Annotated in this window: 43 protein-coding genes and 1 tRNA gene (2 of these 44 cut by a window edge); 10 read left to right on the top strand and 34 right to left on the bottom strand. The window is 32.4% G+C overall.

The genetic code is table 11. The features are described from left to right. From FUA26_RS03710 to FUA26_RS03685, 6 genes are all read right to left on the bottom strand, one after another. Window positions 1-40, bottom strand: partial view of an ABC transporter ATP-binding protein gene (locus tag FUA26_RS03710; RefSeq protein ID WP_147131728.1) — the start only. The gene continues 881 nt to the left of window position 1, outside the view; the window shows 40 of its 921 coding nt (coding positions 1-40); its start codon is at window positions 38-40; its stop codon lies beyond the left edge, outside the window. A gap of 175 nt (window positions 41-215) precedes the next feature. Next, the gene (locus FUA26_RS03705; protein WP_147131725.1) at window positions 216-2372 is read right to left on the bottom strand and encodes a prolyl oligopeptidase family serine peptidase; all 2157 of its coding nucleotides are present in this window, start codon (window positions 2370-2372) and stop codon (window positions 216-218) included. 84 nt (window positions 2373-2456) lie between these two features. Further along, entirely contained in the window at window positions 2457-3446 is a 990-nt protein-coding gene (locus FUA26_RS03700; RefSeq protein ID WP_147131723.1) for an aspartate-semialdehyde dehydrogenase, read from the bottom strand. A gap of 140 nt (window positions 3447-3586) precedes the next feature. Next, window positions 3587-3988 (bottom strand): large-conductance mechanosensitive channel protein MscL, encoded by a 402-nt coding sequence (mscL, locus tag FUA26_RS03695; protein WP_147131720.1) that lies wholly within the window; start codon window positions 3986-3988, stop codon window positions 3587-3589. Window positions 3989-4050: 62 nt separating this feature from the next. After that, entirely contained in the window at window positions 4051-5157 is a 1107-nt protein-coding gene (alr, locus tag FUA26_RS03690) for an alanine racemase (RefSeq protein ID WP_147131717.1), read from the bottom strand. Beyond that, entirely contained in the window at window positions 5150-5797 is a 648-nt protein-coding gene (locus tag FUA26_RS03685) for a thymidine kinase (protein WP_147131714.1), read from the bottom strand. The genes alr and FUA26_RS03685 overlap by 8 nt, the downstream gene beginning before the upstream one ends. A gap of 145 nt (window positions 5798-5942) precedes the next feature. On the opposite strand from FUA26_RS03685, the gene FUA26_RS03680 reads away from it, so the two are divergent. The 5 genes from FUA26_RS03680 to FUA26_RS03660 all read left to right on the top strand — a co-directional run bounded on the left by FUA26_RS03680 (window position 5943) and on the right by FUA26_RS03660 (window position 8983). Continuing rightward, on the top strand, window positions 5943-6686 hold the full coding sequence (locus tag FUA26_RS03680) for a hypothetical protein (RefSeq protein ID WP_147131711.1): 744 nt from the start codon (window positions 5943-5945) through the stop codon (window positions 6684-6686). A 14-nt stretch (window positions 6687-6700) separates the two neighbouring features. Then, entirely contained in the window at window positions 6701-7279 is a 579-nt protein-coding gene (locus FUA26_RS03675) for a pentapeptide repeat-containing protein (RefSeq protein ID WP_147131708.1), read from the top strand. Between the two features lie 3 nt (window positions 7280-7282). Further along, window positions 7283-7954 carry a 16S rRNA (cytidine(1402)-2'-O)-methyltransferase gene (gene rsmI, locus FUA26_RS03670; RefSeq protein WP_147131705.1) on the top strand — a complete coding sequence of 224 codons (672 nt, stop codon included), beginning with the start codon at window positions 7283-7285 and terminating at the stop codon, window positions 7952-7954. A 20-nt stretch (window positions 7955-7974) separates the two neighbouring features. Beyond that, window positions 7975-8319, top strand: coding sequence for a HopJ type III effector protein (locus tag FUA26_RS03665; RefSeq protein ID WP_147131703.1), 345 nt, complete (start codon window positions 7975-7977; stop codon window positions 8317-8319). 94 nt (window positions 8320-8413) lie between these two features. Continuing rightward, window positions 8414-8983, top strand: coding sequence for a uracil-DNA glycosylase family protein (locus FUA26_RS03660; protein ID WP_147131700.1), 570 nt, complete (start codon window positions 8414-8416; stop codon window positions 8981-8983). A gap of 383 nt (window positions 8984-9366) precedes the next feature. On the opposite strand, the gene FUA26_RS03655 is transcribed toward FUA26_RS03660, so the two are convergent. Then, window positions 9367-9957 (bottom strand): carboxymuconolactone decarboxylase family protein, encoded by a 591-nt coding sequence (locus FUA26_RS03655; RefSeq protein WP_147131697.1) that lies wholly within the window; start codon window positions 9955-9957, stop codon window positions 9367-9369. 56 nt (window positions 9958-10013) lie between these two features. On the opposite strand from FUA26_RS03655, the gene FUA26_RS03650 reads away from it, so the two are divergent. From FUA26_RS03650 to FUA26_RS03640, 3 genes are all read left to right on the top strand, one after another. Then, complete coding sequence (locus tag FUA26_RS03650; protein ID WP_147131694.1) at window positions 10014-10442, top strand: OsmC family protein; 429 nt, start codon at window positions 10014-10016, stop codon at window positions 10440-10442. Window positions 10443-10514: 72 nt separating this feature from the next. Beyond that, complete coding sequence (recJ, locus tag FUA26_RS03645; RefSeq protein WP_147131691.1) at window positions 10515-12206, top strand: single-stranded-DNA-specific exonuclease RecJ; 1692 nt, start codon at window positions 10515-10517, stop codon at window positions 12204-12206. Window positions 12207-12209: 3 nt separating this feature from the next. After that, window positions 12210-13481, top strand: a complete 1272-nt coding sequence (locus FUA26_RS03640; protein ID WP_147131688.1) for an MFS transporter — start codon at window positions 12210-12212, stop codon at window positions 13479-13481. 49 nt (window positions 13482-13530) lie between these two features. Here the strand turns inward: FUA26_RS03640 and FUA26_RS03635 are convergent, their stop codons facing one another. The 9 genes from FUA26_RS03635 to FUA26_RS03600 all read right to left on the bottom strand — a co-directional run bounded on the left by FUA26_RS03635 (window position 13531) and on the right by FUA26_RS03600 (window position 24351). Further along, window positions 13531-14283, bottom strand: a complete 753-nt coding sequence (locus tag FUA26_RS03635; RefSeq protein ID WP_147131685.1) for a UDP-2,3-diacylglucosamine diphosphatase — start codon at window positions 14281-14283, stop codon at window positions 13531-13533. A 42-nt stretch (window positions 14284-14325) separates the two neighbouring features. Continuing rightward, window positions 14326-15108, bottom strand: a complete 783-nt coding sequence (locus FUA26_RS03630) for a hypothetical protein (RefSeq protein WP_147131682.1) — start codon at window positions 15106-15108, stop codon at window positions 14326-14328. A gap of 107 nt (window positions 15109-15215) precedes the next feature. Next, window positions 15216-15671, bottom strand: a complete 456-nt coding sequence (locus FUA26_RS03625) for a 6-pyruvoyl trahydropterin synthase family protein (RefSeq protein ID WP_147131679.1) — start codon at window positions 15669-15671, stop codon at window positions 15216-15218. Window positions 15672-15782: 111 nt separating this feature from the next. Beyond that, window positions 15783-15953, bottom strand: a complete 171-nt coding sequence (locus FUA26_RS15635; RefSeq protein WP_186826850.1) for a hypothetical protein — start codon at window positions 15951-15953, stop codon at window positions 15783-15785. 32 nt (window positions 15954-15985) lie between these two features. Continuing rightward, a complete protein-coding gene (locus tag FUA26_RS03620; protein WP_147131677.1) occupies window positions 15986-17320 on the bottom strand; it encodes an MATE family efflux transporter in 1335 nt (444 codons plus the stop codon). Window positions 17321-17413: 93 nt separating this feature from the next. After that, window positions 17414-18958, bottom strand: a complete 1545-nt coding sequence (locus FUA26_RS03615; protein ID WP_147131674.1) for a RagB/SusD family nutrient uptake outer membrane protein — start codon at window positions 18956-18958, stop codon at window positions 17414-17416. 19 nt (window positions 18959-18977) lie between these two features. Next, window positions 18978-22370, bottom strand: a complete 3393-nt coding sequence (locus tag FUA26_RS03610; protein ID WP_186826849.1) for a TonB-dependent receptor — start codon at window positions 22368-22370, stop codon at window positions 18978-18980. A 192-nt stretch (window positions 22371-22562) separates the two neighbouring features. Next, on the bottom strand, window positions 22563-23651 hold the full coding sequence (locus tag FUA26_RS03605) for a FecR family protein (protein WP_147131668.1): 1089 nt from the start codon (window positions 23649-23651) through the stop codon (window positions 22563-22565). Window positions 23652-23748: 97 nt separating this feature from the next. Next, entirely contained in the window at window positions 23749-24351 is a 603-nt protein-coding gene (locus tag FUA26_RS03600) for an RNA polymerase sigma factor (protein ID WP_147131666.1), read from the bottom strand. Window positions 24352-24736: 385 nt separating this feature from the next. On the opposite strand from FUA26_RS03600, the gene FUA26_RS03595 reads away from it, so the two are divergent. Continuing rightward, window positions 24737-24810 (top strand) — tRNA-Ala (locus tag FUA26_RS03595). On the opposite strand, the gene FUA26_RS03590 is transcribed toward FUA26_RS03595, so the two are convergent. The 17 genes from FUA26_RS03590 to FUA26_RS03510 all read right to left on the bottom strand — a co-directional run bounded on the left by FUA26_RS03590 (window position 24776) and on the right by FUA26_RS03510 (window position 54335). Further along, window positions 24776-25576 (bottom strand): 4'-phosphopantetheinyl transferase family protein, encoded by an 801-nt coding sequence (locus tag FUA26_RS03590; RefSeq protein ID WP_147131662.1) that lies wholly within the window; start codon window positions 25574-25576, stop codon window positions 24776-24778. The two genes, FUA26_RS03595 and FUA26_RS03590, sit on opposite strands and share 35 nt — an antisense overlap. Beyond that, window positions 25569-29552 carry a non-ribosomal peptide synthetase gene (locus tag FUA26_RS03585; protein ID WP_147131659.1) on the bottom strand — a complete coding sequence of 1328 codons (3984 nt, stop codon included), beginning with the start codon at window positions 29550-29552 and terminating at the stop codon, window positions 25569-25571. The genes FUA26_RS03590 and FUA26_RS03585 overlap by 8 nt, the downstream gene beginning before the upstream one ends. A gap of 37 nt (window positions 29553-29589) precedes the next feature. After that, a complete protein-coding gene (locus tag FUA26_RS03580; protein ID WP_246109063.1) occupies window positions 29590-36162 on the bottom strand; it encodes a polyketide synthase in 6573 nt (2190 codons plus the stop codon). A gap of 273 nt (window positions 36163-36435) precedes the next feature. Continuing rightward, window positions 36436-37284: a methyltransferase domain-containing protein gene (locus FUA26_RS03575; RefSeq protein WP_147131656.1), complete on the bottom strand. Its 849-nt coding sequence runs from the start codon at window positions 37282-37284 to the stop codon at window positions 36436-36438. A 163-nt stretch (window positions 37285-37447) separates the two neighbouring features. Continuing rightward, window positions 37448-38131 (bottom strand): haloacid dehalogenase type II, encoded by a 684-nt coding sequence (locus tag FUA26_RS03570; protein WP_147131653.1) that lies wholly within the window; start codon window positions 38129-38131, stop codon window positions 37448-37450. A gap of 185 nt (window positions 38132-38316) precedes the next feature. Continuing rightward, on the bottom strand, window positions 38317-38886 hold the full coding sequence (locus tag FUA26_RS03565) for a carboxymuconolactone decarboxylase family protein (RefSeq protein ID WP_147131650.1): 570 nt from the start codon (window positions 38884-38886) through the stop codon (window positions 38317-38319). Between the two features lie 60 nt (window positions 38887-38946). Further along, on the bottom strand, window positions 38947-39510 hold the full coding sequence (locus FUA26_RS03560) for a TetR/AcrR family transcriptional regulator (RefSeq protein ID WP_147131648.1): 564 nt from the start codon (window positions 39508-39510) through the stop codon (window positions 38947-38949). A gap of 95 nt (window positions 39511-39605) precedes the next feature. Further along, window positions 39606-40910 (bottom strand): TRAP transporter large permease, encoded by a 1305-nt coding sequence (locus FUA26_RS03555; RefSeq protein ID WP_186826848.1) that lies wholly within the window; start codon window positions 40908-40910, stop codon window positions 39606-39608. 3 nt (window positions 40911-40913) lie between these two features. Beyond that, window positions 40914-41405: a TRAP transporter small permease gene (locus FUA26_RS03550; RefSeq protein ID WP_147131645.1), complete on the bottom strand. Its 492-nt coding sequence runs from the start codon at window positions 41403-41405 to the stop codon at window positions 40914-40916. Window positions 41406-41409: 4 nt separating this feature from the next. Beyond that, entirely contained in the window at window positions 41410-42384 is a 975-nt protein-coding gene (locus tag FUA26_RS03545) for a TRAP transporter substrate-binding protein (RefSeq protein ID WP_246109062.1), read from the bottom strand. A gap of 69 nt (window positions 42385-42453) precedes the next feature. Next, window positions 42454-43863 carry a glucuronate isomerase gene (gene uxaC / locus FUA26_RS03540; protein ID WP_147131642.1) on the bottom strand — a complete coding sequence of 470 codons (1410 nt, stop codon included), beginning with the start codon at window positions 43861-43863 and terminating at the stop codon, window positions 42454-42456. Continuing rightward, on the bottom strand, window positions 43860-45026 hold the full coding sequence (gene uxuA, locus FUA26_RS03535) for a mannonate dehydratase (protein WP_147131639.1): 1167 nt from the start codon (window positions 45024-45026) through the stop codon (window positions 43860-43862). Before uxuA ends, uxaC begins: the two co-directional genes overlap by 4 nt. Before the next feature lie 11 nt (window positions 45027-45037). Then, complete coding sequence (locus tag FUA26_RS03530) at window positions 45038-45850, bottom strand: SDR family oxidoreductase (protein ID WP_147131636.1); 813 nt, start codon at window positions 45848-45850, stop codon at window positions 45038-45040. Window positions 45851-45934: 84 nt separating this feature from the next. Next, complete coding sequence (locus FUA26_RS03525) at window positions 45935-46780, bottom strand: alpha/beta hydrolase family protein (RefSeq protein ID WP_147131633.1); 846 nt, start codon at window positions 46778-46780, stop codon at window positions 45935-45937. After that, entirely contained in the window at window positions 46780-49542 is a 2763-nt protein-coding gene (locus tag FUA26_RS03520) for a PD-(D/E)XK nuclease family protein (RefSeq protein ID WP_147131631.1), read from the bottom strand. Before FUA26_RS03520 ends, FUA26_RS03525 begins: the two co-directional genes overlap by 1 nt. 68 nt (window positions 49543-49610) lie before the next feature. Beyond that, window positions 49611-50999 (bottom strand): OmpA family protein, encoded by a 1389-nt coding sequence (locus tag FUA26_RS03515; RefSeq protein ID WP_147131628.1) that lies wholly within the window; start codon window positions 50997-50999, stop codon window positions 49611-49613. Between the two features lie 192 nt (window positions 51000-51191). Next, window positions 51192-54335 carry a UvrD-helicase domain-containing protein gene (locus FUA26_RS03510; protein ID WP_147131625.1) on the bottom strand — a complete coding sequence of 1048 codons (3144 nt, stop codon included), beginning with the start codon at window positions 54333-54335 and terminating at the stop codon, window positions 51192-51194. A gap of 127 nt (window positions 54336-54462) precedes the next feature. Here FUA26_RS03510 and FUA26_RS03505 point away from each other — a divergent pair, with 127 nt between their 5' ends. Continuing rightward, window positions 54463-55071: a superoxide dismutase gene (locus tag FUA26_RS03505; RefSeq protein WP_147131622.1), complete on the top strand. Its 609-nt coding sequence runs from the start codon at window positions 54463-54465 to the stop codon at window positions 55069-55071. Between the two features lie 788 nt (window positions 55072-55859). Here the strand turns inward: FUA26_RS03505 and FUA26_RS03500 are convergent. Further along, window positions 55860-57671, bottom strand: partial view of an amidophosphoribosyltransferase gene (locus tag FUA26_RS03500; protein WP_147131619.1) — the 3' portion only. It continues 87 nt past the right edge of the window; the window shows 1812 of its 1899 coding nt (coding positions 88-1899); its start codon lies beyond the right edge, outside the window; its stop codon occupies window positions 55860-55862.

The following is a 57671-nucleotide window of genomic DNA, read 5'->3' as shown; positions in this document are numbered from 1 at the left end:
TATTACCATACCCAAACCATATGTTTTTTACTTGTAGCATAATTAAGCAGTAAAAATAGTATAAAAAAATGTGTTGTTATTTATAACAATGAACTACTAAAAAATATTTTTTGGGTTCATAGATTTTAAGCAATACTGAGAATGAAAAAAAGACCAGTAAAGTTTTTAAAGTTTACTGGTCTAAAATATTTTTCAAAAAAAAGATGCCTTTAACATTAGCCCTTTACATGCTCTTTTGTTTTACTTGGTAATACTTTAAAGCCCATGTTATAAAGCGTAAAGCCAAAAATATCAGCATATTGTTCAATGGTTTTACTAACAGGCGTTCCTGCACCATGGCCAGCATCGGTTTCAATTCTAATTAAAGTAGGATTATTTCCTGTTTGTTTTGCTTGTAGCTCAGCAGCAAATTTAAAACTGTGCGCTGGTACTACTCGATCGTCATGATCGCCTGTTGTAACTAAAGTTGCAGGATATTCTGTACCCGCTTTTACATTATGTATTGGCGAGTAGCCTTTTAAATATTCAAACATAGCTTTACTGTCTTGGGCAGTTCCATAATCGTAAGCCCAACCAGCACCAGCAGTGAAGGTATGATAACGTAACATATCTAAAACGCCAACGGCAGGTAAAGCTACTTTAGCTAAATCTGGCCTTTGTGTCATGGTTGCTCCAACTAATAATCCGCCATTAGATCCGCCACTAATAGCTAAGTAATCAGATGATGTGTACTTATTTTCAATTAAATATTCGCCTGCAGCAATAAAATCATCAAACACATTTTGTTTTTGCATTTGTGTGCCGGCATCGTGCCATTTTTTACCATATTCACCACCGCCACGTAAATTAGGTACAGCATAAATACCACCTTGCTCCATCCAAACGGCCATTGTAATTTTAAAAGATGGGTTTAAACTAACGTTAAAGCCTCCGTAACCATATAGTATAGTTGGGTTTTTACCGTTTAATTTTAAACCTTTTTTGTGTGTAATTATCATTGGTACTTTTGTGCTATCTTTTGATGTGTAGAATATTTGATTACTCACATAATCATTGCTATTAAAAGCTATGGCAGGTTTCCAATAAAGAGTTACTTCGCCAGTTTCTAAATTAAGTTTGTAAATACTTGATGGTGTATTGTAGTTGGTAAAAGCAAAATAGTCAATATTTTCATCTTTTTTACTACCAAAACCACCAACACTACCAATACCCGGAAGTGTAATTTCTCTAATTAGTTTTCCATTATAATCATACTGTTTTACTTGTGAAACCGCATCAACCATATATTCTGCAATAAAATAGTTTCCAGAAGTTGAAACTGATAAAACATTGTTTGTTTCAGGAATAATATCTTCCCAGTTTTCAGGAGTTGGGTTAGCAACGTCAACTTTTACTAAGCGTTTGTTAGGTGCGTTTAAGTTTGTAATTAAGTATAAGGTTGAACCTTTTGTATCAATTACCGATGTATTGCTATTGGTATCATTCAAAGCGGTAATAAGGTTGCTGTTAGGCTTAGTTAAATCTTTAATAAAAAGTTTGTTACCAGTTGTAGAAATACGTGGTGTAATTATAAGGTATTTATCATCATCAGTTACTTCAGCGTAAATGTAACGGTGTTTTTCATTGGCGATGCCACCGTAAACAAGTGTATCTTCTTTTTGCGAAGTACCTAGTTTGTGATAATACACTTTATGCTGATCTGTTTTAGCAGATAGTTCACTGCCTTTAGGTTTATCATAACTAGAGTAGTAGAAACCTTCATTTTTATACCAAGAAATTTGCGAAAACTTTACGTCAACCAAAGTATCTTCAACTACCTGTTTGGTTTCGGTATTCATAATAATTATTTTTCGCCAATCGCTACCACCTTCTGAAATAGAATAGGCTAAAATACTGCCATCTTTTGAAAAACTTAAACCACCAAGAGAAACAGTGCCGTCTTTAGAAAACGTATTGGGGTCTAAAAACACCTCTTCATCACCGTTTTTATTGGTTCTATATAGCACATTTTGGTTTTGTAATCCATTATTTTTTGAAAAATAGGTGTAGTTTCCTTCTTTAAAAGGTGCACCAACTTTTTCGTAGTTCCAAAGCTGTTCTAAACGTTCTTTTAAATCTTTTCTAAACGGTATATTATCTAAATAATCAAATGTTGTTGTGTTTTGTGCTTTAACCCAAGCAGCGGTTTCTGCACTCATATCATCTTCTAACCAGCGGTAAGGGTCTTTCACTTCTTCACCAAAATAAGTGTTTGTAGTGTCAACAGTTTTGGTTTCTGGATAATTCACAGCTATTATGTTTTTTGTTGAATTTTCTTTTTTGCAGGCTACAAAAAAGGATAAGCTAAGTGTAGCAATTAGTAATTTTTTCATTGATTGCATTTTTAGTTTTACCAAAAATAAAAAAAGCTTCTGCAAAAAGCAGAAGCCTTTAACAATCTTTTAATGAAAATTGAATTATACTAAATTATTTTCAATTAAATACTCGGCTATTTGAACAGTGTTGGTTGCAGCGCCTTTTCGAAGGTTATCAGCAACTATCCACATATTTAATGTATTTGGTTGTGTTTCATCTCTTCTAATTCTTCCAACAAAAACTTCGTCTTTATCATGCGCGTAAATTGGCATTGGATAAGCGTTGTTAGCTAAATCATCTTGTACTACAACACCTGGTGTTTGGCTTAATAATTGACGTACTTCGGTTAAATCAAAATCGTTTTCAAACTCAACGTTTACAGACTCACTGTGCCCGCCTGCTGTTGGAATTCTAACAGCTGTAGCTGATACAGAAAATGTTCTGTCGTCCATAATTTTTTGAGGTTCTCTGGCTAACTTCATTTCTTCTTTGGTATAGCCATTTTCTAAAAATACATCACAGTGTGGTAATGCGTTTCTACCAATTGGGTATGGGTAGGCCATTTCCCCTTCAATACCTGCAATTTCGTTTTCTAATTGTTTTACGGCTTTAACACCTGTACCAGAAACTGATTGGTATGTTGAAACAACCACACGTTTCATTTTATATTTTTTGTGAAGCGGATTTAATGCCATAACCAACTGTATTGTTGAACAGTTAGGGTTTGCTATAATTTTATCATCTTTAGTTAAAACAGATGCGTTAATTTCAGGCACTACTAGTTTTTTTGTAGGATCCATTCTCCAAGCTGAAGAATTATCAACTACAGTAGTACCAGCTTGTGCAAATTTAGGAGCCCATTCTAAAGAGGTGTCTCCACCTGCAGAAAATAGCGCAATATCTGGTTTCATTGAAACGGCGGTTTCCAAACCAACAACGGTATAATCATTTCCTTTATAGGTTAATTTTTTACCTACAGAGCGCTCTGAGGCAACAGGAATTAATTCAGTTATTGGAAAATTACGTTCTGCAAGAACTTTAAGCATCACTTCGCCTACCATTCCAGTGGCTCCAACTACAGCTACTTTCATTTTTATATGTTTTAAATTGAACTTTGAGCCCACAAAATTAGACATTAATTATACTTATAAACCAAAAAAAAGACCTCAATTTTTTGAAAACGAGGTCTTTTTAACAACAAATAACAGGTTGTTATTTATTTAACATTGTGTTATTTTTTTAGCAAATCTCTGATTTCGGCTAATAAATCTTCTTGACTTGGCCCTTTTGGTGCTTCAGGTGCTGGCTCTTCTTTCTTCTTCATTTTATTAACACCTTTTACAACCATAAACATTACAAATGCTACAATTATAAAGTCTAATACATTTGTAATAAACTGTCCGTGCTCTAAATAAACTTCTCCTACCATTTCACCAGCGTCATTTAAAGTGCCTTCTTTTAATTTGTATTTTAAGTCTTTGAAGTCTGTATTAAATAATAAACCAATTAATGGAGATACAATACCTCCGGTAAATGATGCAACTACTTTGTTAAAAGCAGCACCCATAACAAAACCTACAGCAATGTCTACAAGGTTGCCCTTCATTGCAAAATCTTTAAATTCTTTAAGCATAATTTTAATTTTATAGATAGTGAGACACTAAAGTAACAAAAAAGTCACTAAAAATTATAAGCTTATTTTAAAAATGTACGTTTAACGCGTTGTGAAATTCCGGTAATTAACTCGTAAGAAATAGTGTTAGCTGTTTGTGCTAAATCTTCGGCAGTTGTGTTTTTGTCAAAAATTATGGTTTCGTCTCCTTCATTACAATCAATATTAGTAATGTTTACCATAATCATATCCATACATACATTACCAATAATAGGGGCTTTTTTGCCTTTTATTACAACATAGCCTTTTTGTTTGCCGTATTGCCTGCCAATACCATCGGCATGCCCAATAGGTAATGTGGCTGTTTTATAATTACCATCACTAATAAACCCACGGTTATAACCTACAGATTCGCCTTTTTTTATGGTATGAATTTGTGAAATTATAGTTTTTAGTGTGGCAATGGGTGTTAAGTGTTTATTTTCAGTTTCAGAATTACCAAAACCATACAAGCCAATGCCGCTTCTAACCATATCAAAATGTGCTTCGGGGTAATTTAAAATGCCCGAAGTATTGCATATATGCAGCATGGGTTTGTAGCCTACAGTGTTTGAAAAGTTATCAGCAATATTTTTAAATGTATGTATTTGATGTAAGGTGAAAGCTTTTTCATTTAAATCTTCACTAGCAACTAAATGTGAAAATAGTGATGCAACTTTAATAGTTGATGTTTCTGCTAGTTTATTGCTAATAAGCTTTACATCATTTTTAGTAAACCCCAGCCTATTTAAGCCTGTGTTAAACTTAATATGTACAGGATAGTTATTTTGATTTTTGGTAGCAGCAGTTTTAATGAATTCATTTAAAACCTTGCTGTTGTATAAATTAGGCTCTAAACAATGTTCAATTATAGCATCAAAATTTGATGGTAGTGGGTGTAAAACTAAAATGGGTGCAGTTATGCCGGCCTTTCGTAGTTGTACACCTTCACTAGCATAAGCTACAGCAAAATAATTAGCACCAATAGTTTGTAAAAAATTTGCAATTACCGCAGCATCATTACCGTATGCAAAAGCCTTAACAACTGCCATAAATTTGGTGTTGCTGTTTAGTTTAGTTTTTAAATGCGTGTAATTTTTTTTTAAGGCATTTAAATCTATTTCAAGTACGGTTTCTTCCGCTTTAGGCATTATCTTCTTTAGGTTTTGGGGTAATTTCTTTAGGTTGGTTTACATCCATGTTTCTTACTTTATCGCGTAACATGGCTTTGTAAAAAGCAGCTCTACTTAAAGGCTCATATTCATCAACTTCACCTAAAAGCACTAGGTTTTCGTTTTTAGTTTTACGGTAGCTGTATTGGGCTAAATTGCCCGTACGGGTGCATACAGCGTGTACTTTGGTAACATATTCGGCTGTAGCCATAAGGTTAGGCATAGGCCCAAAAGGGTTGCCTTTAAAATCCATATCTAAACCAGCAACAATAACACGTATGCCTTTGTTGGCAAGGTCATTACAAACACGTACTATTTCGTCATCAAAAAATTGGGCTTCATCAATGCCAACAACATCACAGCCATCGGCTAAAATAGGAATATTAGCAGCAGCAGGCACCGGTGTAGAGCGTATTTGGTTTTCATCATGCGATACTACCATTTCCTCATCATATCTTACATCTATGGCAGGTTTAAAAATTTCAACCTTTTGTCTTGCAAATTTGGCGCGTTTAAGCCTACGAATCAGTTCTTCGGTTTTACCAGAAAACATAGATCCGCATATAACTTCAATCCAACCAAATTGTTCTTTATGATTTACAGTATTTTCAAGAAACATTTTGTAATTTTAACAGGAACTTATTTCAATAAAAAGCATTTAAATAAGTTTATAAAACAAAGCTCACTTTTGTTTGTATAAAGGTGCGTAATTTTTTTAAATAACAAAAACCTTAGGCATATTAAACCATAAAAAATTAAAATTGATGAAGAAGAAGTTAGAATCTGAATTAGTTAGTATTGCTCACAGAATTTTAAAACTAAAAGGAAAAGAAGATGTTATAAAAATGCATGCCGAAGTTACTGCGCTTTATGAAACACTTTCGGTGTTAAAATTTGCCCATGAAAATTTTGAAGATGATATACCTACAATTGGCAATAACTCATCATTTTTTGGCATGTTAGATGTTGCTTTTAACAATAAAATAAGTGATAATATTGAAGTTGAAGACAAAATTTACGTGAATTTAGATGATGTTGAACAAGATGCTATTATGGAACACGGTATTGCTACAATTAAAGATATGGTAGCACATATGCCCGAACAAGCGCCAGAAATTGATACTGTTTTTGATAAAGCTATGCCGCAAGACATTATTAAAAAAGATGATTTTGAAACCATAACCGAAGATTTTAAAGATATGCCAGTTTTTGAACCCGCTTCAACAGTACAAAATGGTATTACCGATGATAAAAAATCTTTAAATGACAAACTTAAAAGTGGCGGACTCAAAATTGGGCTTAATGATAAAATAGCGTTTATAAAACACTTGTTTGATGGTAAACCTGAAGATTATGATAGGGTAATTTCACAAATAAATACTACCGATTCTTTATCAAGTGCAAAAGCATTTTTAAATACCATGGTAAAACCCGATTACCAAAATTGGGAAGGTAAAGAAGAATTTGAAGAGCGCTTTATGGAAATTATTGAAGCTAAATTTAATTAAGCAAAGCTAAAATAATGATAGATAAGTTTGTTGATGATGAGGTTTTTGAAAAGGTAAATTATACTAAAAACAGACTAGAAAAAGGTGAATATGATGCATGTACGTTTATAAATTGTGATTTTTCAAATTCATACGTATCACAAATTAGATTTATAAACTGCAAGTTTTATGATTGCAATTTAAGTTCAGCTAACATTGCAGATACAAGTTTTCAAGATGTATTATTTAAAAACTCAAAATTATTGGGTGTTAATTTTGAAACATGTTCTAATTTTGGGTTTTCAATTAAAATAGACACTTGCCAACTTAATCATGCTTCTTTTTTCCAAAAAAATTTATCATCAATGGTATTTACCAATTCAAAATGTATAGGTACAGATTTTACTCAAAGCATTTTAAAAAAAGCAATTTTTAATAATTGTAACTTACAAAGTGCCATTTTTGACGCTACAAATTTAGAAGATGCTAATTTTTCAAAATCGTATAACTTTGTTATAGATCCGGAAAAAAACAACCTAAAAGGTGCTAAATTTTCATTAGCAACAATTACGGGGCTTTTGGCTAAGTACAAAATAAAAATTTCTTCAGAATAGTTTATGAGCAAACTTTACATAGTACCAACACCTATAGGTAATTTAAAAGATATTACCTTTAGAGCCATTGAGGTTTTAAAAGAAGCCCATTTAATTTTAGCCGAAGACACGCGTACATCGGGCAAATTGCTTAAGCATTTTGAAATAGCAACACCCATGCAATCTCACCACATGCATAATGAGCATAAAACAATTGATAATTTAATTCAAAAACTTAAAGCAGGAACCACTATAGCCTTAGTAAGTGATGCAGGAACACCAGCCATTTCCGATCCTGGTTTTTTACTCACACGTGCATGTATTGAAAACAATATTGATGTTGAATGTTTACCCGGAGCTACCGCTTTTGTACCAGCATTAGTAAACTCTGGCTTGCCAAACGATAAATTTGTTTTTGAGGGTTTTTTACCCGTAAAAAAAGGACGCCAAACACGACTTTTATTATTAGCAGAAGAAACACGAACCATGATTTTTTACGAAAGTCCGCATAAGTTAATAAAAACACTTGGGCATTTTTGTGAATATTTTGGAGCAGATAGACAAGTATCAGTATCACGCGAGCTTACCAAACTTTTTGAAGAAACCGTGCGTGGCACCGCCAAAGAAGTTTTAGAATATTATACAAATAAACCTCCTAAAGGTGAAATAGTTGTTATTGTAGGCGGAAAAAAATAATATTGAAAAAAATAAAATAAATGACCATACAAGAATTTAAAAACAAATTACAAAATAACCCTGAAGCCATAGATTTTTCTGAAACTATGGAAGTTATAGAATCAAATTACCAATTTACCCCAACTGCATTTAAAAATGGAAGTTTAGAAAATGCCGAAGGTCAAAACTCAGGATCATGTAAATTATTTGCATTTGCACAAGCCGAAACCCTAACTAAAGAAGAAACCTTAGCTTGTTTTGGTCAATACTATTTTAATGATGTTTTAAAAGATGTTAATGGTACAGGCCACCAAAATATTAGAAACTTTATGAGCACTGGTTTTGAAGGTTTAAATTTTGAAAAACCAGCTTTAAAGAAGAAATAATCTGTCATTTAAATATTGAGGAAGAAGACACTTATTAAAAAGAAAAAATGCTTCTTCCATTATATTCTAAATGATTAGAATTAAAAAACAAAAAATGCAGCAGCTTCTTCAAGAAATAGCCCAATGTACTATTTGTAAAGCACATTTGTTATTAGGTCCAAGACCTGTAGTTTCTGCACATAAAAAATCTAAAATTGTAATCATTGGGCAAGCACCAGGAACTAAGGTACATGCCTCAGGTATACCTTGGGATGATGCTAGTGGTAAGCAACTTCGAAAATGGCTGGGTGTAAATAATAAAACGTTTTATGATGAGGCTAAATTTGCCATAATACCTATGGGGTTTTGCTATCCAGGAAAAGGAAAAACGGGCGATTTACCACCAAGACCCGAATGTGCACCCAAATGGCACAAACCGTTGTTTGATGAGTTAAAAAACGTAGAGCTTATTATTTTAATTGGTATGTACGCACAGAAGTATTATTTAGGTGAACAAGCAAAAGGAACATTAACAGAAACTGTAGCTAATTTTCATGATTATTTACCAAAATTTTTGCCATTGCCACACCCATCACCACGAAACAGATTTTGGCTCACTAAAAATCCGTGGTTTGAGGTTGAGGTGTTGCCAGAGTTGAGACGGCGGGTTAAAGAATTGATTTAGCTGTTTAGGTATCATGTTTTTTATTAAAAAAAGGGAAGTAATAATATTTGTTTTTTGACTTTCTTTCGTAATTACTAATTGATTCGATTTTAGAATTATCTATTTTTTGTAATTGAGAAATTCGTATTGATTTACCAACTTCTATAATTAGAGTTCGTAATATTCGTAATAATGGTATAGTTCCTAATAATAAATATAGCATAATATGTTATTTGAGGTTTGTTAATTAGTCTTATCAGATGTTTTAAGCCAATAAAGACTTCTTGTATTGATAAGTAATTAGCTCGTGTTTTGTTGTAAAAAATTATTATGCGTACATAAAAAAAACCTCCCGTATCGAGAGGCTTTATTTAATCTATTTAAAAGCGAAGTATTCCGTAAACCTAAACATGCTTTCCTTTTTCCCAACCATGTTTACCCAAGTATTGTTCGCCACTTTCAACAGCGCCATCTTCAATACTTGTTCCCATAGAATCATTCCAACGGTTTAAATACCCAAATAACGAAATAACCCCAAGCATTTCAACAATTTCACCTTCGTTCCAATGCTCATATAAGCGTTTTTTTAAGGTTTCATCAACGGCATTAGGTACTTGAGATGCGGCTAAACTAAAATCTAAAGCAGCACGTTCAGCCTCATTAAAAGCAGGGTGTGTTTTGTACTCCCAAATATTATCAAGTTGTTCTTGCTCAGCGCCATAACGTTCAGCAGCTCTAATGGCATGTGCCTGACAGTAGCGGCAACCTGTAGCGTTACTACTAACCCAAGCAATCATACGTTTTAAGGCCGATGTTACGCGTCCTTCATTAGCCATAACAGCTTTATTTAAGTTTATAAAAGCTTTGCTTATGGCGGGTCTGCGCTGCATAGTTAATACAGAATTTGGGCAAAACCCAAGTGTTTCATTAAAAAATTTAGCTAATTCTTTTGTTTCTAAATCGTGGTCTGCAGATAAAGGCGTTACTAAAGGCATATGTAATTTTTATATAGTATTTTTGACTACTACAAGAAACAAAAAATTTCAAGAATATGGCAAATCATATCACAACAAAGTGGTTAGGTAATATGAAGTTTGAAAGCACCAATCCGTCTGGGCATAATTTATTTATTGATGCAGGCCCAGAAAATGGAGGGAATAGTGAGGGCTACCGCCCAAAAGCACTAATGCTATCAGGTTTAGCGGGTTGCTCTGGTTTAGATGTGGCTTCATTAATTAAAAAAATGAAGTTAGATGTGGCCGATTTTAGCATTGAAATTGATGCTAATTTAACTGAAGAACACCCAACATATTATGATAAAGTTACTATGCAATTTCATTTTTATGGTGATAATTTAGATGAAAAAAAGTTACAACGCGCAGTAGATTTATCTGTTGAAAAATATTGTGGCGTTATGGAAATGTTTCGTCAGTTTGCCACTGTAAGTGTTGAAACGTATTTTCATAATAAGAGTGCCTAAAACTATAATGTTTTTAAACTTTAAAAGGTTAATTTAGTTCACTTTAAGCACTTTTAATTTAAAATATATTTTATGCGCTGGACGCTTAAGCCAAAACCAGAATCATTAAAAGTAAAGCATTTACAAACTACATTGCAAGTAAGCCAAAGTGTTGCAACACTTTTAGTGCAACGTGGTATAGAAACTTACAACGATGCTAAAAACTTTTTTAGGCCAAGTTTAAAACACCTTCACAATCCGTATTTAATGAAAGATATGGATAAAGCTGTGGCACGCATTGAAAAAGCCATAGAAAATAATGAAAATATTTTGGTGTATGGTGATTATGATGTTGATGGAACAACGGCCGTTGCACTAATGTCAACCTATTTAAAAACCAAACACAATTTAGTGTATACATACGTACCAAATAGGTATGATGAAGGTTATGGCGTATCATATAAAGGCATTAATTTTGCTTTAGAAAATGATTTTACACTAATTATTGCGTTAGATTGTGGTATTAAAGCTATTGATAAAGTAGCGCATGCAAAAACTTTAGGGATAGATTTTATTATTTGCGATCATCACAGGCCAGGAGATGAAATTCCTAATGCGGTAGCTGTTTTAGATCCTAAACGATCAGATTGTGAATATCCATATAAAGAGCTTTGTGGCTGTGGCGTTGGGTTTAAATTAATCCAGGCCCTTGCTGAAAAAGATGGCTTAACAACCAAAGATTTATTACCGTATTTAGATTTGGTAGCAACGGCCATAGGAGCAGATATTGTACCAATTACTGGCGAAAACAGGGTGTTAGCACACTTTGGCTTAAACGTAATAAATGCCCAACCAAGGCCCGGTTTTAAGGCTATTTTAAACCAACTTAATAAAACAACATTAACAATTACTGATGTTGTTTTTACACTAGCACCTAGAATTAATGCTGCCGGACGTATGGAACACGGTAATTTTGCCGTAGCATTATTAGCTGAAGATGATTATAATTTAGCGCTTCAGCATGCTCAAAATATAGAAAATTATAATATTGACAGAAAAGAAACCGATAAACAAGTTACTGCCCAAGCGCTTCAACAAATTGAAGATAATAATGAACAAGAACGTTTTACTACTGTTGTTTACCATGAAACTTGGCATAAAGGTGTTATTGGCATTGTGGCTTCTAGGTTAACCGAAACCTATTACAGACCCACATTAGTTTTTACTAAAAGTGGAGATAAATTGGCTGCTTCGGCACGGTCTGTTACAGGGTTTGATGTTTATAATGCTTTAGAAGCGTGCAGCGAACATATTGAGCAGTTTGGTGGCCACAAATATGCAGCTGGTTTAACACTGCCACCTGAAAATTACGAAGCTTTTAAAATAGCTTTTGAAAAAGAAGTAGCTAGTACCATTGATAAAAGTTTATTAGTGCCCGAAATAAAAATTGATGACCAAATTACTTTAGCAGATATCACACCAAAGTTTTACCGTATACTAAAGCAATTTGCACCTTTTGGGCCAAGTAATATGACCCCTGTTTTTATGACCGAAGATTTGGTTGATACAGGGTATGGTAAATGTGTAGGCGAAGATAAAACACATTTAAGGTTAACCGTTACCCAACCAGAAGCCAATAACATAGTTTGTATTGGGTTTGGTATGGGCAAAAAGTATGAACTTATTAAAGATAAAAAACCTTTTAAGGCCGTATACTCTATTGATGAAAATGAATGGCAAGGTAATGTATCACTACAACTTAAATTGAGAGATATTAAAGCGTAACAAATGGCTAGAACAGATCCGTATGCGGCACTTCGTATAAAAGAATTCAACATTTTTTTGCTCATGCGCCTTTTACTGGTTTTTGGGTGGTCTATGCAATTTATTGTTATAGAATGGGAAGTGTATAGCCTAACCAAAGATCCTTTAAGTTTAGGTATTATTGGTTTAATGGAAATTATACCAGCATTTACCATGGCCTTGTTTGCAGGTCATATTGTAGATAGAAAAGAAAAACGAAATCTTTTAGCGCTTTGTATAGCGGCTTTTTCATTAATTAGTTTAGGACTCTTTTTTTTAACCTGGCCTCAAATTGTGGGCAATTGGTCTACAAAACATATTCTTTGGGGTATTTATGCATTAGTGTTTTTTGGTGGTTTTTTACGTGCATTTTTTGGGCCAACCATATTTTCATTAATAGCACTAATTGTGCCTAAAAAAATATACCCAAATGCAGCAACTTGGAGCACTAGTACCTGGAAAACTGCTGCAGTTTTGGGGGCGCTTTTTGGAGGATTTTCTATTCATTGGATGGGTGTTGATAAAACCCTTGGGTTGGTGTTTATTTTAGTAGCTCTGGCATTTATTTTAACATTCAAAATAAAAAAGAAGCCTATTTTAAATACAAAAATCGAAGAATCTGTAAAAGATAGTTTAAAAGCAGGTGTAAAGTTTGTGTTTAATAACAAAGCTATTTTAGGAGCTTTAACTTTAGATATGATTGCGGTATTATTTGGTGGCACTGTGGCCCTTTTATCAGTATTTGCGCAAGATGTTTTACATGTAGGCTCAAAGGGCTTTGGTATATTAAATGCCTCTATTTCTTTAGGAAGTATTCTAACTATGTTTTTAACAACATATATTCCTATTAGTAAAAATACAGGCATGAAGTTATTAGTGTCTATTTTTATTTTTGGCCTATGTATTATTGCTTTTGGCTTATCAAATATATTTTGGCTAAGCGTGGCAGCTTTATTTTTAAGTGGCGCTGCCGATGGTGTTTCAATGGTAATCCGTCAAACTATTTTACAATTAAAAACACCCGATGACATGCGCGGGCGTGTATCATCAGTAAACTCAATGTTTGTAGGCTCTTCTAATGAGTTAGGTGCTTTTGAAAGTGGTTTGGCAGCTAAATTAGTTGGCCCAGTAACAGCTGTAGTTTTTGGTGGTACTATGACATTAATTACTGTTATAGCTATAGGAATTAAAAACCCTGTATTACGAAATTTAGATTTAAGAAAAGATATTGAAGCACATGAAAATGAAGCAGATTAGCTACTGAAACTATTATTTTATTTTAATGAGAAATTGTTTAAATGAAAAATTAGTATTTTTTCAATTCTAAATTTTCACCATCAAAAACACCATAAGTATAATACTGAATCCAATCACCAAGGTTTATGTATTTTGAGTTGTTGTCTAGGTTTATGTTAAGCGGTAAATGCCTATGCCCAAACACAAAAAAATGGCGGTGTTTTGTTTCTAATTTACGTTTGCAGTATTGAACAAGCCACTCGTTGTCTTCTCCTAAAAATTTGGCATCATCATCACCCGAAATGAGTTTGTTTTTAACCGATAAGTGTTGTGCTAAACGCACACCAATATCTGGATGTAACCAACGGAATAACCACTTGCAAACAGGATTTGTAAACACCTTTTTCATACGTTTATAACCTTTATCGCCTGGGCCTAAACCATCGCCATGGCCAATAAAAAATGTTTTATTGTTAAATGTAAATTCTTTGGGCTTATGGTAAACGGGTATATTAAGTTCTGTTTCAAAATAATCATCCATCCATAAATCATGGTTACCAACAAAATAGTAAATAGGAATACCAGCATCGCTTATTTCGGCAAGTTTACCAAGGGTTCGTGTAAACCCTTTTGGTACAACGTATTTGTAATCCATCCAAAAATCAAACAAATCGCCTAAAAGAAAAATGACGGCCGCATCTTTTTTAACCTCATCTAACCAAGCAACAAATTTTTTTTCGCGTGGTAATGAGGCTTCTTTAGTTGGCGCTCCTAAATGATTATCGGAGGCAAAGTATATTTTTTTTCCTTTTGGAATTTGCATGTGTAAATATAGTAATTACAAAGTTGCTAGAAGGGTATTTATTTAAAGCATGCTTTTAATTTTTCGGTAAATTAAAAGGTAAATGGTTGCTGCTGCAAAGGCTAAAAGTGTACCAATATAAATACCAAATAACGGATATACTACCGAAACGGTTAGTGAATATATTATTAAAGAAAACATACCAACAGGTACATTTTTTATAACAGTGTGTACGTGTTTTTTTGAGTATGTAAAATGAATAATGAGCATTAACGGAAAAAGTGTGGTTGGAAATGCCGATAACAAACCTGCCCACGTAGCGCCTACAAACTTAGGAATACTAGTTATTATTAATATTATTGATGCTGCAAAAAAAGCCCTAATAAATAATGTTTTATGGCTTAGTTTTACTTTGTTTTTAATTTTTATGTTTTCTATTTTTTTAAATAGAATAATGTATAAAAACGCAAAGGCTACAGGTATTATAATGGCTATGTATTTATTTAATTCTATAAAATGAAGTGCCCAAACCACTAAAAAATACGCTACAATGGCCGATATTGATGATAATAAAATAGTGTGTTTATTAAAGTAGTTTGAAGCTAAGTAATATACATATACAAATGTGAGTGCGCCTGATAGCCCAATCATGTTGTAAACGGCACTTTTTGATGCAAAATCTGCGCTTACCTCTAAACCAAAGAAAAACAATGTAATTGCTGAGCCTGTTGGGTAACCAGAAAGTATGCCTGCAACTTTAGGGCTTACATTTTCGGCTAAAAGCGATAAGCCTACAACAAAAGCAATGGCTACTACTAGTTTTATTAAAAATAGTATTTCGGGCATGGGTTTGGTTTTGTTTGCGTTAGGGATTGCAGCGGCATCCTTTTTTTCTTAAAAAAAGATATAGCGTAAAGCCCGACCGCGCCTTAGCGTGGTAACGCCCTAAAAAATTATTGTTGATCGGCGGCAAACCACTCTGCAAAACTAGTGGCAGTTTCTTGTAGTTTAAGCGCGTGTAATTTGATGTTTTCTGGTAGGCGTTTTTGTATTTTATCGGCAAAATCAATAACCATCATTTCGCTAGTTGGTTGGTAATTTACTAATAAAACTTTGTGGCCTAAATTCATTAAATCTTTTGCCAAATTTACGTGTGGTGTGTTTTTATTAAAAACGGTGGCGTGGTCAAAAACATCTTCAATTTCTTCTTTTACTATTTTTTTTAAGTCGCCAAAATCTATAACCATTCCGTGTTTTGGGTTGGCTGTATCTGTAATAGGGCTACCAATAACGGTAACGTCTAGGTGGTAACTGTGCCCGTGTATGTTTTTGCATTTTCCGTCGTAGCCGTATAGGGCATGTCCTGTTTCAAATGAAAATCGTTTGGTTATTCTTATATTATGTTTCATTATCTGCGTTTTCCTTTGTTTCTGTTAACTATATAAACTACAATTAAAACAATGGCAAGTACTAAAAATAGGCCATTGCCTGTTAAAAAGTTTAAAATATTCATAGTTGTATTAATCTAATTTTTTCTTGTTATACCTGTAAATAGCATAGGCTATTAGTACCAAAATTACAAAGGGTAGCATGGTACCAATAAATACACCAATTTCGTAACTGCTGTCTGGTGCTTTTTTTAATTTTTCTTCAATATTTATTTGTTGAAATAATGCTATTAAATTAGGCATGTTTTGGAACGTTGATTTTCCTGTGTACAAAGTTAAGAGTTTTTGGCTAGCGGAATAAATTGTTTTTTGAAATAAATTAAAAGTGGAAGGCTTCGTGCAACCATCCAGAAGGTGAGTGCAATAAATATGCCGTTTAGTTTAAAGTTAAAAAAATCTAGGGTGTAAACTATAGGTATAAAAACTACAAATGTTGATAGTAGTAAAACGTTACGTAGTAGTTTCATTTTGCCTAAACCTTTAAAAACGCCATCAAAAATAAATGCTATAGAGCAAATGGGCTGCATGAGTAATACTATCCAAAAAACATTGTAAAAGGTGTTTAAAACCTCAGTTTCTTTGGTAAATAATAACCCAATTGGTTTGTAAATTATGGCACCTATTACGCTAATTGTAATGCCAACAACTAAGCCTATTTTAATAAGTTTTTTATTTAAATATACTAGCGATTTATAATTTTTACCACCAAAAAATTTACCCGATAAAATATTACCTGCGCTAGAATACCCATCAATAATAAACGCGCCTAAAAACCAAAGGTTAATGGCAATAGTATATGCTGCAATATAGTTTTTACCGTAGCCTGTAGCTAACCTAGTTGCAAAATATAGTGTTACGTTTAACGCTAATGTTCTAACAAATAAGTTAGCTACCATACCTATAAATTTGCGTATTTCTTTATTGAAAGGAAAACTAACTAGCAATGGTATGCTTGTTTTTTTAAGTAGATAATATGCTGAAAGCATTGCCATAATAATTTGGGCAATTACACTTGCATAGGCAGCGCCTTCAATATGGATTGGTGCTATAAAGCCATTAATGCCGTATACCAAAACAAAGTCTAAAATTATGTTTAAAAATGCTCCAATAATAGCAATTACCATGGGCTGAAACGTATTTTGTAAACCCCTAAATGTACCAAAAATGGCTATGGTAAATAGTGTGAACGGAAAGCCAAAAACTCTAATTTTATAATATGCTACACTATAATTTAAAATTACATTTGAAGCATTATACAGTTTAAATATATAGGATGCTAAAGGGTAGGTTATTACAATTATTAAAACACTTAAACACAAAACAATAAAAATAGCTTGTGCTGGTAAGTTTTTAACGGCATTTAAATTATTAGCACCAACATATTGCGAAATAATTGATGAAATGGCACTGCGTGTTTGCCCAAACACCCAAATAAGCATAGACATGAAGGTGCCTACAATGCCAACGGCAGCTAAAGATTCGGTTGCATTTACAGAAACATTGCCAATTATTGCTGTATCAGTTATAGATAAAATAGGTTCTGCAACGCCCGATATTAAAGCAGGAATAGCTAGTTTATTTATATGTTTTAGTGATAAAGCGTTTTTCAAACCTTATTATTTTTGAAATAACAAAAGTATTGATTCAAAATAAAAAAGCAGCCCATATAGGCTGCCTTTAACGTTCATTTTTTATGAACAAAACTAATCATTAGCATAATCAGGATTTTGAACGAGTTCAGGGTTTTTATTCAGGGCATCTTGCGGTAATGGCCATTTGTAATGTTTAGGCAAAAACACGCGTTGCGAAACTGGGTCGCCATCAAAACCATTTAAAACTTGTTCGGCAATTCCCCATCGTTTTAAATCAAAGTAGCGTGAATTTTCTAAAGGAAATTCAACTCTACGCTCATTACGCACTTTGTCACGTAATGTTGCCTGATTTAATACTGTTAAGGCAGGATAGTTTGTTGTATCGGTATAATCTACACCATAAGCTCTGGCTCTTACCATATTTATGGCATCAAGAACAGATTGATCAATGTCATTAGCTTCAATTTTAGCTTCAGCATACATTAATAGTACATCGGCATACCTTAAATGAACAAAATCAGTACCATCATTTAATGGTTGAGTTAATGTGCTAATAGTGGTTGGATTTATACCTTTTATGAATGTATAGCCTGTTACCGATTTAATTTCAACTAAAGGATTCCAATTACCTTCAAAAACAGTGGCGTTTAAACGTGGATCTCTGTTTTCCATTGGTGCGTTAGGATCATACAATGGTGAAGAGGTAATTGGAAGCCCATCAGTACACTCATAAGCATTTACTAAATTAACTGTTGGATGGATGTTACCCCAAAAGCCAATCATAATTTGAGTTGACCATAGGGCGCTTTCTCCGGGTGTGTTTGTCATTTTTATTGAAAAAATGATTTCAGGGTTATCAGTTTGTCCTGCTTCTAAAAATATATCATCATATTTAGAAGACAAGCTGTAATTACCGCCATCTATTACTGCTTTTGCAGCTATGGCAGCATTTGTGTAGTCTTTTGTGTAAAGTAATACTTTGGCTTTTAATGCTAAAGCTGCTTCTTTTTTAACATGGCCATCATAATTTGCCGATGGTAAATAATCTATAGCGGTATCTAAATCATCTAAAATTTGAGCAAATACTTCGCTTTGCGGACTTTTTGCAGTGAATTGGTTTTCAACTGTACTAGCTTCAGTACGAATTGGCACATCGCCGTATGTTACAGCTAAGTAGTAATAAAAATAAGCACGTATAAAAAGCGCTTCGCCTTTCCATTGGTTTATTAAACTTTCACTAACGGCAACATTATCAATTTTATCTAAAAATTCATTACAGCCATTTATGCCCACGTAACTAACTCCGTAAAGTCCTTTAATAGCACGTTGTGCTTGTCCGTCTGGGTTTAAAACACCTGTTAAAATATCACGAAAACCATTATCTCGGGCACCATAAGCGTTATCGGTTAACTCATCCCAACCTTGTTGTATTTGTGGGCCACCGTTCCATTTGCTTAGTGTAAGTGTAGAATAAAAGTTTGTTTGTAAATTACTGTAAACACCGGTTAATGCCATTTGAGCATCGGCTTCGGTTTTCCAAAAGGTTCCGCTAGAAATAGCATCACCTGGTTGTTTGTCTAAAAATTCCTCACTACAACTAGTAAAAGCTATAACATATGAAAGGAATAGTATTTTATATATATATTTTGTATTCATTTTTTAACTGTTTAACGGGTTATAAAGCTAGTTTAATACCAAAAGTGTAAGACTTAGATATAGGATACGTGTAAGATGTAAGTATCTCAGGATCTATGTTAAATAAGTTATCACCAGTTATGGTTAAAAGGTTGTCTCCTGAAAAATATAGTTTAGCACTTTTCAATTTTAGTTTTTCAGTTATTTTACTTGGGAATGAGTAGGTAAATGTTACGTTTTTCATTCTAAAATACGATGTATTCATTAACCAAAAAGAGTTAAAATATTTACCTGCACCATACGTACTTAAAGACTCGTTGTAAACGGCTGGCAAACTTGCGTTCATATTGTTTGGTGTCCAAGAATCTGTAAGCCATACTTTAGGGGCATTACCATCTTGATTAAAAGGCTCTACACCGTGTGTTGAACGGTATGTTTTTTGTCCTGCAACACCTTGCCAAAAAGTACTTAACTCAAAGTTTTTATATGAAAGTGAAATGTTTGCACCGTATAATAAATCTGGGTGTTGCCCATCAATATGAATACGGTCATTTTGGTCAACAACATTATCTTCGTCTGGATTTTGGTTTTTAAGACGAATACCTCCTAAATAAGGCGTTAAAGGTTGTGTTGGTGCATTGTCAATGTCTTCTTGTGTATTAAAAAAGCCATCTGCTTCCCACATGTAAAAATCGTTAAATGCGTAACCTTCTTCATTAATAGTAGTATTTCCAATTTCTGGTGCACCGTATTTTACTAATTCATTTTTATACCATGAGAAGTTTGTGCTTACTTTATAGCTAAAATCGCCTAATGTTTTTTGGTGCCCTAACACAATATCCCAACCGGTGTTTTTCATTTCACCTTGGTTTACTTGTGGCCCACCTGCACCAGATTCAACAGATACTTGTAACTGACGTAAAATATCTGAAGTTACTTTTTCATAATAATCTATATTGGCAAACCAAGAACCGCTTTTTGATGTAAAATCAAGACCAATATCTGTAATAGTTGTAGTTTCCCAAGTAATATTAGCATTTGTAAAGTTTTCTAAAACTACACCCGATGCTATTGCTGAACCAAAAGGGTATCCGTGAGAACCCGAAGCGCGTGTTGTTAAATAGTTTCCAGCATCATAATTTCCAAAAGCGTAGCGTGATTGGTATGGGTAGTCATTACTACCATCATTACCAAGTTGCCCCCAAGAAGCACGTAGCTTTAATTGTCTAATAAAATCTACATTTTCCATAAAACCTTCTTGGTCTATACGCCAACCAAGAGAAAATGATGGGAAAACACCAACTCTATTACCTTCGGCAAACCTACTACTAATATCAGTACGTAAGTTAGCTTCAAATAAGTACTTGTCATTAAAAGCGTAATTTAAACGTGAAAATCCACTTCTAATACTACTCTCGGTGGTTGAGCCTGATGTAAGTTGATTTGAAGTTCCGGCACCATCAAGTTCAGTAAGGCTTCGGCTAGCAACACCAAAACGGGTAGAGTTGGTCCACTCTCTTCGTCTAGATTCTTGGCTATAACCTACCATAAATTTTAAATCGTGGGTTTCATCAAATAACTTATTATAAGTTAATGTTGAATAAAAGGTTGTTACTTTAGAAAACTGGTTGCCAACATCAATTTTTGAAGCATCTCGGGTGGTACGGATATATTCACCTGTGCGGTAGTTATATTCATCTTGTGTTAATACTTGATTTTTTGAGCGTGTGTAATCAAATTTATAGGCCGCTTTTGCATCAAACACAAGCCCATCTAAAATACCTATACTAGTAAAAATGTTTCCGTTGAAATTATATTTTTCATCACTAGGTCCGTTTTGTCCATATAATTTTACAAGCGGATTTTCGCGTGTAAAACCTTCATCAAACACAAGGCCATCAGGGTCGTTTGCAGAACCAGAAAAGGCTTTTCCTGCAAAATGCCCTGTGCCATCAAGAGTGTATGGCCCCCAAGTTGGGCGCACCCACCAGGTTTGTAGTAGCGGGCTACCAAAATCATCATTGGGTCCTTTTCTTTCTGATGTTAAACCCATAAAAGTACCACCAACATCAATATTTTCTTTAATTTTTGTTTTAAAATTTAGAAAGAAATTATACTTATCGTAGTTAGAGTTTTGAATCATACCGTCTTGTTTCCAACTACTAAGTGATAGGTTGTATGTGGTTTTTCCGGTAGTACCATTTATGCCTAATGTGTTTCTTTGCACACTACCTGTACGAAGTACAAGATCTGTCCAGTTTGTATTTGGGTACAAAGGGTTATTAGGGTTATTGCGGTAAGCATTAATAACTTCATCTGGATATCCGCCAGTTGCAGAACCTGCCGAGTTTTGCAAACCACGATTGTAAAGTGTCATGTAATCTACCGAGTTGGTAATCATTTCTGGTAACATTGTTGGATTACTCATTTGGTAACTACCATCATATGTAACAGACATGGCATCTTTTCCGCCCGTTTTAGTTTGTACTAAAATTACACCGTTGGCAGCTTTTAAACCGTAAATGGCGGCCGATGATGCATCTTTTAAAACGTTAACAGACTCTATTACACTAGGATCTAAATCTTCAATATTACCTTCAACGCCATCAATTAAAACAAGCGGCGCGTTGCTACTTCCAAATGAGTTTAAACCACGAATATTAATGTTTAAACCTTCGCCACCAGGAATACCGTTTGATTGTGAAATTAATAAACCAGGAACCTGCCCTTGTAATGCTTGTGTTGCGTTTTGCACGGGCCTGTTTTCAATAGATTCATTAGAAACCATAGAAACAGCACCCGTTAAATTTGCTCTTTTTTGAACACCGTAACCCACAACTACAACTTCATCTAAACTAGCAGCGTTTTCTTCTAAAACTACTGTAAGTGTAGATTTTCCGTTTAAAGGAATTTCTTGAGTTGTAAAACCTATGTATGAAATTACAATTATTGAATTGGCCGATGCTACATCTAAAGTGAAATTACCATCAAAATCTGTTTGTGCACCGTTGGTTGTGTTTTTTTCAAGAACAGATGCACCTGGTAGTGGTGTGCCATTTACATCTGTAATTATACCTGTTACGGTAAATTTTTGTGATTTTTTGTTTGTGTTTAGTTGTTGTTTAGTGTCAATTTTTTTGGCTTTAATTATAACCTGCCTATCTGCAATTTTATAGTCTAAACCTATATTGTTTAAAGATTTATTTAAAATATCAGTTAACAAAGCGTCTTTTAGGTTTAGTGATATTCTAGCGTTTTTATCTATTACATCATCTTTATAAAAAAATATATACTCGCTTTTGTTTTGAATTTCTTTAAAAAGTTCTTCTATGCTAACGTTTTTAACATTGATATTTATTTTTACTTGAGAATAGGAAGAGTTTGCGTAAACAGCGCTTAAGCCGAATATTATAAAACATATAAAAACTCTCATAATAGTATACAGGACGTTATGTAACGCCTTTTTGAAACCTTTTTGGGGTCTCATAAAGATTTTATTCATAATTTAGTTATTCTATTTAGTTTGTAATTTTATTGTGATGCAATATTATTGCAACTTAACCACCAGAAGGTGTTGGCGCATCTTCTGGTTTTTTTTATTAAAAAAGTGTTTTCTTCATATGGTTTAATGTGTTTTATTGGTTAGTATTAAGTTATTGTTGGTAATTTTATAGTTTAAATTTTCGGCAGTTCCTGCCTCAATAATGGTTTCAATTACTTTTTCTACGGCATCTTTTAGGTCTAAATGCCCTGAAAACGTTTGTTTTTTAAGTTGTTCATCATCAATGGTTATGGCAATATTGTAATACCTAGATAGTTTTTTAGTAATGTAGTTAAGGTTGCTGTTATCTAGTATTAGTACACCATCTTTCCAAGAAAAATAATGATCTGTATTTACCCTTTTAGCAGTAACTAGCTTTGTAGCTTTATTTATATTAGCCATTTGCCCGGGTTTTATAATTATTTTTTTCTTTTGGTTTAAAATGGAGTTATGTTTTTCTGGGTAAGAAACTTGAACGCTACCACTTTTTAGTACCACAAAATTATTAGTATCATCACTGTAGTTACTTACGTTAAAAACGGTTCCTAACACTTCAATTTCTTGGTTTTCCGTCATCATTATAAATGGTTTTTTAGGGTTATGGGCTACATCAAAAGCAGCTTCACCTTCAACCAGATATACAACCCGATTACTTTCTTTTGAAAAATTAACAGGATACACAAATTTTGACCCCGAGTTTAACCAAACTTTACTACCATCGGCCAATGTTAAAGAAGATCGTTTACCAAATGGTACAACAAGTGTATTGTACTTTGTGGTATTTTGGTTATTGGTATCTTGGGTTAACGTTTGAGAGTTTCCAATATTAACTTTTGAGCCTGTTTTTGAATATGAAATACTAGTGTTTTCACCATCAATTTTCACATTTTTATCATTGGCTATAATGAGTTTTACATTGTTTGTGTTTTCAATTGATTTTACATCAGTAGATTTTACAAAGTTTGAAATTTCTGAAGTTTTGCTTTGTAATTTTAAATACAAACCAACACCTAAAGCCATAACAATAACAGCTGCTGCGCTTGTTGTAAAATATTTTAAGCGTTTTTTAGCTTTCAATTTCTTAATTGATGTGAAAATAGACTTTTTTAAAAGTTCTTTTTCTAAATCTGTTACAGAATTTTTATCAAATTTTTTATTTGAATGTTGGCTCATTTTAATACGTTACATATGTTTTATAAATGAAAATTAACGCTTCGTATTAAATAAAGCATTAACGTATAATTTTATAGACAAAATTTTTCAATTTTTTTTAAAAAAACTGAAACCAAGAAAATATTACTAATGTAGCTGGGTGTTTTCTAAGGGTTTTAATGGCTCTGTAAATATTGGTTCTTGCTGATGCAACTGATACGTTTAACATAGTTGCAATATCTTCGTATGATAAGCCTTCTTCAAACCTGAGTTTTAAGCCTTGGCGCTGTTTCTCGGTAAGTTTATTAAGTAGTGTATTTAGTTTAATTACTTTTTGTTGTTGGGTTTCTTTTTCAACTAAATAATCTTCAACAGGTTTTATGTAATTTTCTTTATAAAGTAGGGTTGAATTCAATTCGTTTTTATCAAAACAAACTTCTTTAACCTTATATTTTTTATTAATTTTTCTTTTTAAAGCTGTGAATAGATAAAACTTAATGTTATCAGTTTCGCTTAGTTTGTTTTTGTATTTATACAAATCAACAAAAAGGTCGTGTATGCAATCCATGGTGTAGCTCTTATCGCCACTAATTTTAATACCGTAAGAAATTAATGAGTCTATATACAAATCATAAAGTTGCCCCAAAGCGGTAGTATTACCTTGCCTTATTTGAAACCAGAGGGTGTGTTCTTTAGTGTTAGTTTTGTTTATAATCTCCATTAACAGCCTTATTTACCTGCTTTCACCAAAACTTTTGAGGTTTTTAAACTAAAATTAGAAACCACAAATTTACTTTCTTATAAAAGGTTTGTTATGTTGTTAAAGAGGGGTGATGGGTACTAATTTATAATAAAAAATTAAAAATTGTTAATTGTGAAGAATTAATTATTAGGTCAATGCTAATTGTAATATGATAAATTTTAGGGTTTAAAAAACATAAAATATTAAAATAACTATAGTTTTTTTACTGTTATTTAAATAGTTGGCTGCGTTGAAATGGTTAATTTTTAAGGGTTTGCGTTACTGTTATTTTTTGTTGAATAGTTGTTTAAAGAAGATTAGATACCTATGCAAAAAATGTATACATTTGTGAAAATAAAAAAATGGGGATGTAGCTCAGTTGGCTAGAGTGCTTGACTGGCAGTCAAGAGGTCACGGGTTCGAATCCCGTCTTCTCCACATTTAAAATGAAGTTTGGTGAAATTTCATGTAGTTTAATTGTGTTTGATACTTTTTGTTTTTCATTTAACGCTATTGAAGCTATATAACTTTTATTTACGTTAAAAGATATAATATCTATATTGGTTTTATTGCTTATAAATGCTGGTTTTACTGGATGCATTCCTTCAATTACATTTAATTTTTTTATTGAATCATCAACACCTATTCCTATATGTTTTACGTAGGCTTCTTTTCTAGTCCATAACTTATAAAAACACAAGTGTTTATCTACACTTTTGTTTACTTTATAGATTTCTTGAGTATTAAATACGTTAGTTAAAATGTCATTAAATACAAAATTTTCATCAATATATTCAATATCAACACCAATTTCAGAATTTGCAATACCAATAAGTGCATAATCATGCGAGTGTGATAGGTTAAAATATATTGAAGAATGAGAGGCTAAGTATGGTTTATTATTTTTGTTGTAAGCAAAGTTAATTTGATTAGTATTTAATGTTACAATTTCACTTAATATACACTTTAATACGGCTCTACATATAATAAACCTATTTCTATCTTTACTAAAACGAAATTTATTTGCTCTATTTATTTCTTCTGTATTTAAGTGCTTTTTTAAAAAAGAAGTAAGGTTTGTGAAATCAAGAAGGTTTATTGTAAATAGTTTTAAACCTTTAAATTGTATAGTTGGTTGTGTTAACTTAACTGCTTTTACTTTTGTAGTTTTACACCTAATATAACTACATGTTTCCTTAGTCATAATTATTTAAAACACATTGAAGTTTATTTGCAAAATCTTTTACTGAAGGGGGCAGAAGCATATCTGTGTGGTTTCCTGCTACCTTATGTTTTTTTATACCATTTAGTGCTATTTTTTTCCAGCCAAGGAGGTTAAAATCGTGAGCAAAATAAATATTTTCAGTAGCTCTAAATAAATCTATTTTAATATTTTCGGGTGTAATTTTGTAGTTAGCGTAAGCTTTTTGATGATATTCATCAATTTTAGAAGTTCTATTAAATTGTATTTGATATTGTTTTTCTTTACCGTATTTGAACCTTAAAATAAAGCCGGAATACATAATTTTAAGCAAGCCCCATCTTCTTTTAAATTTTTTAATACTACTAAACATATCAACACACATATATATTAGCTGACATATGCTGTAAAGCTTTTTTATCATATTTTTTTTAAAGGACTTATTGTAATAATAATGCGGATAAACATAGCTATCAAAAAGTGCAAGAGTTTCAACGTTTTTACCTTTAGATTTTAATTGTTTTGCCATTTCAAAGGCAATAATACCTCCAAATGAAAAGCCCGCTAATTTAAATGGTCCGTTGGGGTTTATTGTTAAAATTTCAGAAATATAATGTGCAGCCATAGCTTCAACAGAGTCATGAGGTTTTTCATCACCACTTATTCCTTTAGCTTGAAGCCCATATACAGGTTGGTCTTTATCTAAATTTTCAGCTAAATTTTTATAAATTAACACATTGTAGTTTGCACCATGGACAATAAAAAGCGGTGGTTTGCTTCCCTCTGTTTTTAATGGCACTAAAGAGTTCCAGGTTATAAAATTTTTATCCATGTAAGCGGCTAACTTACTAATGCTAGAGTTTGTAAGTAGTGATGCTAAAGGTAGTCTATTGCCTGTTTGTTTTTCAATCATAGTCATTACTTTAACGGCAATTAAGGAATGTCCTCCAATTTCAAAAAAGTCACTATGAATATCTATTTGCTGAGTATTTAAACATTCTTTCCAAATGTTTGCTATAATTTTTTCTGAATTAGTGAGATTATCATTTGTTACTTCAACCGCAAGTTTGTTTTTTAAAGATTCCAATAAGCTTTTACGGTCTATCTTTCCGTTGAGTGTTGTTGGAAATTCATTAACAAAATTAAATTTTTGCGGTACCATATGGGGTGGTAATTGTTTGTACAAGGCTTCTTTCCACTTGTTTACTTTTGCTTGGTTATCTGCATTAATATCTAAAGGTATCAAGCTAGCTACTAAATTATCATTGTTTAATAAAATTACAGATGACTTAATGCCTTCTAAAGCATCTAAGGCTTTTTCAATTTCGCCAAGTTCAATACGGTGCCCCCTTATTTTTACTTGTTGGTCAATACGTCCTAAACACTGAATTTCACCAGAAGGAAGTAATTTAGCTAAATCTCCTGTTTTGTATAAAACAGGGCCAAAGTTAGATTCAAAAGGATTTTTTATAAATTTTTCTGAAGTTAAATCTTGTCGTTTCCAATATCCTTTAGCAACACCATCTCCTGCAATACACAGTTCTCCTATTTTTCCGGGAGCAACCAATTGATTTTGTTCATTAACAATATAAATTTGGGTATTATTTATAGGAAGCCCAATGGTTATGATATCATCGGTTTTTGATATTTGTTTTACCGAAGACCAAATTGTGGTTTCCGTAGGGCCATACATATTCCAGAGCTCGTTTACATTTTCAAGTATTTTTTTTGCTAATACTACTGGCATAGCTTCGCCTCCACAAAGTGCCTTTAATGGTAAGGGTTTGTTCCAACCGGCATCAAATAACATTTGCCATGTAGTTGGGGTTGCTTGTAAAATAGTTATTTCTTCTTTCTTAAGTAGGTCTAGTAACAAACGGCTGTCTTTGGCCGTTTCTTCATCTGTTAGAATTAATTTAGCACCTTTTAATAAAGGTGTAAATAGTTCTAAACCTGCTATGTCAAAAGAAATAGTGGTTATAGAAAGAAGCTTATCAAATTTTTCTATACCGGGCTCTTCCAGCATGCTGTAAAGAAAGTTAACCAGATTTTTGTGTGTAATGGGTACGCCTTTTGGTTTTCCTGTAGAACCTGATGTGTAAAGTAAATATACATTGTCATTAATACTTACGTTAACACTTATGGGTTTGGTAGCATGATTGCCTAATTCTGATAAAATAGTATCAATAAGTAATATTTCAGTATTAGGTTGTAGTACAGTTAAAAGTTCGTTACTTGTTATTAGGTATTTTGCCCCCGAATCTTCTAACATAAACTCTAAACGGTTGCTTGGGTATTTGGGGTCTAGTGGTAAATATGCAGCACCACATTTCATTATAGCCACTAAACTAACTACTAGTTCTATTGAGCGTGGTAATGAAACACCAATGAAATCTCCATTACTAACACCCTTACTAATTAAATAACTTGCGAGTTGGTTTGATTGCTTTTCTAAATCCAGATATGATATGGAATCATCACCTAATTTTATAGCTAAATTGTTAGGTGTTTGAAACGCTTGTTTACTTAAAAGTTGATGTAAAGGTTGTTTGGGAAAATTAACAACGGTATTATTGAGTTTTAAGTATTCGGAATCATCAACTTTTACAAATTCACCTATTTTAGTATTTGGATTTTCAACAATATCTAACAAGATTTGTTTAAAAGAAATCATCATTTTTTCAATGGTATCTGGCTTAAAAAGTGCAGCGTTATAAGACCATTCTAAAATAAGTTCATCTTCAGTCCCTGTGGCATTTAAGAATAACTCAAAAGCCTCATATTCTCTAGGGTTGCTTATAAGTTTATGGGTTAAGCCTTTAAAATGTACAGCACTACTCATTCCCATATCAATATTAAACATAATTGGTACTAAGGGAATTCTAGATGGGTCTCTTGTTATAGATATTTTTTTAAGTAGTTGACCAAAACTAAATTGTTGATAATCATAGGCATCTAATATTGAAGTTTTTCTGTTTTTTAAATATTCACTAAACGCAATTTCTGGTGAAAGTTTACTTCTTAACGGCATTAAATTAACACAATGACCTACCAGTTGTGTTTTACCACTTTGCGATTGCCCTGATGCAGGTAAACCAACTACTAAATCATCTTGTCCTGTTATGTTATATAGAAAAACTTCAAAAGCTGCTAATAGTGTAATAACAAAACTTGCTCCAGATTTTACACCTGTTTTTTTTAAGCTTGAAACCAAGCTTTTATCTATTGCAAAATCTAAGCGTTTACTTTTAAAAGTTCTTAACTCTGGTCTTGGAAAATCTGTTGGTAAAGTTACAATGGGAACAGATGAATTATATTGATTTATCCAATAATTTTCGGTTTTTTTATAAGCATCACTATCAATAAATAATTGTTGTTCTGTAGCGTATGAGCTATATGTTTCTGCTTGAGGTAAACTAGGAGTTTTATTGTTAATAACCGCAGAATATATTTCGCCTAATTCTTCTAGCATAATACCTACAGACCACCCGTCGCAAATAATATGGTGGGCTGTAATTACTAAACGGTGTTCGTTTTCTGAAATTTTAATTAAACCTATTTTAAAAAGAGGCCCTTTAACTAAATTGAATATATAATTGGCATCGGCAAGTAAATAATCTGAAAACGCAATATCTTTTTTAGAGTCATTTTCTTGAGAAATATCTTTATAATCTATTCTTAAAGGTAAGGTTTTAAAAATAGTCATAAACTTACCATTTGTACTATAAACAGATCTTAATGCCTCATGACGATTTACCAAAACTTGAAGTGCCTTAATAAGAGTTTCCTTATTCAAGTTTCCATTTAAAACAAGTGTTACAGATTCGTTATATGCTCTATTAGCATCAGCGCCACCAAATTTACAGGCTATCCAAATTTCTGCCTGAGATTCTGTTGTATAAATAACTTTATCAATCTCTGGAGATTTAAATGGATTGTGATTATTTTTCACTTCTGTACCAAATAGTACTTCTTTCATCAGTTAAAATGTTGGATGGTTAAAAAGAATCTTTTATCTACAGGTTTATTTTTTTATAGTTCCCGTTTAAACGTTCTTCTATAAACCACGCAGGGTTTCCTTCTTCATCAATACCAAGTTTGGCTCCTTGTATTGGTGGTGTGTTTAATTCTTTTACAGTTTTCTTTTTATTAGATGAATTGTTAGAAGGTAAAATACCTACTTTAATTAATTCTTCTACACTTTCTTTAAAGCTTTGTATAATGAAGGTAATGTCTTCATCTTTAAAGGCTTCGGTCATGTAGCATGGAAAACCGTCCCAAATATGAATGCCTTTAAGCCTAAGTAAAACAAATAATAACTCTGAGTATGGAATATCTTCTTTAAAAGCTGTTCTCCATAAAGACCTAAAATAATTTATTTGAATAGGTAATTTCTTTTCTGTAAAATAGATATTTAATTCTGAAGCCAACTGTTCAGTTAAATTAGCTAGCCGGTTTTGAAGTTTTGTTTCGTTGGCTTTTAAATGTAAAAGAGCAGCTTTTGTTGAAGCTAATGCCAATGGATGACGAACAAAGGTGCCCGCAAAGTAAGTTACACCAACTTCTGGAAAAGAGTCATCTCCGTATTGCCAAAAGCCACCATCTAGGGCATCCATGTATTTTTTGCTTCCTAAAATAGCTCCAATAGAAATACCGCCGCCAATTACTTTTCCGTAGGTAGCCACATCAGCTTTAATACCATACATGCCTTGAATGCCTTGAGGATGCATACGGAAACCTGTAATAATTTCATCAAAAATTAAAGTTATATCCTCTTGTTGGGTTATTAGCCTTACTTCTTTTAAGAAATTAATAGGCTGAAATTCTGGTCTTCTACTTTGAATTGGTTCAACTAAAACAGCAGCAATTTCATTAGCCCTATCTTTTATTATTTGTAAGCTTTCGTCTGTACCATAATCTAAAACTAACATATTTTGTACTGCATCTTGCATAATGCCCGGAGCAGCAGGAAAGGTTCTTTTCATTTTTGAACCTCTTACTATTACCTCATCATTAATACCATGGTAAGAGCTAGAAAACACAACGATTAAAGATTTGCCCGTTACTGTTCTTGCAATACGCATGGCTCCTAAAACGGCTTCAGATCCAGTATTGCATAGCGCTGCTCTTTCATGCTTTGTTAATTCACAAAGTAACTGGCAAACTTCACCAGCTAATGGGTGTTGTGGCCCTACTTCAAAACCAAGTTCTACTTGATTATGAATAGCCTCTTTAATAAAATCTGGTTGATGACCAAATAGACAAGACCCAAATCCGTTTAATGTGTCTAAAAATTCATTGCCATCTAAATCCCAAAGTTTGTTTCCTGATGATTTTTCAACTACCAAAGGATAAACCAATTCTTTAGTAAATGGTTTAAAACCAGAAACCACCCTAGGATCAGCCATGTGCCCTCGATGTTTTTGTGTATAAGCTTTACTTTTAGCTGTTTTTTTATTGTAGCTAACGGTTAAATTTTTTAGAAATGCTTCTTGTTGAGTTGTTATTTGTGTAGCTGTTTTTTCAATTTTAGGAGAGGCCCCAAAAGGTTTTTTATGATCTTTTACTTCATCTGTTTTCTCTTTAGAAACATTATTTAGTGTGGGCTTTACATTATTTGTTGCTGCAGCTTGTTGAGGGATTATAGCTGATTCTTCGCTTCTTAATAGTTCTAACTGTTTACCTAATAATTTTAGTTGTTGCGCAATTAAATCAATGGCAGAGTTGTTATTTGAGTATGTAGGGGTGCTTAAATTTGTTCCGTTAGATTGTAAAGGAATAATAGGTGCCTCTGTATTTACTGGTGTAACATTAGGGTTGGTAGTTATTACTGGAGTAAATTTACTTGTTGGTAACGTGTTTTCTAAATAATCTGCTAAAAGATGAGGCGTTGCAAATTCTCCATTAAGCTGTCTGAATGTAATAGGTGTTTCAAACTCATTTTTACAGGTAATAGCCATTTGGGTTAAGACTAAAGAGTCTAAGCCAAGTTCTAAAAAACTGTCTTCATACTCACTAGGTTGCAAATTTATACCAGCCGTATTAAGTACTATTTCAGATATTTTTTCTAGAATTAGTTGTTTTCTATTTGGTTGTTCTATTGTATTCATTTGTGTTTGTGGGAGTTGTAGGTTGTTTAGTTGATTTGGAATGTTTGCTATTATTTTTTCAGGCACTGGAGGGTTTATCCAGCAAGGTTTTTTATCAAAAACATATGATGGTAATGTTACCTTTTGCCTTTTTTCATTTTTATAAAAAGCTGCCCAATTAGGTTCAATACCATTTAACCATAGCATTCCTAGAGCGTTAAAAACTGTATTATATGCGTTTTCTCCGTTGTTAGGTTTTACCAAACTAGAAATAGATACACTGCTATTAAATTGCTTTTTTTGTTTAGATAATGTTGTAAGTGCTCTACCTGGTCCAACTTCTAGTAGCACTAGGTCTTCTAGTTTTAAAGCTGTTTCCATGGCTTGTGAAAAACGTACGGTATCTCTTAAATGATTGGTCCAATATTTAGGGTTAGTAGCCTCGGCATCACTAAGCCAAGTACCTGTTACTGTTGATATAATTGGTAACTTAGGAATATTTAAAACTATTTTATTTACTTCATTTTCAAAGGTTTTTAGTACGGGGTCCATCATGGTTGAATGGAAAGCATGACTAGTTATTAGTTTTTTATTTGCTATTGTTTTTTGGCTTAGCATAATAGAAAAGTCTTCAATAGCTTTGTCTTCGCCCGATACTACCGATAATAAATCTGAATTTGCTGCTGCTATAGATAACGCTTTTGGAAGTATTTTTTTTAAATTTTCATAAGGCATCCTAACAGAGAGCATACTGCCTTCGGGAAGTTTACTTACTAACTTGCCTCTAACAGCAACTAACAATAAAGCGTCTTTTAAAGAAAATACACCTGCTAAATGAGCTGCTACAAACTCGCCAATGCTATGGCCGCAAAGCATTGTTGGTTTAATGTCCCAACTCATCCACAATTGTGCAAGCGCATATTCAACTATAAACAAAGCAGGTTGAGTGTATTGGGTATCCTTTAATGTGTTTTCAGCTTCAGGAGAATTTGTTTTAGGATAAATAATATCTTTAATATTATAGCCAAATTCGTTATTTAAAATCTCAGCACATTGATTAAATGCATTTTTAAAAACGGCTTCGTTTTCATAAAGTGCTTTTCCCATTTGCAAAAACTGCGCGCCTTGACCAGGAAACAAAAAAGCTAGATTACTAGGAGCTACTTTTAAATGAGACCTTCTGTTAGAAGGTATTTTATTAAATACGGTATCTATTTCATTTTTTGAATTAGATAACACAGCAAAATATCGTCTATTAAAACCTTCTTTTGTAGTGGAAAGTGTATAGGCAATATCGGCTAATTTTATGTTATTATCATGTTTTATATAAGTTTCTAAAGCCAATTTGTAAGCTTCTAAACTATAATCTGATTTGGCAGACCATGTTAGAAGTTGAACAGGTCTTTTGCTTTTGTCTGATGGTTTTTCATTAGTATTATATTCTTCAACCACAATATGTACATTGGTTCCTCCTACTCCAAAAGAACTTATACCTGCGCGTCTTGGTTCATCAGAATTCCATTCACTCAATTTAGAGTTTACATAAAACGGACTGTTTTCAAAATTTATAGATGGATTAGGCTTTTCATAACCTAAAGAAGCTGGTATTTTCTTGTTTTTTAAGGCTAACATAGTTTTAATAACACCAGCTACACCAGCTGCTGCTGTGAGGTGCCCCATATTGCTTTTTATAGAGCCAATAGCACAATATTCTTTGTTTGGTTGTTGGCCAAAAGCTAAACGTAATCCTTCAATTTCTATAGGATCTCCTAAAGGTGTTGCGGTTCCATGTGCTTCAATATAACTAATGGTTGAGGCGTTTATTTTTGCATCACTTAATGCACTTACAATAGCGCCAGCTTCTCCTTCAACACTTGGTGCTGTAAAACTCCCTTTATTAGAGCCATCATTGTTAACTCCAATACCTTTAATAACACCATAAATGGTGTCTTTATCTTCAATAGCATCGTCTAAAGCTTTTAACAATACAACTCCAGCGCCATCACTAAACATAGTGCCTTTTCCGTTAGCATCAAAAGGGCGGCATTGTCCATTATCACTTAACATAGAGCCCTCTTGGTATAAATGACCACTGTTCATGGGTGCTGTTACGCTAGAGCCACCTGCCAATGCTACATCACATTGTCCACTTCTAATAGCTTCTACCGCTTGTGCTATAGCAAGTAAAGATGTAGAGCATGCAGAGTGTACACTTACTGCGGGCCCTTTTAGGTTTAGGTGATATGCTGTTCGGGTTGCAATGTAATCTTTGTCATTAACTGTGAACGATTGAAATTTTCCAATAGCTTTTATTAAATTGGTATTAGGAATTACATTGTTTATATAATAAGTATTGTTACCGGTACCTGCATAAACACCAATACTGCCATTGTAATGGGCTGGTAAATGACCTGAAGTTTCTAGAGCCTCCCAAGCTATTTCTAAAAACAACCTTTGTTGGGGGTCCATTGCTTCAGCTAGTTTTGGATTTATCCCAAAAAAGCGAGCGTCAAAACTTTTTGCGGATGAAACAACGCCTCTTGCTGCAACGTACATTGGGTCATTACGCAATGATTCTGGAATAGATGTATCAAGTTCTTCTGGCGAGAAAAAAGTAATGGTGTCTTTTCCATTTTGTAAAACTTCCCAAAGTTCATCTATTGTAGAAGCTCCAGGAAACCTACAAGCCATAGCAACAACAGCTATATCTCCGCTAGTTTTTTTCTTAGATTTAATGTTGTTTCTATCAAAACTATTCTTAGGGTTTAAGAAGTTTGATAGAGCAGAAATGGTAGGGTGTTGATATATTTTAGTAACTGGTATTTCTAAACTAAGCTTCTCCTTTATTAAGGCAGATACTTTTTGTGTTAAAAGTGAAGTGCCGCCCATTTCAAAGAAATTGTCATCAATACCTATTTCGATACCACCTAATAATTCGCTCCAAATATCTACAATAGCTTTTTCGGTTTTATTTCTAGGTTTTTTTAATAGAGGAGCAGATTCAGGTCTTTTGTTTACAATTACAGGAAGTTTTCTTTTATCTATTTTTCCGTTAGAATTCATTGGAAACTCACTTACGGTTATAAAAATAGAAGGTATCATATACTCAGGGAGTATTGTTTTTAATAGAGTTTTACAGTCTTCACTATTTTTGTTTTTATTATTGTACTGTATATAAGCAACCAATTTATCTTGGTTACCAATGGCGTTACTGCTTATAACAATTCCTCTGTTAACAAAAGGTAATGTGTTTAAGGTGGTTTCTATTTCTCCTAATTCTATGCGATATCCTCTAATTTTTACTTGGTCATCTTTTCTGCCAATAAATTCAAGTTTGCCATTGTTATTACAACTAACATGATCACCTGTTTTGTACATTTTTTGACCAGGCTCAAACGGGTTATCTATAAATTTCTTTGCTGTTAACTCTGGTTTATTCAAATATTCAAGTGCTAAACAATCTCCCGAAAGACATAATTCTCCCGTTTCACCAGGCTTACATAACTCATGGTTTTCTGTTACTATATATGCATTTGTATTAGCTAATGGAAACCCTATAGGTAAAACTTTACTAGTATTGTTAGCCGCTTCATATTTAAAAATAGTAGATGTTACGGTTGTTTCTGTTGGCCCATACTCATTATAGAAATTGCAAACTTGACCAAGTTTTTCAGCTAATTTTAAAGAACATGTTTCTCCGCCAGCAATGATTCTATTTAAAGATTTAATGCCATATAAACTGGGTAAACTTTCTAAATAACTAGGTGTGGCATGTAAGTGAGTAATATTATTTTTTTCTAAAAAATCTTTTAGTTTATGTTGTGTTATAACGTCTTTATCTACTATAAACAGCGAAGCTCCGTTTAATAAGGCCAAAAATATTTGCTCTACAGAAGCATCAAAACAATAATTGGAGAATAATAAAATGCGCTCATCACTTTTTAAATTAAAGTAGTTGGTTTGAGATGTAATTAAATTTACTACAGATTTATGTTTTATAACAACACCTTTTGGTTTTCCAGTAGTTCCTGATGTATATATAACATAAGCAGGATTTTCATTTGTTATAGTGTCATTACAATCTATTTTATTATTAAAAGATTCTTGCTTACATATAAAATCATTAATTATAGAAATATCTATAGTTAGTTTACAATTACTATCCTTTTTAATATAATTTTTTCTAGACTCGGGGTAATCAATATCAATAGGTACGTAAGCAGCACCCGTTTTAAGAATTCCAAGTATGCTAATTATTATCCACTCACTCCTTTCAATCATTAAACCAACTAAATCTTTAGCTTCTACATTATGAGTTAACTTTAAATAGTTTGCAAATTGATTTGAAATATCTTCAAGCTCTTTGTAGGTTAGAGATTTTTCATTGCATACTAAAGCGGTATTTTTAGGGGTTTTAATTGTTTGATTAACAATTAATTCATGAAGCGTTTTATGTGCATAAGCAAGTTTTTCACCTTGCATTTTATAAGTAGGTTTCATTGCAGTTAAGCTGTTTTAATACACTATAACATTCAATTATATTGAAGTGTATAGTTTTAAAGTAGATATTAACAGGGGCTATAAATTAATATCAGTTTAAAAATTAACACAATAGTACTAATATTGGCCTTTATTATTGAAATAAGAACTTTATGTTACACTAAAATTCGATGAATTGTAACCAACGCTAAGGTTTGATGATAAAAATGTATTATACTAATTACTGCATAATTACAGTATGATACTTGAGGTTAAGAGTTTTTGTTTTGATATTTAACCTTTGGCTATAATGAATTTTTGTTTAACATGTTTGCTAAAAATTTTATCTGATTCATGCCACAAAGCAAAACCAGCTTCTTTGAATAATTTAGAATAGTTATGAGAGAATGAACGTTCACTTCCATAAGGAATAGAATTGGGATTTTTATAAAAGTTGTGATTTATATCGTTTGGTTCAATAGCTACAAAAACAACAGTTCCTAAGTTTTTTATTTCCTTTAATAAATTCTTTAAATTATTTTCAGTAAAATATTCCAGTACGCCTCTAGATGTAACAAAAATAGTATTAGAGCGCCCATAGTTTTTAACCCAATCTAAACCATCGGAAGCAATGAATTTAAGTTTGTTATTGTTTTTGAAATTTAAACTGTTTTTTTCAGTTTGAATAGGGCTGAGGTCTATACCTATTAAGCTTTTAACCTCAGGGAATTCATTACTTAAATAATTTAATACTTTCCCGTTTCCAGTTCCAATTTCAACTATAGTATGTAGTTTTAAGGTGTTTTTTTCTAATTCATCTTTCAAAACGTTAAATATAAATGAACAATCTGGTAAGAAGTTTTTATGGAAAGAATCATCATTAGAATCAAAAAACTCGTCTCCTTTTTTCACCCAATAATTTTGATGAAGTTTTGATAATAGCTCATGATTTTTATCTTTTTCTACTTTATTTAAAAGGGCTCTTCGCATTAAGCGTTCAGTAAAGTTTAATTTTCCTTTAAGGACTAAAGTCATACCATTTTTAGCTAATTCATTAGCTTTATTAGGGTAAACTTTTATTAGAATAATACCTAAAGTTCTTGAAAGTAATTCAATTACAGCTAGTCTTATTTTTGCTTTCATTTTAAGAATAAATTATGGTAACAAATAAAAACTATTATTGCATATAATTAAATTATTAATGTCTATGTGTAAATTAATTTGTTAAATGATACTATTTAGGATATTTATTGAAGTGTTATAATAATATATGCTCCACAAAAAAGCTTCTATAAAGCAAGCTTTTTTATGTTAGTTTAATAAGAGCTTTACTTAACGCTAATAAATCTGGTTTAACAAATTCTGGTTTTTTTGCTAAAGGATAAAGTTGTTGCCCGGGCCTACTAATAAAAGCTGCTCTCCAATTTGCCCAAAGTGCACCAGCTACATCCCAACCGTGGGCTGCAATTAACATGCTTTCTGTTGGTTTTATACCAATTTTTTTTGAGGCCCATGCGTACGAATCTGTAAATGGCTTAAATTTTTTAACGCCTTCTACACTTAACACATCAGCAAAATACAATGATAAATTAGCATTTTCTAATTGATTTTTCACACCTTTTTTTGATGAGTTTGTAAACGCCACAAGTTTGTAATTATTGTTTTTTAATGCTGTTAGTGCTGGTTTTACATCTGGGTGTGCTGGTAGTGATTGCATAGCATTAGTTATTGTTGTTTTTGCTTCTAATTCAGAAATTACAATGCCATTATTTAACGCTATCATTTGTAGTGTTGCAGCTCCAATATCAGAAAAAGAAAAATATTGACCACTTGCACTAGTAACTAATGAATATTGTAGCATAGTAGTAAACCAAATAGTTAGTAGCTCTTGATTACCATTTAAACTGTTTGCAATAATTGGTTTTATACTTGTTAGATCTAAAAGTATTTCATTTACATCAAAGAAAAGAACTTTAGGTCTTATTGTCATTTCTCTTTTTTTTGTATTTATTATTTAGAAATATATTACTATAAGGTAAAATTTTTTAGAAGAACAATGAGTGTAATTAACTATAAACAATTAAAATACAATATTTTACTTTTACTAGTTTATTCAAAACCACATTGTTTCATAATAAAAACACTAGGCTTTTGCCTAGTGTTTAAATAGTTTTTTTATTTTTTACTCCACGCAAATTTTTGAAAAGGAGCATCTACTGCTGTTTCGGCTATATGATTTGTATAATTACTAATTACTTTTTGAGAAAGTCCTAAAACTATTTCTAAAAGTTGTTTGTTGGTATAACCAACAGCAAAGAATTTTTCTTTTTCTTCATTTGAAATATAACCTCTGTTTTTTGTTAATGCTAAAGTTGTTTCATGTAAAACTTGTAGCTTTTCATTGGGTAAAGCAGTTTGATTTCTTAAAGCATCAATAACAGCATCATCAACTTTCATTGCTTTGGCAATAGCTGTATGCGCCGGAACACAATAATGGCATGCGTGCTCAACATTTATTGTTTGCCACACCACGGTTAACTCATCGTTGTTAAATGATGTGTTTGTAAACAACTCATGTAAATTTTGATAGGCCTCTAATAGCTCTGGAGATTCTGCTAAAACACCATGTAAATTAGGTACATAGCCATATGCATTTTGAGATTTTTCTAATAAACTTTTACTTTTTTCAGGTGCAGTTTCAATAGTATGAATTTTTAATGTGTCTACGTTACTTGTTGTACTCATAATTTTAAATTTATATTAAATAACTAAACAATCGTTTAGTTATTGGTTAAAAAAAATGTTTTATATGTTTTTAAATGTTAATTCAATATAATCTGCTATTTCTTTGTTGTTATTAACTCTGGTTGCTGCAGCTAAACCATGTTTTGCTAACAGTAGAAAATTAGCTTGTTTTAATACAGTGTCTTCGTCTTTTGTTTTATCGGTTTTTAATTTTTCAATAAACAAAATCTTTAAATTTTCCATAAATTGAAGTATATCAGTTTTAATAACTTCATCATCAATAAACGAAAATTCATTGTAAGTATTTGTAATTAAACAGCCTTTAACATTGCCCTCTTCATAACAAACATCTACAGAATCATAAAAAAAATCTTTTATGGCATCAACTCCTTTAGTTGAGTTTTGTAGCTTATCAAAAATGTTTTTTCTGTTCTTTTTATAATTTTTTAGTGTTTGTTTAAATAAACCATGTTTACTACCAAAGCTAGCATAAATAGAAAACTTATTAATGCCCATTTCACTTTCTAGCATTTGCATAGATGTATTCTCATAACCATTACGCCAAAAAAGGCGCATTGCTTTTTCTAATACCTCTTGCTCATTATATTGTTTTCTTCTAGCCATTTAAACTTAAATACATAACAAAACTAAACGATAGGTTAGAAATAGAAAAACTTTTAACATCATTTTTGCATTTTAAGATAAGTTGAAAATGATTTTTACAATCCGAAAAGCCTAGGCAACCACATTGATATTTCAGGAATATATGTAATTAGCAAAAGAACTATTATCATTATAAGTAAAAAAGGTAATAGTGGTTTTACTACTTGAGATACCGAAACTTTGGCAATACCACTACCCACAAATAAAATGGTACCAACAGGCGGAGTACATAAACCAATACAAAGGTTAAGTACCAATACAATACCAAAATGTACAGGATCCATACCCAAGGCCATTACCACAGGTAAAAAAATGGGTGTGAATATAAGTACAGCGGGTGTCATATCCATAAACGTACCAATAACAAGTAGTGTAAGGTTTATAACTAAGAAAATAGCAAACTTACTGCTGAATTGTTCCAGCAGAAAATTACTCATTAATGCTGGTATACCTTCAAAAGAAAACAACCAACTCATAGCCATAGAAGTACAAATTAAAAACATTACTACGGCAGTAGTTTTAGCACTATTCAATAAAATATTAGGAAAACTTTTAAGTGTAACATCTTTATAAATTAGCGCTAGTACAGCAGCATATAAAACTGCAATAACCGAAGCCTCTGTAGCAGTAAAAACACCAGCAACAATACCGCCAACTACTATTACAAGCATAAGTAAGCTAAAAAAAGCTTTTGTAAAATGATTCCAAACTTCTTTTAAAGTAGCTCTTTGTCCTTTAATAAATTTACGTTTTATAGCCACAAAAACTATATAACCAATAATGGCCAAGCCTAATAAAATACCTGGTAAATAGCCAGCAATAAATAATGCTGCAACAGATGCTGCACCACCACTAGCTAAGGCATAAACAATTAAAATATTACTTGGCGGAATTAATAAACCAGTTGTTGATGATGTTATATTAACCGAAGCACTAAAAGCTCTTGGGTAGCCTTCTTCTTCCATTCTATCTGTCATGATACTACCAATAGCCGATGTTGCAGCCACTGCAGAACCCGAAATAGCACCAAACAACATAGATGCTAGCACGTTTACATAGGCAAGCCCACCGGGTAAACTTGCAACTAACGATTTTGCAAAATTTATAAGCCTATTGGCTATACCACCTTGTTTCATTATTTCGCCAGCTAAAACAAAAAACGGAATGGCTAAAAGAGCAAAACTATCAATACCCGTAGTCATACGTTGGGCAATGGTTGTTATACCTGGCATTTTATCAATATTTAGTAGCAAACTTAAGGTGGTAGAAATACCAATACTATAGGCTACCGGTACTTTTAACAATAACAGAAAAAAGAAACTAGCAAACAATACAATAATACTTATTACTTCAATGCTCATAGCTTATAGTTTTATTTGATTTTTTGAAATTTTTGAAATGTGATACAACGAAAACCACATAATTAATAGGCCACTAAAAGGTAAAATGGCATAGATATAGCCTAAAGGAATACGAAGTGTTCCTGATAATTGACCTAAATGTAAAGTAGTATATACAAGGTTAAAACCACCAATAACCATTACAATTAGTGCAAATAGAAAAATAAGAATTTCAATAGCTATAGCTGCTTTCTTTTTATTACTATCTGAAAACTTTTGATAGAGGAAATCCATAGATAAATGCGCTCTTTTTGCATTTAAATAGGCGGCTCCAAGAATAGACATCCATATTAGTGAAAATCTGGCAAGCTCTTCGGTCCAAGTGAAAGATCCTTTTAATACGTATCTTGAAAATACCTGAAATAGTACATCAAATACTAAAAGCGCAAAAATGATTATTAAGAAAACTTCCATAAACTTAACCACGCGATCAAATAATGTTTTTTTAGCTTCCATATGTTTAGTTAGCTTTTATCTTGTTAACAATATCGGCCAATTCTGGGTGTTCTTTTTGAAAGGCTTCTAAAACAGATTTAGATTGTTCTGAAAACAATGATTTTTCAGGAATTATAATTTCAACACCAGCATCTTTAGCTATTTTCATGCTTTCTTCAACAGATGCTTTCCAGAATTGCTTTTGTGCCTGAGCCGATTCATTAGCTGCTTCTTGCACCCAGTTTTTTTCAACTTCAGATAATTTTTCCCACTGTTTGGTTCCAATTAAAAGTACATCGGGTACTGCAGAGTGTTCATCTAAGGTATAATATTTACTAATTTCATAGTGGTTTGATGATACAAATGAAGGCGGATTGTTTTCAGCACCATCTACCACACCTTGCTGAATAGCGGTATATAATTCACCATAAGCCATGGGTGTTGCAGATCCGCCTAATGCATTTACCATATTTATGGCCATTTGGTTGTTCATAACCCTAATTTTTAAGCCTTTTAAATCTTCAGGTGTTTTAATGGCTTTATTGGCCGTATAAAAGCTACGGCTACCGGCATCATAATAACTTAAACCGCGTAACCAAAATTGTTCGCCTTTTTGTAAAACAGCTTTACCAATGGGGCCTTCTAAAGTTTCAAACATATGCTGCTTGTCTCTAAATAAATACGGAATACCAAATACGTGGTAATCTGGCACAAAGTTAGACATGGTTGCGGCACTTACTTTGGTAATAGCAACACTACCTATTTGAAGTAGTTCTACAACTTCGCGCTCTGAACCTAGTTGACCATCGGGAAAAATTTTAATGGTTAAGCTACCATTAGATTTTTTTGCTAATGCTTCTTGAAATGCAACAATGCCTTTATGGACCGGATGTGTTTGGGGCAAGGTGTGCGCTAAGTAAAGCACTTTTTTATCTGTATTTTGATTACATGACATGAAACCTAAAGACAGCAAGAGTACTAAAAGGAATTTATAGTTCATGCTTATATGTTAGTTTTAGTGGTTATCACAAATATAAAAAATACAATCGATTGTATTTGCTAATTTCAATTAAAAGTTGAAATACTTTTTTGAATTAGTGTAGCAAATATTTTTTACCATATTGCCTAAAAATGTTAAATCATTAGGCAGCAGACCTTGTTTTATATCTTCAGCAATAATATTGCACAAAATGCGCCTAAAATACTCGTGTCTTGGTATTGATAAAAAACTTCTACTATCTGTTAGCATACCAATAAAATTGCTTAATAAACCCATATTTGAAAGCACATTAATTTGCTTTTCAATGCCATCTTTTTGGTCTAAAAACCACCAAGCGGCGCCCCATTGCATTTTACCAGCAATACCATTTGAGTTAAAATTACCCATCATGGTGGCAAATGTTTCGTTTTGTGCTGGGTTTAAGTTGTAAGTTATGGTTTTAGTGAGTTTGTTTGTACTATCTAAAGTATTTAAAAATTTTGATAAACCTTCAATAATAGGATAATCGGCAATAGAATCGCAACCAGCATCGGCACCAACAAGGCTTTTTAATCGTGCATTATTGTTTCTAATTACACCTAAATGGAATTGTTGTACCCAACCTTTTTCATGATATTTTTTACCTAAGTAAATTAATAGGCTAGAGCGGTACTTTTTAATATCGGTTTCAGATAAAGCCTCGTCATTTAATTGTTTTTTAAAGATAGAAACAACGTCATTTTCTGTATAATCTACAAATGAAAACGCACCACTAATACCATAATCTGATAGTTTACAGCCATTTTCATTAAAAAAATTAATGCGTTTATCTATGGCCATTAAAAGTGTTTGGTAGCTATCAATTTTAAAATTAACACAGCGCTCTAATTTTTCTAAATAACTTTTAAATTTAGGTTGACCAATAAAGAATAATTCATCGGGTCTAAAAGTTGGAAAAACTTTAGTGAAAAAGTTGCCTTTAGCAATTTGCTTGTGGTATTTTAAATCATCGGTTGGGTCATCGGTAGTACACACAACTTCAACATTCATTTCTTTTAAAAGTTGCGCGGGTGTTTTGTTTTCTAAAATTGCATTTGCTTTGTTATAAATGTTTAAAGCATTGCTGGGTTGCAAAATAGCATCAATATCAAAATACCGTTTTAGTTCTAATTGTGTCCAGTGAAATAACGGATTTCTTAAGGTATTAGGCACTGTTTCTGCCCATTTTAAAAATTTTTCTTCGGAAGAAGCTTCTCCTGAAATGTACTTTTCTTCAATGCCATTGGCGCGCATACCACGCCACTTGTAATGGTCATATTTTAACCAAGCCTCAGTAATATTTTTAAGAGGCTTATTTTCTGCAATTTCTTTAGCCGATAAATGATTATGATAGTCTATAATAGGCATAGGTTTAGCATAGTCATGGTATAGTATTTCTGCTTCTTTAGAATGAAGTAAAAAATTATCAGTTATGAAGTTTTTAGTTTTTATAATGCTCATAAACCAAGGCTTTTGCTAATTCCTAATTCTAAACCACGTAATTCTGCCAAACCTTTTAACCTGCCAATGGCTGTATAGCCTGCATAAGTGCTTACAGTATCTAAATCATTAAGCATTTGATGACCATGATCTGGGCGCATTGGTAGTTCAATGTTGCGTTCTTTTTCAATGTCTTTTACAGCTTTCACAATGTCATACATATTTGAAGAACCCTCTAAATGATTATCTTCAAAAAAACTACCATCAGCTTCACACTTTACATTTCTTAAGTGCAGAAAGTGAATCTTGTCTTTAAATTTTCTTATCATTTTAGGCAAATCATTATCAGGGTTTGCACCTAAAGACCCTGTACAGAAGGTGATGCCGTTTGAAGGCGAATTTATAAAACCAACCAAATCATCTAAATCACTTTCCGATTTTATAATTCTAGGTAATCCCATGATGTCTATTGGTGGATCATCCGGATGTATGGCCATTTTAATACCTAACGCTTCGGCTAAAGGAATAATTTCATTTAAAAAATACGATAAGTTAGATTTAACATCTTGATGCGACATGTTGTTATATTGAGCAATCATATCTTTAAAAACAGGAATGGTTAGGTCATCTACAGTTCCTGGTAATCCTTTTAAAACACTATCTTCTAAACGTTGTTTTTCAAAAGATGTCATTAATGAAAAACGTTCATGGGCTTTTTCTAAAATATCTTTAGAATAGCGGTTTTCAACATCATTTAATTTTATGATAAACGATTCAAAAACAGCCATATCAACTTTATCAAAACGTAAAGCGGTAGCACCGTTGTTAAGCTTCCAGTGTAAGTGTGTCCTGGTCCAATCTAGTACTGGCATAAAGTTGTAACATACATTCTTTACACCACATTTTGCCACGTTAATTAAACTTTGCTTATAGTTTTCAATGCGCTGTAAATAATCGCCAGTTCGTAATTTTATGTTTTCATGTATTGGAATGCTCTCAATAAAAGACCACTCTAAACCTTCCTTTTCAATAGTGTTTTTTACACTGTTAATGGTTTCAATATCCCAAACTTCGCCATTAGGAGTTTGGTGTAAAGCTGTTACAATACCTGTGGCTCCAGCTTGTTTTATGTATGATAATTTTACAGGATCGTTACTACCGAACCATCTAAAAGTTTGTTTCATTGTTATAAAGTTTACACACCACTAAAAGCACTAAATCCGCCATCAATTGGTAATATAGTTCCTGTTACAAATTTTGAAGCTTCGGCACATAAATAATGTATTGCTCCGTTTAATTCTTCGGCTTCACCAAAGCGTTTCATGGGTGTGTTTTTAATTATAGTTTCACCTCTGTTGGTATAACTACCATCGGTATTAGTTAAAAGTTTTTTGTTTTGTTCGCCAATAAAAAATCCTGGAGCAATGGCATTTACACGAAGGCCTTCACCAAATTTTAGTGCTAATTCTACGGCCATCCATTTTGTAAAATTATCAATAGCTGCTTTTGAAGCTGAATAACCAGCAACACGCGTAATAACGCTTTGAGCCGCCATAGATGATATGTTTATAATGCTACCTGTACCTTGTTTTGCCATAACTTCTCCAAAAATTATAGAAGGCAAAACAGTACCATCTAAATTAAGTTCAGAAACTTTTCTGAAGTCGTCCATTTTAAGGTCAAAAATAGTTTGGTCTTCACTTATTGTGGCACCAGGCATATTGCCACCAGCGCCATTAATTAAAACATCAATGTGCCCCCAAGTGTTTAGAATGTCTTCTTTTACGTTTTCAAGAAATTTTTTATCTAATACACTCCCTGTAAAGCCTAAAGCATTATTATTTAGGGCTTTTAATTCATTAAGTTTTGAAGTTACTTTGGCTGGTGTTTGGCCAAGAATAGCAATTTTAGCGCCTTGAGAAAGTAAGTAAGTTGCCATACTACCGCCAAGGGCTCCAGAGCCGCCAGTAATTATAACAACTTTATTTTTTATATTGAAAAGAGACATATTTTTTACTTTTATTTAGTTTTCGTGTACGCACACGCAAATATATAAATTTTTGAATGTATTTGATTTTATGACTGTTGAAAATTAGTGCTGCTTAATAAAATCTAGCATTTTGGTAACGGCTTCCTGCAATTGTTTGGGCATGGTATTTTCTTGCCAAGGATGACGTGCATTAAACACATGGTCGGCATTTTTAATAATAACCAATTTACTTTTTGGTTGCCATTTGTGGAGGTTTTTAGCTTCGTCTATTAAAATACTGGTATCACTTTCACCATGAATAATTAAATAGGGTATTTTAAGCTTGCTAACGGCGTTTTCAACGTTTAAACGTTCTTTATTTTTAATGGTATTTAAATAAAACTGATAATAATGGGGCATTTGCTGTTTTGTACGCCCGTTTTCTACATATTTTACACCTGTTTTTTTCCAGTTTTCAATACCAGAATTGGTTACAGATCTAGCTAATAAATTAGAAACACCTGCTAAACTAATGGCTTTTTTAACTCTAGCATCTTCAAAAGCTGTAATAGAAACTATGGCACCACCGCGGCTATGACCAATTAATGTAAGGTTGTTAATGTTGCCAATTTTTTTAATGGTATTGTTATCAAAACACCAGTTAATAACGTGTTGTAAATCGTTTAATTCTTTGGTGTAATTATTATTTCCAAAAGCATCCAAATCTGGAAAATCTATGGGTTGCTCAATGGTACCGCCGTTATGTGAAAAGTTAAATTTTATAAAGCAGCATCCTGCATTTGCAAAAGCTTTTGCCATTAAATTCCAAGCGCCCCAATCTTTAAAACCTTTGTAGCCGTGGCAAAATATAACTACGGGTTTTTGGGTGTTGTTATTTAAATAAGTAACATCAATAACAATAGGTTTGTTTTGGCTTCCGGTAATTACAAAATCTTCGGTTGTAAGCATTATAGTTCTTTTTCAGTAAACGGAATATTTACATTACAAATTTCTAAAATAAGGTGTTTTAATTCGGCACTAAAACTATTAATAGTGTCTTCTGTTATTAAATGTTCTTTTGTTCTAGCGCTTGGTTTTTCTTTTTTAGCAAATTTTAAAAATCCGGCACTTAAATTTTTAAATGAAATTATACCAGCTTCAACAGGCAATTTAATTAAACCCGATTGTTGCATCATTAAAGCATAGGTAAGCACCTGAAAACTTTTACTGTACTTTTTATAATCGGTAGTAATGTCTTCCCAATTAACAATTTCTACATCGGTTTGATTTACCTTTCCTGTTTTATAATCAATAATTCTTGTAGTGCCATTAAAGTTATCAACTCTATCAACTTTTCCAGTAAGTTTTACAGGAAAATCTAATTCAGGCACATTAAAAACCACAGTGTTATTGGCTTCAATAGCTATTATTTTTATTTTATTACCATCTTTTAAATCTGCAATTTCAAGATTTAGAAAGTTTGAAACATAACGTTTAGCAATTTCAAAAATTATTAAGTTTTTACCCGTTGTAATATCACCTTCTTTGTAAACATCGTTAAAATGATGTGCTACGGTTTTGTTAATATTTTTTTTTAGATTTTCAACAATTTCAACCGTTAAAAAATGACCTTCTAAAGGTTTGTAAAAATCTTCTAAAGTGTTGTGAACAACGGTACCAAGTGTATTGGCAGCCACAGTTTCTTCAACATCAATGAATTCATCAATTTTTAAAACTTTTTGGTAGTAAAAATCAATAGGGTTTCTAATATAATTGGTTAATGATGATGGCGAAAACCCCTTTTCAGCTACTTTTTTCAGTTTTAAAATAACATCATCATTTTTTTCAATACTGTTTAATTCCTTTTTAATAGCGGGTACTTTAGGGGCTATAATTTTATGCTTAATATTGTGAATACCCTCGTGCTCAAGTTGGGTTATAAATCTACTTTTTTCTCCACCCGTTAAAACATCGGCTTCTGTGTTATAAAGTATATATACGTTTTTTGCACGTTGTAATAATCTATAAAAATGATAGGTGTAAACGGCATCTTTTTCTTTGTAAGTGGGTAGTTTGTTTTCAATTTTTACATCAAACGGAATAAAGGAGTTGTTGCTTTTTCCTGATGGTAAAATACCCTCGTTTACACCACTAATAATAACAGTTTCAAAATCTAAAACACGCGACTCTAACATACCCATTACTTGTAAACCTTGCAGAGGTTCGCCTTGAAAATCTAATGTTTCTGATGCTAAAAGCTCTTTATAAACGCTGTGTAATGCTGCTACATCTTTAATGTGTTTGTAAGTGTTATTTAACCTTGTTAACTCATTAAATAATTGATTGAAACGAAACAGATATTCTAAAGGCAATAAATGGGCTGTTTTATCTGTATCTAAATAATGTTTAATATTTAAAATAAGCTGTGAGCAATTACTTAAAACAGTTTCAGTGTTGTTATTCCAGTTGCTAAATAAAACATCAATAATAGTACTTGATGTTTTTGCAATGTTTTTAAGCCTAGTAGCAGTTAAGTACACCAAATTATTTGTTTTAATGGTGTCTATTATTTTTGAAGCATTGTTTAGCGTTTCAGTATTAAACAACGGAAAAATAAATTGGTGTGAAATAACACTAATTATATCTTTATAATAAAAGGTTTTTGGGTTTGTTTTGTGTATTCTAAAAAGTGTTTCAAAGAGTGTGGCTAACGGAATTGATTTTAACGGAAACCCCATGGTTACGTTAAGTGCTTCAATATTTTCTGGTAGTGCGTTTAAGGTGGGTATTAGTAAGTTTTCATCACCTAAAACAACTGCTGTATTAGTTAGTGTTTGTTGTTTGTTTTGTATTGTTTGTAACAATGACCCAATGTATTTTGCTTGCCCAATACTTTTAGGGATACCAAATACTTGAATGTTTTTACTTTTAGTATAATTTTTAGTTATCCAATTAAACGGCTGCGTTTCAAAATAGGTCCAGTTTTTTTTATGTTGCCTAGTAAAAAGGGCAGCATCATGTTTAGGGTTGTCAATAAATGTTTGGTCTATATCCCAATAAACTTTAGCTAAATTTTCTTTTAAAAGAGTTTGTATAATGGTAGTTTCAGCAGTATTTAAAGCGTTGAAACCTAAAAATACATGTTGTGTGTTTGGGTTATTTTCAATGTAGGTTTTCAAACCACTTACAGCTTCACGATAAATTAAACCCTGATAGCCTATGTTTTTTTTAAGCAAATTTTGGGTAAAGTGGTTGTAGTATTCTGGTAGTTTATTCCAGAATTTAAGATAGTTTTTTATAAAATCTGTTTGGTTTTGCTCTAATGACCAATGATTTTCTTCAATTTCCTTAATAGCCGCTAAATAATTAAATATTTTTTTCTGCGGAATAAGATATCTATCAATTTCATTAAAATCTTGAAGTAAAATTTGAGCCCATTTTGAAAAAGTATCAAAACTATCTGTTTCTTTCTGTGGTGTTAGTGCTTTGTAGGTATTGTAAAATTCAAACAAGAGCTCTGTATTGCCAATGTTTTTTAATTCTGAAAGATCTTCTACAAAGGTTTCAATACTTAGTATTGTTGGTGCAAAAAAGTTTTGGTTTTTTACTGTGGCTAATTGGTGTTTTAAAAATAAGCCAGCCCTTTTACTTGGTAGTATAAAGGTAAGGTTTGAAATGGTTATGCTTTGACTTTGAAGGTCTTTTAAAACATCAAAAATAAAACTAGTCATTGCATAAAAATAAAAAACGCTTCGGGATTCCCGAAGCGTTTTTTGAAGTTATTTTAAGAATTAACTTATTATTTTACTAAGTTAATTTCAACCCTTCTGTTTTGAGCTCTACCAGATCTAGTTTTGTTAGATGCAATAGGCTTAGACTCACCGTAACCTTTAGATGATAATCTGAATTGATCAACACCATGAGACGTTAAGTAATCTTTAACTGAAGCCGCTCTAGACTCAGATAAGTTTTGGTTTAATTTTTCACTACCAACGCTATCAGTATGACCTTCAACTGTAAATTTAGCTGTTGGGTACTCGTTGATAATTTTGATGATATCAGCTAATACTTGCTCAGACTCAGACTTGATAGAAGATTTACCAGTGTCAAATAAGATAGTTTTAGCGTACTCATTTAAAGTTTTTTGTACTTCAGCAGTAACTTCAGGACAACCAGCGTTAGCTACAGTACCTTTTACTTCAGGACATTTATCATCTTTATCTAATACACCATCACCATCAGTATCTGGCCATGGGCATCCTTTGTTTGCTGCAGGACCAGCTGTGTTAGGACATTTATCATCAGCGTCAGTAACACCATCACCGTCAGCATCTGGACAACCAGCTAAAGCTTTTAAACCAGCAACTGAAGGACATTTATCATCTTTATCAGCAATACCGTCACCGTCAGAATCTGGACAACCGTTTAATTCAGCAGAACCAGCTTCGTTAGGACAGTCATCTTTAGAATCTTCAATACCGTCACCATCTGTGTCAGGACAACCGTTAAATGCAGCTAAACCAGCAACTTCAGGACAAGCATCGTCTTTGTCATAAATACCATCACCGTCAGTATCAGTTCCACCAAATTTGATAGAAAGACCAGCAGTGTGTTGGAAATGTGTATCTAAATAATCTTCAAAAGCATGTTTGTAAGATGTTTGAAGTGTGAAACCAATGTTATCGTTAAACCAAATGTTTAAACCAGCAGTACCGTTTAAAGTACCAGCACCAATTTCATCAATCCAAGTGTAACCACCACCAACACCTAAGTAAGGATCAATAGTTGTTCCTTCTAAGAAGTTGTATTTAATAGTACCGTCAACACCGTAGTATGATAAATCATCAGCTGAAGCAGAATCAGAAGTTCCAGGAACTTCTCCCCATTTTTCAATTTTGTTTAAAGATCCAGCTACACCAAAAGAGAAGCCATCTCCTACGTATTTAGATACTGAAATTGTTGATAATGATGGTAAAATATTGTAGTTGTCAGTATCAACTAATTTACCAAAAATAGAGTAAGAGGCTTCACCGTTTCCTGTAAATAATGCACCATCACCAGAAGGGAAAGCGTCTACTGCATTTACACCTATGGTAATTTGCCATGGGTTGTTTTTGTCTTGGGCATCTGCATAGTTGTAACCAAGAACTAAAACAAATGCTAACAATAATCTGCTAAGATTTTTCATATTCAAAAGTTTAATTTTTAAGTGTTAATTGTAAACAAAAGTAAGTTGTTAAATATTATTAACAAAGACAAATATATAAAAAAATACTACAAAAGGTCTGTTCATCGATAGTTCAGACTCATTTTAATTAAATTTAAAACATTTGTCTTGTGCTATAGACCCGTTTACTTTGGTTAAGTCACATTTTTTCTGTTAAAAAATGGTGTTAATTTCTTTAATTTTTACAGTTTCATTTACATAAACTAAAAGTTTATGAATTACTTTTAATTCCATAGCCTCTAAAGCATCTTGGTAGCTTTGTAATTGTTGTGCGTGTTGTGTGTTTTCTGCGCCTGTTTTGTAATCTATAATTACAACTTGTTTTTTAGTGTTAATATTTAGTCTATCGGGTCTTAAAATAAGGCCTTCCTTGGTTATTATGTCTCGTTCGTTATAAATGGTGTCTTCAGAATTAAAATAGTTAACTAACAAAGGGTGGTTTACAATTTGTAAAACGGTTTTTTTAAGTGCTTGGGCTTGGGTATTGTTTATTAGGGCTGTTTCTAAAAAATTATTTATTACTGCATTAACATTATTTGCAGTTTTTATTTGTGCCATTATATTATGAATAAGGTTTCCTTTTTCTATGGCTTCTTCTTGCTTGGTATCCCATAAAAAACCAGATTTTGTAACAACTTTTATATTGTGCGTTTCTTTGGCTGTTGAAATAAATTCGTTTTGAAAAACAGTGTTATTGTTTTCTGGGGTTTTAGCCGATGTTTTTTTGGGTTCACCAAAAGTATAAAGTAGTTGTGTGTTATTCCATAAGGCTTTTTGTTGCAAATAATTTATAAATAAACCTGCGTATGTTTTAGTGTTTACTTCGCCTTTACTATTTATGTCTTTCTTTGAAATAATATATAGTTGTTCAACAGCACGTGTAAGAGCAACGTATAAAAGGTTTAGGTTATCTAATTCTAGTGCTGTTTGGTGTTTGTTGTAAATTTTTAAGCCTTCGTCTCCAAAATATTCAAAATCTTTATTATAATTTAATAATGTGTGTTCAAAACCAAAATAGGTATCTTTATTAAGTGTGTACCACTCTTTTGGTTCTAATTCTTTATAAATATCTAAATCTGCAAAAGGAAAAATAACCACAGGGAATTCTAAACCTTTAGATTTATGAATGGTCATTATTTTTATAGCGTTTTGCCCTTCAGGAGACACAATACTAAGGGTGTCTTTTTTCTTTTCAAAATAAGTAATGAATGCTGTGAGATCTGAGCCTTTTTTTTGCGAAAACTCTAAAACTACATCTAAAAAATATTGCACATAGGCGTTTGATGTTTTAACCAAATTAAAGTTTCTAACAATAGTTTCGGCTAAATCATATAGCGGTAATTGTAGTATATTGGTATTTATTAATACAGCATATTTTTCAAAGCTTTTTAGTAGTTGTGGTAATGGTAAGTTTATATGTTCAACAAAAAAAATATGTTTATTTTTAATGCTGAAAAGGGTAGTTAAATAATTTAGTACAGCTACTTTTAGTTCGTTGTTATTAGGTTGTATAAGTAGTTTAAAAAGGTTTATTATAAATGCAACTTCAGGCGCGTTGTTAAGCAATAAAGTTTCTGATGATACTATGGGTATTTCATGTTCACTTAAATGGTTAGCAATGGCAACACCTTCTTTTCCTTTTCTAACTAAAATACAAATATCGCTTAGTTTAAAACCTTGTTGTAAGCATGCGTTTATTTTGGTTAGCGTAGTTTGGCTGTACAGGGCATAGTTGTCATCATCTTTTTCAAAATCTAAAAAACACATTTCAACATAGCCATTGTTTTCAATGGCTGTATTTTGTGTAGCTTTTTCGTAAAGTTCTTGGTGTGTTTTGCTAGAAAAAAAATGTTTTGATGTATATGAAAAAAAACTGTTGTTAAAGGTTACAATTTCTTTAAAACTACGGTAGTTTGTGGGTAAGTTTTTAACAGCTTTTTCAATAAAAAACGGATTATCATTGTAAATTAAACCAATAAACTGTTCTGCTTTTCCACCACGCCAACGGTAAATAGCTTGTTTAGCATCACCAACTAACATGGTGCTTCCGTTTTCGGCAGCTAAAGCATTACCTAAAAGTGGTATTAAATTATGCCATTGTTTAACCGATGTATCTTGAAACTCATCAATAAAATAATGTTTAAACTTTTCGCCAAGGCGTTCATAAATAAAAGGTGTAGGCTGTTGTTTTATTTGATTGCTAATAATGGTGTTAAATTCTGAAATAAGCATTTTATTTTGGTCTGCTTTTAAAAAATTTAACTCGTTATTTATAGCGTTTAAAACAGATAGCGGCGTGATGTTTTTATAAAAAATATTTAAAAACTTATAATGGTAAACGTTGTTTTTAATGGTTTTAAATGCTAATTCTATTTCAGGTAATATAGCGTCAATGCTGTTTGCTAAATCAGGTTTTAAGCTTTTAGTGTAAATGCCTTTACGTTCAATAATATTTTCTTCAAGTTTGTTATTGTAAAGGCCATCTAATTTTAACGCATGAGCTTTTATAAAATGATTTGGCAATGTACCTCTAGAAAAATTGGCATGCTCTAACCCAGAATTTTCAATTAAATTAAGTACCTGTTTAGCATTTTCTACAATAGTATTTTCAATGTTTAAAATTTCTTTTTTTAAATGAATTTTAAGTTTATTAAAATCATCAAACGTTTTATCTTTTAAAGTTTGAATAAACGGGATATCATTTTCATTAACCAGTAATTTGGCAATTTTATTAAAGTCAAAAGCTACATCCCAACTCTTATCATCATCAGCTTTTTCAATAGCAAAATCTATTAAAATTTTGGTAAGCTGCTCATTAGTGCCAGCTTTAGCAATTAAGCTATCAACAGCCTCATTTAAAAGTTCAGCTTGGTCAAGTTCAACTTCAAAATTCAAAGGTAAATTTAAATCGTGGGCAAAAGTTCTAATAACTCTATGCGTAAAACCATCAATAGTAGAAATATCAAAAGCAGCATAATTAAATAAAATAGCATTTAATATGTTTTTAGATTTGTTGTGAACCTCATTTGTACTTAAACCTAACTCATTACAAATAGCAGTAAACATACCATTTGGGGTATTTAAAACATTGCTGTTTGAAAACTCTTTTAAAGTATTAATAATACGTTCTTTCATTTCAGCCACCGCTTTATTGGTAAACGTTATAGCTAAAATGTTTTTAAATTTTTCGGCGTGGTTAGCTTTCAATAAAATTTTTAAATATTCTTTTACCAACGTAAAAGTTTTGCCACTACCAGCCGAGGCATTATAAATAGTAAACGTAGGGTCAAGGCTCATAAATACTAATTTGATTACAAGATAAAAACAAACAATGGTTTAATAACAATTTATTATTTTTAATTGAGGGCTTTTATGCGTAAATTTGAATTGAAATAAATTACTAAATAGAAAAAACAAAAACACTATGGCTTTTGAATTACCAGAATTAGGCTATGCTTACGATGCGTTAGAACCACACATGGATGCACGCACAATGGAAATACACCATACTAAGCACCACGCAGGATATACAAACAATTTAAACAATGCAATAGCAGGAACAGATTTAGAAGGAAAATCTATTGAAGATATTTTAACTAATTTAGATATGAGTAACGGCGCTGTTAGAAATAACGGCGGTGGTTTTTACAACCACTCACTATTTTGGTCTGTTATGAATCCTGAAGATAAAGGATACTTATCAGGAGAATTAAAAGACCAAATTGAAGCTACCTTCGGATCAAAAGAAGCCTTTATTGAAGCCTTCAGTAAAGCAGCAGCAACACGTTTTGGTTCAGGGTGGGCATGGTTATGCGTACACAAAGGTGGTAAATTAGAAATTTGCTCAACACCAAACCAAGACAACCCATTAATGCCAGAAGTTGGTTGCGGAGGTACACCAATTTTAGGATTAGATGTTTGGGAACACGCATACTATTTAAACTATCAAAACCGTCGTCCAGATTACATCAAAGCATTCTTTAATGTAGTAAACTGGAATAAAGTTGAAAAACGCTACGCTAACGCGAAGTAATATTAATTTTAAGTGTTATCAAAAAAGTCGTTTAGAATGTATGTTCTAAACGATTTTTTTTTGGGCGTTACCCACAAGGGGTCGGGCTTTACACTATATCTTTTTATTATATAATGTCTGCTATGGCAGCCACTATACAATAAAAAGGATGTCGTTTCAATCCCTAACGCAAAGCGCAGCAACATAACAGTTTTCAACACAAACTATTTTACTGTATGTGTTGTTGTATCATAAAAATTCACTAGATACTCTTATTCATAACAAAAACGTTAACTATAGTTTTTGTTTAAAGGCAGCCCATTGCTAATAACTAAAACCCAGGTTAAATAAGAAAGTATAAAAAAGAAATTCCTGTTTGTACAAAAATTTAAAATGAAAAAGGTGAACTAGAACGTTCACCTTTTTGCCCCAAATCTACCATAAACTTAACCTACTTATGTTATGGTGCCCCAAAAGTAGCGGTGTTAAAAAGATTGATAAAATATATTGGCTGAAATACTTATAAATTGGCTTAATAGAAATAAAGCTCAAAAAGCAGTTAAACAGTCTGTTTTATAGTGTTTTGAAAGAAATTGCAGTCATTTTGCAAAAGTTATTGCATAAAAAAAGGCGAACAAGCGTTCACCTTTTTTTGCCCCAAATCTACCATGAACTTAACCTACTTATGTTATGGTGGTACCAATTTATGTGTATTTTAGATAATCAACTTATTTATTAGATGAATAGCATAAATATCAGTCAAAATACAGTTTATGCGGTTTAACCGTAATTTTTTATGAATATGTTAATTAATAAGCACGTTCTTTATTGCCTTCATAAAAATTAATAAAAGCCCTATTAACCACTCTATTACCGCCAACGGTTGGGTAATTTCCTGTAAAATACCAGTCGCCTAAATTTTTAGGGCAAGCTTTGTGTAAATTTTCAACAGGCTGGAAAATTATTTTTACTTCGGCCTTTATGCTTTCATGACTCAGCAATTCTGCAATTTTATCTGAAATTTGCTCATCTGTAAAAGGGCTGTAAACGTCTTTTACAAAGTTTTTCACATCTTTATCATCTAAATCTTCTTGAGCTTTACATTTGTTGTAAACCTCTTCAATGGTGTTATAAGTGTTATTGTCTTTATGAAGCGCTAAAGCGGCTCTAAAAGCTACTAAACTTTCAAGATTTGCCATGTCTATACCATAACAATCTGGATAACGAATTTGTGGTGCAGATGATACTACTATTATTTTTTTAGGATTTAACCTATCTAGCATTTTTAAAATACTTTTCTTTAAAGTAGTTCCTCTAACAATACTATCATCAATAATAACTAAATTGTCATTAGGTTTTACAACACCATAAGTAATATCATAAACATGTGCAACCAAATCATCTCTACTACTATCTTCAGTAATAAAGGTTCTAAGTTTTACATCTTTAATAGCAATTTTTTCAACTCTAATTCTTTCAGAAAGTATATTGGTTACTTCTTCTGCTGAAAGATTACGTTGCCCGTTTAAAATGGTGTTTGTTTTTGTTTTGTTAAGTTCGTTTTCAGCAGTTTCAACCATACCGTAAAACGATGTTTCGGCTGTATTAGGTATGTATGAAAACACAGTGTTTTTTGTGTCGTTATCAATAGCTTCAAGCACTTTAGGCATTAAAAGTTTACCAAGTGTTTTACGTTCCTGATAAATTTCAGCATCACTTCCTCTAGAAAAATAAATACGCTCAAAAGAGCAGGCTTTACGCTCTAAAGCTGGTAGTATTTCTTTAATTCTAACTTCGCCAGATTTTTTAGTAATTATAGCGTGTCCAGGTTCAAGTTCTTTAACATCATCAAACTTTACATTAAATACGGTTTGAATTACGGGTCTTTCAGAAGCTATAACAACAACTTCATCATCTTTATAATAATAAGTGGGACGAATACCGGCCGGGTCTCTTAAAACAAAGGCATCTCCATGGCCAATAAGGCCTGCCATGGCGTAACCGCCATCCCAGTTTTTAGCGGCACGTTTTAGTATTTTGGATACTTTTAAACGCTCTGCAATTAATGGCGATGCTTCGCGTTTATTGTAGCCTTCTTTTTTTAGGTCTTTATATATTTTGCTCACAGCATCATCTAAAAAATGACCTATTTTTTCCATTACCGTAATGGTGTCTGTATATTCTTTTGGGTGCTGACCAAGTTCTATTAAATTTGAAAAAAGTTCTTTAACATTTGTCATGTTAAAGTTACCGGCCATAATTAGGTTACGGTGCATCCAATTGTTTTGTCTTAAAAACGGGTGAACACTTTCAACACTATTTTTGCCAAAAGTACCGTAACGTACATGGCCTAATAAAACCTCGCCAATGTATGGTATGTTCTTTTTTTGTGCCGCAACATCATTTAAATACTCTGGGTGTGCTGCAAACTCATTGTTTATACGTTTATTTATTTGTGCAAAAATATCTTGTATAGGTTGTGGCTCAATAGATCTTACACGGCTAATGTAACGCTCACCAGGATTGGTGTTTAGTTTAATGCTTGCAAACCCAGCACCATCTTGACCACGATTGTGTTGTTTTTCCATCATTAAGTACATTTTGTTTACGCCATAAAATGC

It is taken from the genome of Seonamhaeicola algicola (genome assembly GCF_007997385.1).
GTDB lineage: Bacteria > Bacteroidota > Bacteroidia > Flavobacteriales > Flavobacteriaceae > Seonamhaeicola > Seonamhaeicola algicola.
The sequence above is the reverse complement of the archived record's forward strand: the minus strand, read 5'-3'. Positions and strand labels throughout refer to the sequence as shown.

Excerpts from the sequence above, each read along its gene's own strand:
- FUA26_RS03705 (WP_147131725.1), bottom strand. The coding sequence starts at position 2,372 with ATGAAAAAATTACTAATTGCTACACTTAGCTTATCCTTTTTTGTAGCC.
- FUA26_RS03700 (WP_147131723.1), bottom strand. The coding sequence starts at position 3,446 with ATGAAAGTAGCTGTAGTTGGAGCCACTGGAATGGTAGGCGAAGTGATG.
- mscL (WP_147131720.1), bottom strand. The coding sequence starts at position 3,988 with ATGCTTAAAGAATTTAAAGATTTTGCAATGAAGGGCAACCTTGTAGAC.
- alr (WP_147131717.1), bottom strand. The coding sequence starts at position 5,157 with ATGCCTAAAGCGGAAGAAACCGTACTTGAAATAGATTTAAATGCCTTA.
- FUA26_RS03685 (WP_147131714.1), bottom strand. The coding sequence starts at position 5,797 with ATGTTTCTTGAAAATACTGTAAATCATAAAGAACAATTTGGTTGGATT.
- FUA26_RS03680 (WP_147131711.1), top strand. The coding sequence starts at position 5,943 with ATGAAGAAGAAGTTAGAATCTGAATTAGTTAGTATTGCTCACAGAATT.
- FUA26_RS03675 (WP_147131708.1), top strand. The coding sequence starts at position 6,701 with ATGATAGATAAGTTTGTTGATGATGAGGTTTTTGAAAAGGTAAATTAT.
- rsmI (WP_147131705.1), top strand. The coding sequence starts at position 7,283 with ATGAGCAAACTTTACATAGTACCAACACCTATAGGTAATTTAAAAGAT.
- FUA26_RS03665 (WP_147131703.1), top strand. The coding sequence starts at position 7,975 with ATGACCATACAAGAATTTAAAAACAAATTACAAAATAACCCTGAAGCC.
- FUA26_RS03660 (WP_147131700.1), top strand. The coding sequence starts at position 8,414 with ATGCAGCAGCTTCTTCAAGAAATAGCCCAATGTACTATTTGTAAAGCA.
- FUA26_RS03655 (WP_147131697.1), bottom strand. The coding sequence starts at position 9,957 with ATGCCTTTAGTAACGCCTTTATCTGCAGACCACGATTTAGAAACAAAA.
- FUA26_RS03650 (WP_147131694.1), top strand. The coding sequence starts at position 10,014 with ATGGCAAATCATATCACAACAAAGTGGTTAGGTAATATGAAGTTTGAA.
- recJ (WP_147131691.1), top strand. The coding sequence starts at position 10,515 with ATGCGCTGGACGCTTAAGCCAAAACCAGAATCATTAAAAGTAAAGCAT.
- FUA26_RS03640 (WP_147131688.1), top strand. The coding sequence starts at position 12,210 with ATGGCTAGAACAGATCCGTATGCGGCACTTCGTATAAAAGAATTCAAC.
- FUA26_RS03635 (WP_147131685.1), bottom strand. The coding sequence starts at position 14,283 with ATGCAAATTCCAAAAGGAAAAAAAATATACTTTGCCTCCGATAATCAT.
- FUA26_RS03630 (WP_147131682.1), bottom strand. The coding sequence starts at position 15,108 with ATGCCCGAAATACTATTTTTAATAAAACTAGTAGTAGCCATTGCTTTT.
- FUA26_RS03625 (WP_147131679.1), bottom strand. The coding sequence starts at position 15,671 with ATGAAACATAATATAAGAATAACCAAACGATTTTCATTTGAAACAGGA.
- FUA26_RS15635 (WP_186826850.1), bottom strand. The coding sequence starts at position 15,953 with ATGCCTAATTTAATAGCATTATTTCAACAAATAAATATTGAAGAAAAA.
- FUA26_RS03615 (WP_147131674.1), bottom strand. The coding sequence starts at position 18,958 with ATGAATACAAAATATATATATAAAATACTATTCCTTTCATATGTTATA.
- FUA26_RS03610 (WP_186826849.1), bottom strand. The coding sequence starts at position 22,370 with ATGAGAGTTTTTATATGTTTTATAATATTCGGCTTAAGCGCTGTTTAC.
- FUA26_RS03605 (WP_147131668.1), bottom strand. The coding sequence starts at position 23,651 with ATGAGCCAACATTCAAATAAAAAATTTGATAAAAATTCTGTAACAGAT.
- FUA26_RS03600 (WP_147131666.1), bottom strand. The coding sequence starts at position 24,351 with ATGGAGATTATAAACAAAACTAACACTAAAGAACACACCCTCTGGTTT.
- FUA26_RS03590 (WP_147131662.1), bottom strand. The coding sequence starts at position 25,576 with ATGACTAAGGAAACATGTAGTTATATTAGGTGTAAAACTACAAAAGTA.
- FUA26_RS03585 (WP_147131659.1), bottom strand. The coding sequence starts at position 29,552 with ATGAAAGAAGTACTATTTGGTACAGAAGTGAAAAATAATCACAATCCA.
- FUA26_RS03580 (WP_246109063.1), bottom strand. The coding sequence starts at position 36,162 with ATGAAACCTACTTATAAAATGCAAGGTGAAAAACTTGCTTATGCACAT.
- FUA26_RS03575 (WP_147131656.1), bottom strand. The coding sequence starts at position 37,284 with ATGAAAGCAAAAATAAGACTAGCTGTAATTGAATTACTTTCAAGAACT.
- FUA26_RS03570 (WP_147131653.1), bottom strand. The coding sequence starts at position 38,131 with ATGACAATAAGACCTAAAGTTCTTTTCTTTGATGTAAATGAAATACTT.
- FUA26_RS03565 (WP_147131650.1), bottom strand. The coding sequence starts at position 38,886 with ATGAGTACAACAAGTAACGTAGACACATTAAAAATTCATACTATTGAA.
- FUA26_RS03560 (WP_147131648.1), bottom strand. The coding sequence starts at position 39,510 with ATGGCTAGAAGAAAACAATATAATGAGCAAGAGGTATTAGAAAAAGCA.
- FUA26_RS03555 (WP_186826848.1), bottom strand. The coding sequence starts at position 40,910 with ATGAGCATTGAAGTAATAAGTATTATTGTATTGTTTGCTAGTTTCTTT.
- FUA26_RS03550 (WP_147131645.1), bottom strand. The coding sequence starts at position 41,405 with ATGGAAGCTAAAAAAACATTATTTGATCGCGTGGTTAAGTTTATGGAA.
- FUA26_RS03545 (WP_246109062.1), bottom strand. The coding sequence starts at position 42,384 with ATGAACTATAAATTCCTTTTAGTACTCTTGCTGTCTTTAGGTTTCATG.
- uxaC (WP_147131642.1), bottom strand. The coding sequence starts at position 43,863 with ATGAGCATTATAAAAACTAAAAACTTCATAACTGATAATTTTTTACTT.
- uxuA (WP_147131639.1), bottom strand. The coding sequence starts at position 45,026 with ATGAAACAAACTTTTAGATGGTTCGGTAGTAACGATCCTGTAAAATTA.
- FUA26_RS03530 (WP_147131636.1), bottom strand. The coding sequence starts at position 45,850 with ATGTCTCTTTTCAATATAAAAAATAAAGTTGTTATAATTACTGGCGGC.
- FUA26_RS03525 (WP_147131633.1), bottom strand. The coding sequence starts at position 46,780 with ATGCTTACAACCGAAGATTTTGTAATTACCGGAAGCCAAAACAAACCT.
- FUA26_RS03520 (WP_147131631.1), bottom strand. The coding sequence starts at position 49,542 with ATGACTAGTTTTATTTTTGATGTTTTAAAAGACCTTCAAAGTCAAAGC.
- FUA26_RS03515 (WP_147131628.1), bottom strand. The coding sequence starts at position 50,999 with ATGAAAAATCTTAGCAGATTATTGTTAGCATTTGTTTTAGTTCTTGGT.
- FUA26_RS03510 (WP_147131625.1), bottom strand. The coding sequence starts at position 54,335 with ATGAGCCTTGACCCTACGTTTACTATTTATAATGCCTCGGCTGGTAGT.
- FUA26_RS03505 (WP_147131622.1), top strand. The coding sequence starts at position 54,463 with ATGGCTTTTGAATTACCAGAATTAGGCTATGCTTACGATGCGTTAGAA.